Source organism: Vibrio sp. 1F169 (genome assembly GCF_041439605.1).
Taxonomy (GTDB): Bacteria; Pseudomonadota; Gammaproteobacteria; order Enterobacterales; family Vibrionaceae; genus Vibrio; species Vibrio tasmaniensis_A.
The window spans coordinates 1-57,671 of the sequence record NZ_JBGOOI010000027.1; the positions used below are offsets into that span (position 1 = coordinate 1).

Below are 57,671 nucleotides of genomic sequence, written 5' to 3' on the forward strand. Positions count from 1 at the left end.
CTCTGGCTCTGGCTCTGGCTCTGGCTCTGGCTCTGGCTCTGGCTCTGGCTCTGGCAAGGATTCAACGACATCTTCAAACTGATCGCTACCTTGGATTTTCGGTTCAAAGTCAAAATCAGAGGCAACATTCGCAGGCGACTCTACATCGTCTATAGCTTCGGCTAACCAGTCTTCAACCGTCTCTTCATCATCTTCAGAGATATCATTTAAAGACGATGGCGATACTTGCTCTTCATAACTAGCAGCGATGTCTTCACGCTGTTCTTGGGCGTCGGCTTCTTTCGGCTCTGGTTCAACCGTATTTTCACTTAATGACTCAACAAGCTCTTCTGTCGCTGGCAATAAATCATTGTCATCAGAAGTCATCAACTCATCAATCAATGCTTCGTCTGTTGTTTCTAGCGAGTCATCAAGTAACGCATCTGTTGCCGGCGCGACACCGAACAAATCATCGATAAAGTCATCACGATTAAAGGCTTCATCATTTTCTGGCTTAACGTCAGCACTGTCTTGAATCATTTCCGAATCTAACGATCCATCACTAACGACTTCAGCTTGTGGTGTTGCATTAATGTCCGATGCTTGCTCAGACTCAACTTCAGGTGTTTCTGAGGTTAACGGAGTAAGCTCGACGTCTGAATCCTTTTCGGACTCATCGCTGCCGTTGTCAAAACCAAAGGCTTCGTCTAACTCTTTATCAAACGCCTTCCCTTCAGGTTCAAGCTCGTCTTCAATGCCACTTGTCAGTAGATCATCAAATGGATCTAAAGATTCTGAATCTTGTTCATCGGTTTCACCGACTGATAGATCATTACCTAGCAGTTCATCTAACGTCTCGTCACCTTCGACGGTAACTTGAGCATCATTGGCATCATCGTCTAGAAAATCATCTAGTAGGTCTGTGCTCTCGGCATCGAGTTCAAAGTCATCATCAGAATCATCAATCAACTCATCCAAGGTTTCAGTACTGTCTTCCGAAATATCTAGCTCATCATCGGTCGACAAGCCTGAGAGTTCTTCGAGTTCAGATAATGAGTCAAAACCTAGAGGATCACTCTCAGAATCATCATCCGATTCATCTTCCAACATATCATCTAGGAGATCTGTTGAATTACTGAGATCAACATCATCCCCTGTCAATTGCTCATCGAGCAGGTCGACACTGCCTTGAGTTTCTTCACTTTCGGTTGGCAGATCAAACTGAGAAAGGATGTTATCGATATCATCATCAGACGCCAAAGCGCTGTTTAGATTCTCAGCAACCTCGTCATCATTATCGAGATTCACAGGCTCATTGACTTGATCGTTCTGAGCCGCAACCTGAGCGAAGATGTCATCAATATCATCTTCTACACTAGGAGCCGAGGGTTGTGACGTCTGCTGCTCTGAGATCAACGAATCAATATCAAATTCATCGTTGCTCACGCCCGAAGGTGCAGTATCGCTCTGTTGTTCAGAGATAAGCGCATCAATGTCAAAATCATCGGTTGCTGATGTATCGGTATTAGAAATCGAATCACTTTGCTCTTCTGAGATTAAAGCATCAATATCGAAGCTATCATCATCTTCATCATCAAGCGCAAATAGATCATCTAATAGAGATTGGTCTAGTTCGTTAGAGCCTAGATCTTCAGTCTCAGAATCCTGTGATAGTAGCGATTCAATATCTTCATTCGACATTGAGTTATCATCTGAAAGATCAAAGTCGGCCTCATCAGAACCGAGTTCGCTTTCTGATGTTTTATCAAGTGCGCGCTCCATCTCTTCAAGACCAAGCGCCTTGTCATCGCCATTGACACTAATGCCGTTGCTGCTGTCTAACTCCAGATCATCGAAGTTAGTGTCTAAGTCACCATTTTCGCCAATACTCGCAAATGGGTCGTCATCGTCATCATCGAGATTAAAATCGAGATCAGAATCATCTAAACCTGCAAATACATCTTCTTCAGGCGATGCTTGGTCATCAAATAACTTATCAGCATCATCTTCATTGCCAAATTGTTCATCGTCTAAAGACAATTCATTATCAAAGTCGTCCATCTCGTCGCCTAAAGCGATAGGCGCGACGCTACTTGCATCTGATTGAATTGGTTGGTCTTGTGTCGGCTGCTGCTCATCATTTTTAGAACGGCGCCCTAATAGGATCACTATGATAAGACCAAGTAGCAGGCCAGGAATAACCGCAAGAGCAGTAACTAACCAACCATTTGATAACAATTGATCCATGGCACTTGGAGCCATTTTTGCAATCTCAGCGTTCTTTCTACGCTCTTCATCAAGCAGCTTTTCCACTTCGCTACGAATGCGGTCTTCATCACCAAGTTCTGTTTTTAGCTCATCTACTTCCAATTGAACATTCGACAACATCAGGCGAAGTTGATGGTTTTTCTCTTCAAGTGACAATAGCTCAGTTTCTGAAAGCTCTAGCTGTTTCTCTAACTTATTCACCTCTCGGGTTGGAGCTGATTGAGCTGGAGATGATTGAGTTGGAGACAATGGCTTTTTAGCGGCTTCAGCTGTGCTTACTTGCTTTGCAGGAACAACATTTTTTGCATCAGAACTCGACGCTTTTGGTTTTGAAGCGACAGGCTTACTTGCAGGAGCATCGAGCTTAGCAAGGTGCGCATTCATGATGTTAACGGCTTGCTGTGTAGAACTTGCACCTGCTTGCTCTAAAGAAGGCACTCGTAAATTACTGGCAGGCAGCAAGCTGTGGATATTCTGGTTTTCAAACGCTTGTGGATTTAGACGATAAATAGCCAACAAGGTTTGCTGAACTGAAACGGAATTATCAGGGCGTAACTTTGAGGCAATTGACCACAATGTTTCCGACCCCAAAGTTGGGCCGTAAAAACGAGAAGGCCCAGCACGATTCAATTGTGCTCTTTGAAGAGGTTCGGAAAACGTAGGCGCTGATTGTATCTGACCATTAGGCCCTACAACTCGAATGGAATCTGCACGAACAACGGAAATCTGAGTCGCCATGAGAATGGCAAAAGGCATTAACCACGGCTTGAAAAATTGAAACATAAAAGGCTCAGCTAGGTGCTTAAATTCGAATAAATTGATGAACTGTTAAATATATCGGATAAACGACGTAAAGCTATAGAGATGAAAACAAAAAATGTGTTGCAGCGACAATATTCGCAGCAATTTCACACAATTTGACTAACAATATTTTCAATCGATTAAAAAAGCCCCACTAAAAGAGTGAGGCTTGTTTATCAAAGCAGTGAAGCTTAGAAGTAATCGCGAATCAGAACTTCAGCGATTTGAACTGCGTTTGTTGCTGCGCCTTTACGAACGTTATCAGCGACAACCCACATGTTCACACCGCTGTGATGGCTGATGTCGTTACGAATACGACCAACCATTACGTGGTCTTTACCACCAGCATCACGAACCTGAGTTGGGAAGTCTAGAGCTTGGAAAACTTCAACGCCTTCTGTGTTCTCTAGAAGCTGAATAACTTGCTCAGCACCGATTGGCGCGCGAGTTTCAATGTGTAGAGATTCAGCGTGACCATAGAACACAGGAACACGAACACAAGTCGGGTTAACCGTGATTGAAGAGTCAGCAAAGATCTTTTGAGTTTCCCAAACCATCTTCATTTCTTCACGTGTATAGCCGTTCTCTGTAAATTCATCGATTTGAGGAATACAGTTAAACGCGATCTGCTGTGAGAACGCTGACTTGTCAGCTGGCATACCGTTAAGAAGCTTAGCCGTTTGACCTGCTAGCTCATCGATACCCGGCTTACCTGCACCAGACACAGATTGGTAAGTTGAAACGTTAATACGCTCAAGGCCCACTTCATCGTGAATCGGTTTAAGTGCTACTACCATCTGAATAGTAGAACAGTTCGGGTTCGCAATGATGTTGCGGTTACGGAACTCAGCAATCGCTTCAGGGTTCACTTCAGGCACAACCAGAGGAACATCGTATTCGTAACGGAAACGTGAGGTGTTATCGATAACAACCACACCTTCGTCAGCGGCGATTGGAGCCCAACGTTCTGAAAGCTCGCTACCTGCAGAGAAAAACGCAATATGTACTTGAGACCAGTCGAAGTCTTCTACATTTTGTACTTGTATTGTTTTGCCGTTAAAACGGGAAGTTTTGCCTTCACTACGTTCACTTGCTAGTAAGTGCATTTCACCGACAGGGAATTTACGCTCTTTAAGTACTTCAAGAATGGTTTCACCAACCGCACCAGTCGCACCTAAAATAGCAATATTAAATTCTTGGCTCATTGTTTCTCTCTTTTATAAAGTTGGCTTTACCATAAAACCGAGTTTAGATAACGGCGTTAAATTACAAGATTCGTCGCCCGTTAACTCGACTGCACTGTACTCTCTGCGGTCCCAATATTCTTTACGCATCTTGTCAAAAGAACCCGGCGTAGAGATATTGCGACGGAATAAGGCGTCGTCTTTGCGCACATCATAGATCAACTGAGTCAAATTGTGCAGTGTTGCTTCATCCCAAGCTCTATCTAATTTCATTTGAGGCACTGGCGCTGTCGGTAGTAAGTCACTTGCATAAGCACGCTGTTCAGTACCTAAAAACTCACAATAACTGTTGAAGATCATCGTGGTACCACGCGCTTTACCCTCTAAACCGTAGCCCGCTACGTGAGGTGTTGCAAAAGCGAGCAACGGAAGAAGTTCAAAGTCGACTTCAGGTTCAAACTCAAACACATCAAGAACGGCAGTGAAACCATCGGCTTTTTGCAAGCGAGCTTTTAACGCTTGGTTATCAACAACTGGGCCACGAGCCGCATTAATCAGAATTTGGTCAGCACGTAAATTGTTCAGTACTTGCTCATTGATCAAATGATGCGTTGGGAACTCACCTGTCTTAGTGATTGGCGTATGCAGAGTGATGACGTCTGACTGCTCAAGCAGTGTCTTTAATCCAGTAAACTCACGAGTATCACCCTCTTGCTGTTTTAGAGGATCGTTCAGCAGAACTTTAATACCAATACCTTCAAGGCACTTTGCTAAATAGCTACCCACTTGGCCACAGCCGATAATACCGACCGTTTTTTCGAATACAGAGAAACCTTGCTGCTGAGCCAACACCATCATCGCGCTGAACGCGTACTCAGCCACACCCACCTTGTTACAGCCTGGGGCTGCGGTGAAGAAAATGCCACGCTCTTTCATCAATTCTTGGTCAACGTGATCCATACCAGCTGTTGCGGTTCCAACAAACTTAAGCTTGTTCGCTTTGCTGATCAGCGCTTCATTGACCTTGGTCACCGAACGAATCATCAGGGCATCTACGTCAACAAGATCGTCAGCGGTTAGCGTTCGACCGGACTTCATTGTCACTTCACCTAGCTGGCTAAAAAGCGCTTCAGCATAAGGCATATTTTCATCGATTAAGATTTTCATTGGGAAGGTACTTTCGTTGGGGTCTGTCGACCTTAAATGTGAATTGAAATGATTGTGCAAAATTCCACACACGGTGTCGAGTCGCAATTGGAATACATTATAAATAAAGGGCTGAATCGCCTAGTCTGCACAAACAAGAACAGAAATAAGAACCAAGACCTAAAATCAAAAAGCAAAAGTCAGAAGTCAGAAGTCAGAAGTCAGAAGTCAGAAGACTAAAACGAAAAATGCCCGATTGAATAAACAATCGGGCAAACATCCAGAACAAAAGGATCCTATCTCGCTCTCCAGGAGACAGAGTCTTGCGTCTGTTCAACCAGTACTAACCAAAGCCAGTACTGATCAAGCTCTGGAAACCTTTCAACTTCTAAATCTTGATTTAAAAAGCTATTTTCTAAAGCGAAGCTTACAAAGCTAGGGTTAAAAAACACGCTTAAAACCATATTTATAAAAGCTATGTTCTGATGGTCATGATTACTGGGTGACCTGTGCGTGTTGAATCAGCACTCACGTCACCCATTAACGATTAACCTTTTATTAATTTAACCTTAGCTTCAATTAGCCTTGGTATTTTTTGATTACTAGCGTTGCGTTCGTACCGCCGAAACCAAAGCTGTTAGACATAACCGTTGTTAGCTCTTGTTCACGAGCTTCGGTTACGATGTCTAGGCCTTCGCCCGCTTCGTCTAGGTTTGCAACGTTAATGCTTGGTGCGATGAAGCCGTTATCAAGCATTAGCGTTGAGTAAATTGCTTCGTGTACACCAGCCGCACCTAGAGCGTGACCTGTCATCGCTTTAGTTGCTGAGATTGCAGGGCTGTTGCCGCCAAAGACTTCTTGGATTGCGCCAAGTTCTTTAACGTCACCTACAGGAGTTGAAGTACCGTGAGTGTTCACGTAGTCAACGCCATCAACGTTTTGCATTGCCATCTTCATACAACGAACCGCGCCTTCACCAGAAGGAGCAACCATGTCGTAGCCATCTGAAGTTGCGCCGTAACCCACGATCTCACCGTAAATTTTTGCGCCACGAGCAACAGCGTGCTCAAGTTCTTCGATAACTAGCATACCGCCGCCACCAGAGATAACGAAACCGTCACGGTCAGCATCGTAAGTACGAGAAGCCAATTCTGGCGTGTCGTTGTACTTAGTAGAAAGTGCGCCCATTGCGTCGAACATCATAGTCAGAGACCAATCCAGTTCTTCACCGCCACCAGCGAATACTACGTCTTGCTTACCAAGTTGGATAAGCTCCATTGCGTGACCGATACAGTGTGCAGATGTTGCACATGCAGAACTCATAGAGTAGTTCACACCGCGGATTTTGAAAGGTGTTGCTAGACAAGCAGAAACCGTAGAAGCCATTGTACGTGGAACCATGTATGGGCCAACGCGCTTCACGCCTTTTTCACGGATGATGTCTACTGCGTTTACTTGGTTTAGAGATGAAGCACCACCTGAACCCGCAACGATACCTGTGCGGTCATTAGATACTTGATCTTCAGTTAAACCAGAGTCAGCAATTGCTTGCTCCATTGAAAGATAAGCGAATGCCGCTGCATCACCCATAAAGCGCATTTTTTTGCGATCGATATGGTCAGCAGGGTTCATTTTTAGGTTACCCCATACTTGAGAGCGCAAGCCATTTTCCTTGAACTGCTCTGAAGCGGTAATACCTGATTTACCCTCTTTCAGTGATGCTAAAACTTCTTCGACGTTGTTACCGATACTTGAAACAATACCCATACCGGTGATTACGACTCGTTTCATGTGACATTCCTATAATTCTAAATTCAGCTAGATGATAACTAAGAAGCCTAACAAAAGTGGTCAGCTTTCCTAGAAATTCGTACAATCCCTACCAACATATCGCTTCAAATCACAAAATGATAGATTTTATGACTTCAATTACTAATGCAGAACTGGAATGGAATGAGTCTGGCACGCCAGTTTCAGACCAATTTGACGACGTTTACTTCTCTAATGTTAACGGTTTAGAAGAAACTCGCTACGTCTTTTTAAAACAAAACCACCTTCCAGAGCGTTGGGTTGAACATCAACAACGCCGTTTTGTGATTGCTGAAACCGGTTTTGGTACAGGTTTAAACTTTCTCGCAGTCTGGCAATGGTTCGATGCTTTTCTTAAAGATAACCCACAAGCTATGACCAAAGAATTACATTTCATCAGTTTTGAAAAATATCCTTTAAATAAAGATGATCTGATCAAAGCGCACCAATCTTGGCCTGAACTAGCCCAGTATGCGACACAACTCCAAGAACACTACCCGATTGCCCTGCCCGAATGTCACCGCATTGTGTTGGGCGATGGTGCTATCACGCTTGATTTGTGGTTTGGTGATATTAAGGATTGTATGCCAAACGTGCCGACCCCTCGCAAAGGTTTAGTCGATGCGTGGTTCTTAGATGGCTTTGCTCCAAGCAAAAACCCTGAAATGTGGAATCAAAACCTATTCAACGGCATGGCCAAACTGGCAAAACAAGATTGCAGCTGTGCAACGTTTACCGCTGCCGGTTTTGTTCGCCGCGGTTTAATCGAAGCTGGCTTTGCGATGAAAAAAGTTAAAGGCTTTGGTACTAAGCGGGAAATGATTGCCGGACGACTTGGTGAGAAGCACGCTCACACCAACATTAAACCTTGGTATGGCCTTTCAGAGCACAGTGAATCACAAGACATTGCGATCATTGGTGGTGGTGTCGCCAGTGCTGCATTAGCCAAAACGCTAAGCCGACGTGGTAAAAACATCACCCTTTATTGTGAACACCAACAAGCTGCGGGCAACGCCTCTGGCAACAATCAAGGTGCCATTTATCCGCTACTCAGCGAAGCGACATCGAACGTGTCTCGCGTGTTTGGTCCAGGGTTACTGTTTGCTCGCCAATTTATGAATCAAGCGGCTCAGTCTGTCCAATTTGATTACAGCTGGTGTGGCGTGAACATTTTGATGTGGGATGAAGGCTCCACTAAAAAGCTCAATCGCATGTTAGAAGGCAATTTCCACACAGATCTGATTCAGCGTTTAACGCCAGAGCAAGCCAACGAAAAGATTGGCTTACCAGTCGATAAAGAGAGTGTCTACTTTCCACTGGGAGGTTGGTTAAGCCCTTTCCAATTGACTCAAGGTTTGATTGGCAGGTTAGAAGAGACCAACCAAGTGAGCGCGCACTATCAACATCAAGTAACGCAACTTGAATGGTTAGAAACAGAACAGCAATGGTTGCTGACACTTGAGACACCTCAAGGTGAGATTCAAACCAAGCACGACCAAGTAGTTGTCGCGAACGGACACAAATTCACTCAGTTTGAACACACTCGCCCCGTACCTCTGACGCCAGTTAAAGGCCAAGTGAGTCATATTCCGACCACGGGAAATCTCAGCCAGCTAAAAACCGTGTTGTGCTTTGATGGCTACCTTACGCCGCAGAATCCAAACAATGGTCATCACTGTATTGGTGCGAACTACGACAAGACCAATATCGACCAAGAGTTTGATATTGAGGTTCAGCAATATAATGGTGAGCGCCTACATGTGTCGCTACCAGACCAAGCATGGACAAAAGATGTCGACACCAGTGACAATTTAGCGCGCCAAGGTATCCGAAGCGTAAGCCGTGACCACCTTCCGTTTGTCGGAAACGTTGGCGATTTTGAATCAATCAAAGAACAGTACCAAGACCTGCACAACTTCAACCCGCAACGTCACTCTGTTGATGATGTTCAAACGGTAGCAAGCTTCCCTAACCTATACTGCTTTATCGGGCTAGGCTCACGTGGCTTGAGCTCTGCGCCATTATTAGCTGAAGTGTTAGCATCACAAATCTGTGGCGATCCCCTACCCTTGCCTGTTGATGTGCTTGAGGCGATTCACCCAAGCAGAATGTGGGTGCGCAGACTGCGTAAAGGCAAAGCATTAACGGCTGGATGGGTTGCAGACAAGCACTCTAAATCAAATTCATAGTTTCTAGTTCAGCTATTCTGAACATCTGAAGTTTCTGAATATCAGAAATATCTAAAACTAAAGGCTAGAAAGCCCGAGCGACATTATGTCACTCGGGCTTTTTGTTGTTCGTGTTGATCTAAACTGATGTTCTAAACGGAGCAGTATTTACAGCTTAGCAACTGCGTCTTTAATCTGTTGGGCGATCTCTTCGTTGCTGATAGCACCAGACTCAAAATCAAAGTTATCGTAGAAGCTAGGCACTGAAAGCGATGCTTTAACGTTACCACCAAAGTACGGAGCCGAACCAGTTGCTGCGCCAAGTACTGTTTGTGCGCCACCAGGGCCTGGTGATGTCGCTAAGTAAACCGCAGGTTTCTCGCCAAATACTGAACGCTCAATGCGTGTCGCCCAGTCAAATAGGTTTTTGTACGCCGCTGGGTAGTGGCCGTTGTGCTCAGCGAAAGAGATAACAAATGCGTCAGCTTCTGCTAGGTCACGTAAGAATGCTTGAGCACCTTCCGCTTGGCCAATCTCTTTTTCAGTGTCTTCACTGAACATAGGAACGTTGTAATCGTTGATGTTTAGAACTTTGACTTCAGCACCTTCAATCAAGTTAGCTGCGTAAGTTGCTAGAGTTTTGTTGATAGAGGTAGAGCTGGTGCTTGCGCCGAATGCGATAACTTTCATGATGTGACCTTTTCTGTGATTCCGTTAAGTGGGATTAGAATAACGTAGTCAGAAAATGGAACCATCACAAGGATTGAACGGACTCATTCAAAAAATTCGAATGAGTCTCAAATTATTGGTTCGCTCAAAAATGAGGAGGGAGAATTGTGAGCGAATAGCGCTAGACGAATAATGCTAAACGACTAAAATTAAGCTTGGTTTTGCAGCTCAACCCAAAGGTCATTAACGATCGTACGATCGGCTGGCGTCAATTCAGAACGTGCGTCTTCTAGGCTCTTCTCAATACGCAATTTAACTTCTGCTACGTCTTCAATGCCGTCTTCTTCACATGAAGCTACTGAAAGAGAAATATGACCACGTAAGTAACCACCAGCAAACAGTTCATCATCTGATGCGTTTTCAATGCGAGCATCAATTAATTCAAGTAGTTTTTCTTCAAATTCGATAATCATAATATTCTCTTATTTCACAATAAATTGGCTAGTACATAAAGGTTCTACATCGTAGAAGCTGCGTAATGCTTCAGAGAGCATTTTCACGCGAGGCGGCAGACCAGCTTCAAAGATACCCATGACTTCGCTGTGTACTTTGTTCATAAAGGCCAAACGATCTGGCTCAAAATCGCCGTGTAGATTGTCACAGCTAACATTAAAAGGAAAGCCTGCGCTGGTCGCAATGATCCATTCATACGCTTGTGGGCGAATTTCCACTTTTTCAAACTCAGCTTGAACCGACTCAGTTCGGCCATCAGGCTCATACCAGTAACCAAAATCTTCCAATAAGCGACGCTCAGGACCAGCCACACACCAGTGCGCTATCTCGTGAAGTGCTGAAGCATAAAAGCCACGAGCAAAAACGATACGGTGATGAGGAATCTCCTCATCGGCTGGCAGGTAAATAGGCTCGTCCGCTCCCAGTTCTAGCTTAGTATTGAAGCTCTCGAAAAAGGTTTGATTGAAAATATCGATGATGTCTGGGTATTGGTGTGTCATAAGATCAAATTTAAGTAAAAAGAACTGGGGCATTTTGCGTTTTTTTAAGCGCTCGGTAAAGCCCTATCACTGGCAATGACATTAGGTTCATCATAATACTTTACGATGACAATCGATTGCCGATCCCAGATTACACCACTTTGAGGTGAATGATTAGTTTAGCTAATCTGAAATGCCTATTCACGGTACAAATATTCATTCGTCAATCAGCGTTTTTACTACTACACTCGCGCTTCATTTTTATATCCCTATGGCCTATAAGACTCCAATTTATAGACCTATATTATAGAGCTACAGCAATGCTACTAAGTGTTTTGTATATCATTGGCATCACGGCAGAAGCCATGACCGGCGCTCTCAGTGCTGGCAAACAAAAAATGGATTGGTTTGGTGTAATGCTGGTTGCAAGTGCAACGGCAATTGGCGGAGGAACAGTAAGAGATATTTTACTCGGCCATTACCCTTTAGGCTGGGTTGAAAACCCCCAGTATCTGGCGATCACTTGTATTGCTGGTGTTATCACGACGGGATTAGCCAAATGGGTAATCAAGCTAAAAGGCTTGTTCATTCGTTTGGATGCGTTGGGGCTTATCGTATTTAGTATCATTGGTACTAAAGTAGCGATGACCATGGGTCTGCACCCAATGATTTGTATGGTGTCTGCATTAGTGACTGGCGTGTTTGGCGGCCTACTGCGCGATCTTATCTGTCGTCAAACGCCACTAGTCTTGCATGAAGAGTTGTATGCATCTGTCGCCCTTGTCGCTTCAGGCTTGTACTTAGGTCTTCTTGAATTAGGCATAAACGATGTGACCGCGACGATCGTGACATTGGTTGTAGGTTATTTACTGCGCATGGCAGCAGTGAGATTCAAATGGCGCTTGCCTTCGTTCCAATTAGACCCAGAAAGTTCGGTACACTAATTCGAAATCTGCGCTCCTAAAACGGATAGGAGCGCAAATGAGAGGAGAGGCATTTTACTTTTTTAAACTATGTAACTCTTTCGCATCACACCACTATTCAACGCAAATGACGTCAAAGTTCGCGATATAAATATCTTCACGCATATAATTTAACGTTTCGACAAAATAGATACTTGCACGTTTACTAATACTAGAGCGAAGAGAGTTAAACACCTTTGGTTGTGAATTAAACTCGGCTTTAAAGTCATATTCTTGGCTGGAATTATTCGCACAAAATTCTAGTTCATGCGTACCCAAGCTACCTTCGATTCCCGAAAGCTCACCCAAAAAACATTCACTTTCAACCGTTGGTTTTAACCCTTTGATGTTAAACTCTAGCGTTGCTGGTTGTTGGCACTGAAACTTTACTTCCTGTTCGCTCTCTACTGTTGTACACCCAATAAGAAAAAAAATGGGTAATACTAAAGCTAATCGTTTCATTGTGTAGCAACCCCATATTGAACAAGCTCTTCTCGGCTCATATAGTGCATACCTTCCGGTTTTGCTGCTTCCAATGTGTACCAATAGAAACTTGTATCAATATTTAACGCTTCGTAATAATCCAAATAACGTTCATGTTCAAAATGATCTTTAGTTAATAGTGAGCCGTTAGTGCCATCACTTGAACTCCATGAATGAACTCCGATCTTAGCACCTGGTTCAACGGTTCTTTGCACGCCAGCCAAAAACAAGTCAGTACCACCAGAAGCGATATGCCCTGATGAACCGATATAGCTATTCATACCCGCTTCTCGAACCATTAATCCCAACTCAGTATTTGCTTCATCATCCGCAGAGCCATTGATATTCTTAAACTCTAGCATGGTCACCTGCGGAGCCTGATTTAGCATTTCTTCAAAAGCATCAGGAGATCCGCTACATACCACACCAGAAAGAATGGCAGTATCACCTTTGACATAAAATGTAAGTGATCTTTCACCTTCTAATGATGAATCACACTTTGAGTAGTAAACACTGTCATAATCTACAGAAGCACAACCATTAAGAAACAGCGTTGCTAAGAGAAGTTTTTTAAGCATAAATAATCACTCCAACCAGTAAGGACATTAAAAGTAGATTCTGTACTTTTAAAAAACTATCATAATAAAATTAGCTCTTACGTAACTGATTGTAATTGATTGTAATTCACCGTTTAAATCTTGGGAGTTTCAGTTGTCACACCAAAGTTTTGACCACGGTGACGTAGTAAGTGATCAAGCAACACGATAGCCAGCATCGCTTCAGCAATAGGCACTGCACGGATACCAACACATGGATCGTGACGACCTTTAGTGATTAGCTGTGTTGCTTCACCGTCTTTAGTGATGGTGTCACCAGGTACAGTAATGCTTGATGTGGGTTTAAGCGCAATGCTTGCCACAATATCTTGACCAGTAGAAATACCGCCTAAGATACCGCCAGCATGGTTGCTGCTGAAGCCTTCTGGAGTTAATGGATCACGGTGTTCACTACCGCGTTGATTAACCACATCGAAGCCATCACCAATCTCAACACCTTTCACCGCATTGATGCTCATTAGAGCGTGAGCAATATCAGCATCTAGACGATCAAAGATTGGCTCACCAAGGCCTACAGGCACTTTAGTCGCAACTACTTGGATCTTCGCACCGATCGAGTTGCCTTCTTTTAGCAAGTCACGAATCAGTTGGTCAAATTCAGGTACTTTGTCGGCATCAGGACAGAAGAAAGCGTTGTTTTCGATCTCGTTCCAATCCACTTTATCAATTGAGATATCACCCATTTGAGAAAGATAAGCTTGGATTTCAACACCAAATTCTTGCTTAAGGTATTTCTTCGCAATCGCACCTGCCGCAACACGCATTGCAGTTTCACGAGCAGAAGAGCGACCGCCACCTCGGTAATCACGCACACCGTACTTTTGATGGTAGGTATAATCAGCGTGACCAGGGCGGAACTTGTCTTTAATTTCGGAATAGTCTTTAGAGCGTTGGTCTGTATTTTCAATCAATAGACCAATAGAAGTACCCGTAGTCTGGCCTTCAAATACACCGGATAAAATCTTTACTTCATCCGCTTCACGGCGAGCCGTTGTATAACGAGAAGTACCTGGGCGACGACGATCCAAATCTCTTTGAAGGTCTGCTTCGGTAATTTCTAATCCTGGTGGGCACCCATCTACGATACATCCTAGTGCGATACCGTGACTTTCTCCGAACGTAGTCACGCGGAAATGTTGTCCGATACTGTTTCCTGCCATTACTTCCTCTAAATCAGCCATTGAGCAGAAGGTTTGATTCCTAAACCTACGGGCTAACAGCTTTACTTGTCTATTCTTCGTGAATTCATATTGGCTTTATTACCAAATGATGTAAACCCCAAAAAACCAACAATTTTAACTTTCTATTACATCAGCCGAATGAAATGAATAACGAGGGAAAATGAGTGGCGATTGGAGATGATTGTTTTTATTATGGTGAGAAAGCAAAAAACCCGACAACTCATAGAGTTATCGGGTTTCTTTAAATAGTGGTACGCCCTGAAGGATTCGAACCTTCGACCACCTCCTTAGAAGGGAGGTGCTCTATCCAGCTGAGCTAAGGGCGCGCTACAGGGAAGGATTATACGAATTCGAATCAGTAAAGCAACGGCTTTATGTAACATTCTGATCCAAGTGAGTAAAAAAAGTGCAATAGGATTATAAGTGTTGGAAAATAGAACAAAGCAAACGTTTGCTTGATGGTAATCAAAAAGATTTTCTGGAATAATGCGCCAAAAACATCAGCCACTAACTTGAATATCAATACTAAGGAAATTCATGACTGCTCAAAATATTGATGGAAAGCTAATTTCTCAAACGGTTCGCTCTGAAGTTGCGGCTCGTGTAAAAGCTCGCACTCAAGCTGGATTACGCGCTCCGGGCCTAGCGGTTGTTTTAGTGGGTGAAGACCCTGCTTCTCAGGTTTACGTAGGAAGTAAACGTAAAGCATGTGAAGAAGTTGGCTTCGTATCTAAATCTTACGACTTGCCAGCCACTGCGACAGAAGACGAATTATTAACACTGGTAGACCAACTGAACGAAGACCCGGAGATTGACGGTATTCTTGTTCAACTTCCCCTACCAGCTGGTATTGATAGCACTCAAGTTCTTGAGCGCATCACGCCGGAAAAAGACGTTGATGGCTTCCACCCATACAACGTAGGTCGTTTGGCTCAGCGTATGCCTAAGCTTCGCTCTTGTACGCCTAAAGGCATCATTACGCTGCTTGACCGTTATAACATCGACTTACGTGGCAAACACGCGGTTGTGGTTGGCGCATCAAACATCGTAGGCCGCCCAATGACGTTAGAGCTTCTTCTAGCCGGTTGTACGACGACAACATGTCACCGCTTCACCAAAGACCTTGAGGGTCATGTACGTCAAGCAGATGTTGTTGTTGTAGCAGTTGGTAAGCCTAACTTCATTCCTGGTGCTTGGATTAAGAAAGGGGCTGTTGTGGTCGATGTAGGCATCAACCGTTTGGAATCTGGCAAACTCGTTGGCGACGTTGAATACGATGTCGCGAAAGAGAGCGCAAGCTTCATCACACCAGTTCCGGGTGGTGTTGGTCCAATGACTGTAGCAAGCCTAATCGAGAACACCATGATCGCTTGTGAGCAATTCCACTCTAAATAATCTGCGAACGACAGCATAAACAGAATTAAAAAGCCGCAGCGTTAAAACGTTGCGGCTTTTTTGATACTGAGCTATTCGTTTTTGATACAAAGTGACTCGCTTTAAATACAGAGCACTCACTACTTATCTGGAGCATCAGTTCTTTCCGTTGGATCCGAAGGCGGCAATAAACTAATGATCGCACACTCCGTTGATATGAGTTTTTCCAAATCAGAACCTTGTGTCACTAAACGGAAATCACCGCCAGTAATCACACCAAGTGGAATTGCTTTAGGATACAACGCGTTAAACTCATTAAGGTCAAACGCTTCGGTCAAACCTGTACTCTTAATTTGGCAGCCTTGAGCCATCAAGGAGTTTAGCTTGGAATAGGTAATTCCTTCCGAAAACAGACTTCTGTTGCCATCTCGACTCACTGAATGCCTTTCGTGTTTAGTTTCTGTCGATTCAAGCTCAAACACCTTGTTTTCACCAAACTCATCTTGATAATGCATACTGACTAATGGGTTGGTTTGACGATAAGGCGAGACGATCATGGCGCGCCCTATCCCATCCAGTTCCAGATTATTTTCCGCGTGATTTGAGGCTGGGTTACCAAAATAAACATTCAAGTTCTCCATACGCGCTAAGCGAATGCTCTCCCAGTTTGTATCAGCAAGCACACTGTTGATGTTGTGTGTCGCCAGCACTTTGGCAAACTGGCGTGAAAAATGAGTCGCACCAAAGAAGATAACCCCTTGCGCCTTCTCTTGAGTCACACCCAACCTTCTCGCCCACCAACTCGCGGTTAGGCTCTGAATCACAACCGTACCAATAATGACCAAGAACACCATGGGCACCAGTAGATCCGCCCCTTCGATTAATTGCTTCTCTTGAAGTTTGATAGCAAACAGAGAAGAAACTGCGGCAGCAACGATCCCGCGAGGCGCCATCCAGCTCAAAAACCATTTATCTGCTGAAGTAAGATCCGTGCCGATCCCGCTGATCCACACGCTCAAAGGACGAGCCACCAGCATGACGACCGCTAATAAGCCAATACCGCCCCAACCTATCGAAAGGAAAGTCCCAGAATCAAGTCGACTCGCCAGTAAGATAAACAAGGCAGAAATGAGTAACACGGTTAAGGTCTCTTTGAACTCAATAATATCTTCAAGATCCAAGCCTTTCACGTTGGCGAGCCAGATACCCATGATGGTCACGGTTAATAGGCCAGACTCTTCACTCAGATCATTAGAAAAAGAGAACGCCGCCAACATCAACGTTAGGACTGCCACGTTACGCAAATAATGCGGAACCCAATGCCCTTTCAGCATCTTGGCAATCAAATAGCCACCGATGATCCCTAAGCCTAAACCGATGGCTAGAGTCAGCCCCAAAGCCGACAGTACATGGCTTGTAGGATCGGCTGAAGAGACAATGTATTCGTAAACGAGAACGGCAAACAGAGCGCCAATCGGATCAATCACTATCCCTTCCCAGCGCAAGATGCTGCCTAACGAAGATTTGGGCTGAATGCTGCGCAGCATGGGAACAATAACGGTTGGACCCGTCACCACCACTAAGGCAGCAAACAGCGCGGCTAATGGCCAACTGAAGTCCACAAAGTAATAAGCACCAACAACAATACACGCCCAAGTAATCAGCATGCCGAAACTCACGAGGTGTGTCACCATGCGACCATGGCCTCTGATTTCTTTGAAATTCAGGGTCAATGCACCTTCAAACAGAATAATAGCGACACCTAATGAAATCAGCGGAAATAGCACGTCACCAAAAATGGCATCGGGATTAAGGATGTTAAGACCGGGACCTAAAAGTAGGCCGACAATAAGAAGAGGAAGAATAGCAGGAAGACGTAAGCGCCAGCCTAACAATTGACACGTTAAGGACAGCAGTCCAATTAACGCCAAGGATGAAGTAATCGACAAATCCATTTGTGCCCCTAAAAAATTTGCACCACACCTTGTGATACAAACCTATTTGCTGAAACAAGAAAGCCTATGTCATTAAACTATAGGCTCTCTTTTTCATGCTAACCGAATATTAGTGTGATTAATCAGTCACTTTACTATAGGGGAAATAAAGTGACTGACTCATCCACTCTGTACTTATCATCTAGCTACAGAGAAAGCACCACGCCAGCGATCGCAGCGCTCATTAAGTTGGCAAGCACACCCGCACAAATCGCTTTGAAGCCATATTGTGAGATGAAAGAGCGACGCTCTGGAACTAAGCTACCCAAACCGCCAATCAGAATCGCCATGGTAGAGATGTTAGCAAAACCACATAGTGCAAAAGTAACGATCGCTTTTGAGTGCTCACTCAGTGCATCTTTTACGTCCATTAACTGGATGAAAGCCACAAACTCATTCACAACGATTTTGTTACCGATCAGCGAGCCTGCAACCACAGCTTCAGACCACGGTACACCGATCAGCCATGCAACGGGTGCGAACACATAACCTAGGATAAGTTCGAAGCTTAGGTTTACGCCAAACCAGCCACCAACAATACCTAACAAGCCATTCAGCATCGCAATCACACTGATAAAGGCTAGAAGTGTCGCACCCACCGCAACGGCAATACGAAGTCCAGACATAGCCCCATCTGCCATTGCCTCAACTACGTTTGTTGCTCGTGGAATCTCTACACCAGACTCAATATTTTCTTGAACATCCTCTGGGCTGCCTGGTACTAAGATTTTAGCCATCAATAGACCGGCTGGTGCCGACATAAATGCCGCAGCGATCAGATAGTTTAGGTCAACACCCAGCGATGCATAACCCACTAGCGTGCCGCCAGCAACAGAAGCCAAACCACATACCATCACAGCAAACAGTTGTGAGTCCGTCATATGTTTTAGGTAAGGCTTAACCACCAATGGCGCTTCGATCATGCCAACAAAAATGTTTGCCGTTGCAGATAGTGACTCCGCACGACCTGTGCCTAGAAACTTCTGCAAAGCACCGCCGATTATGTTGATCACCTTTGGCATAAAGCCGATGTGATACAAACCTGAAATCAATGCAGAGAAAAAGATAATGATGCCGAGAACGTTAATAGCGAAAACAAATCCGTTATTCGTTAGGCCACCGAATAGGAAGTTAATCCCCTCTTGACCGTAGTTGATCAAGCTAGACACCGCACCAGTAGCTGCATTCAGCGCTTCTTTACCCATTGGCACATAAAGAACCAATAGCGCGAATGAGATTTGCAGTAAGAAAGCCAAAGAGACAGTTCTTAGCGGGATATTTTTTCTGTCCGTAGATAGTAACCAAGCGGCTACTAAAATAGTGATAATTCCAAGTAGGGAAGCCATATGCGTCAACCTAAAAGTTGTAGGTAGGAAAGGCGACGCATTGTATAGAGGAAATCGTTTGCGGCAAGGTGCGGTTGTTAATGTGATGTTGGGATTATCAGCAACTTGCCCAAGGTTAGATTAAAGCATTGAATTTTAATGGATTAACTTGTTCAAAAAGCATACTTTTTCCATATGGAAATTATATTTATGAATTAGGAAACAATTAACGATGCAGCTCAACGCAAGTTTTGAGGTTTTTGTCCCAATACGTCGGCGAACCAACATGCTGTTTGATGAACTCAATCACTGCTGAAAGCTTCTTTGGCATGTTCTTTCGACTCGGATAGACGGCATAGAATGGCATCAACTGACTGGCTCTCCATTCTGGTAATACTTGGATTAACTTGCCTGTTCTAAACTCCTCTTTGACTAAATAAGTCGCCAAATAAGCAACACCCCATCCAGATACAGCTGCGTCTCGTACCGCCTCAGCCAAATCCACCGAGTAATCGCCCGCCACTTTGACACTGAGGTTTTCTTGCCCGTTATCAAACGCCCATGACGTGTAGTCTCGTTCACGGCTGCGATAGATAAGACAGTTATGGTCAATCAGATCAGATGGCACATGAGGAGTACCAGCTTTAATCAGATAATCCGGTGATGCGGCTACCACAAATTGGCTGTCGGCTAAACGCTGCGCAATATAACCTTCTGGCAGGTCTTCATTATTGGTGATCCAAAGATCCAAGCGCTCCTCAATCATATCCACTTTGTAATCGAACAAATGCACTTCAATTCTCAGCTGCGGATAGAGCTGTCTGAGCTGATCAATCGCTGGAATGATATGCAGTGTGCCAAATGACTGAGACAAGCCTATGCGGAATATTCCAGAAATGTCGTCACGCTGGCTATCCATATCCATTTGAGCCGCTTTCACCGTATTGAACAGCTGCTCACAATGCTGATAGAACACTTCCCCTGCTTCAGTTAGTGTCAGGCTGCGTGTGGTTCTTTGAACCAGCTTGATACCTATCGAATCCTCGAGCAAAGCAACTTGCTTACTGATGTGAGACACCGACACATTCAAACTTTTTGCTGCACTGGTAAAGCCTTCATGCTTGATTAACGCATGGAATATCACCATCTGTGCGGCTCTATCTGTTAGCACAAGGCCACCTTTAAAAATCTCTGAAATATAAAAGAAAAAGGACTCCGAAGAGTCCTTTAGTTCGTTCTGCTTATGGTAGGCCAAATGCTATTCAAAGCGACCTAAATCTGTTAATCAAATTCGGTCGATTAATCAAACTTAATTCTGTCTGCTAAGTGGCTAACTGCCAAAGCAAAGTAGTAAGAACGATTCCACTTCATTAACACATTGTAGTTGTTGTAAATGAGGTAAGAACGGCCAGTTTCATCGTCTGGCATAATTAGCCAAGCTTTAATATCTTCATCAAGCGTTGGTAGTGGGCGATCGTCAAAGCGCTTAATACCGAGTTCAGACCACTCTTTTAAGTATTTCGCTTTGTCTTCGCCTCGGCCTTGCATTTCAATAGACACAGTCGACGGTACGTGAACCTGACGGCCCCAAGTATATTTGTCATCCCAACCCGATTGGCTGAGATAATTCGCCGCTGAAGCAAATACATCTTCTTCAGTACCCCAAATATCTTTCTTGCCATCGCCGTTACCGTCAGCGGCATAAGCTAAGAATGAGCTTGGCATAAACTGAGGTTGTCCCATCGCACCAGCCCAAGAGCCTTTCATCTCTTGTGGTGCAATATGGCCTTGATCAAGAATCTTCAACGCCGCCATCGCTTCGCTACGGAAGAAGGCTTCTCTACGTCCTTCATAGGCCATAGTCGTGAGAGCATCAATAACACTGTAATTCCCCGTGAACTTACCAAAATTACTCTCTACACCCCACAGAGCGACAATGAATCTTGGTTGAACACCATATTCATCACCAATACGCTTTAACGCCGTGTAGTGTTTCTTATAGAGTGATCTCGCCTGCTTCACTTTCCAGTCAGGAACCGCACGTGGAATGTATTCATCCAGAGTCAGTTTCTTTTCAGGTTGGTTTTTGTCGGCTTTTACCGCTCTTGGCTTAAACGTCACACCATCAAAAGCTTCATCAATGATCGTTTCAGAGATGCCTTCTGCACGGCCTTGCTGCTTTAGTTTCTCTACATATTGCTCAAAGCTCAGCTCTTCAGCCTGAACTGAACCAATCGTCAGGCTATTACCCAATAGTAATGCCGACACAGCCAATATGGTTTTCGAAAATTTACTCAACGATCACTCCTCCTTGAATTGAGGTGGCTATCACTCTTCGTCTTGACCTTTTTTTTGATCTTTACGCTCTTTATGAAGCTCAAGTTCGTTAACTGGTGGTGGCGGAACCTGCAAAAAGAAACCATCGGTGTTCAGTGATTCTCTCACTTTATCGATGTTCACTTGAGCCAGTTTACGACCGTCCATTTTAATTACCATTACAAAACTAGGTTTACCAAACATTTGCATCAATGCGTCAGGAACTTGTGAAAAATCATCCTTCTTAGGGATATAAAGGTATGTTCCTTCTTTCTTTGAACTTTTATATATAGAACACAGCATGACAAACCTTTTTTAAATGTTTATGACTACAAAACTCTCACTTGCGAGATCAATAGTTTATGTTAGGGAAATATTGGGAACAAAACGTTCATTTGACAACAAGATTACTTGCTGTGCTTGGTTTGGGAATATAACATGATAAACCTAGTTTCAGGCAATGCCCTTTATTTTATTGATAAAGAAATTGTACCAATCCGCTATTGAGGTCCTGTAGTTTTTCGATGTCTAGTAACCCAGATCTAAAAGGTAGCAGTTTCACGCTATCTGTTTTGCACTTATCCGATGATCAAGTCGAAAATGCAGTGTCTTTTCTTCAAGAGAAGGTAGACCAGGCACCCACTTTTTTCGCAGCTGCGCCGGTTGTTATCAACATTAGCAAAGTCGCGGGCGATATAGATTTCGTGCAACTGAAAAATGGTATATCTCAAGCGGGCATGATCCCGGTTGGTGTGGCTGGCTGTTCAGATAAACGCATGCAAAACCTAGCCAGAGATGCAGGTTTTGCCGTGATGACAGCAAGTAAATCTCCTTCTCAAGCTCCGGCGAAGATGGCCCCGATAAAGGTGGTGAGAACCCCGATACGTTCTGGTCAGCAAGTGTATGCCAAAGACGGTGATTTGCTGATTCTTAGCCACGTAAGCGCGGGCGCAGAAGTCATTGCCGATGGCAGCATCCATATTCATGGCACGCTACGCGGTCGTGCAATTGCAGGTGCAAGTGGTCAAACTGAAGCAAAAATAATTTGTAATGATTTACAAGCCGAGCTGGTTTCCATTGCAGGAAATTACTGGCTCAGCGATCAAATTGAAAGCGAGTACTGGCAGAAGAAAACCATGTTCAGTATGGCAAACGATGTATTACACGTTGATGTCCTCGCAATATAAGAGAAATAAAAAGGAAAACAAAATGGCACGCATTATCGTTGTAACGTCAGGTAAAGGCGGGGTAGGCAAAACGACCTCCAGTGCAGCTATTGCCTCAGGCTTAGCTTTAAAAGGGAAGAAAACCGCAGTTATCGACTTTGATATCGGTCTGCGTAACCTAGATTTAATCATGGGTTGTGAGCGTCGTGTTGTGTACGACTTCGTTAACGTTATCAATGGCGAAGCGACACTGAACCAAGCGATGATCAAAGACAAGCGCACAGAGAATCTATTCATTCTTCCGGCTTCTCAAACTCGTGATAAAGATGCATTAACAAAAGATGGTGTTCGTCGTGTATTTGATGAACTAGATGAAATGGGCTTTGATTTCATCATCTGTGATTCTCCTGCAGGTATCGAGCAAGGCGCTCTGATGGCGCTTTACTTTGCTGATGAAGCGATTGTTACGACTAACCCAGAAGTTTCTTCTGTACGCGATTCAGACCGTATTCTCGGTATTCTTGATTCTAAGTCTCGTCGTTCAGAAGATGGCTTAGAACCAGTGAAAACGCACCTTTTACTGACTCGCTACAACCCAGCACGTGTAACTCAAGGTGAGATGCTAAGTGTTGAAGACGTTGAAGAGATTCTTCACATCTCTCTACTGGGTGTCATCCCAGAGAGCCAAGCAGTACTGAACGCGTCGAACAAAGGTGTTCCAGTTATTTTTGACGAAGCAACCGATGCAGGTATGGCTTACAATGATACTGTAGAGCGACTACTGGGTAGCCAAGTGGACTTCCGTTTCTTAACGGAACAGAAGAAAGGCATCTTCAAAAGACTGTTCGGGGGCTAATTCGCAATGTCATTACTAGAGTTTTTTAGACCACAAAAAAAGACAACCGCAAACCTAGCTAAAGAGCGTTTGCAGATCATTGTTGCCGAGCGACGCAGCCATGACGACCCAGCACCGTCTTATCTGCCGCAACTAAAAGAAGACATCTTGAAGTGTATTGCGAAGTACGTTGACGTCGATCCATCAATGGTTGATCTGACTTTCGAACACAAAGATGACGACATCTCAGTATTAGAACTGAACGTCAAACTTCCAGAAGAAGACCGATAAGCAGAGCTCGAGCTGTGCTTATCACGATTCAATAAAAAAGAGAGCCTAGGCTCTCTTTTTTGGTATTTTAACTTGTGTCTAAACGCTATAAAAGATTAAGAATTCTGCATACGCTTTTTCAGTCGAGCTAAGTCAATTTCACTAGAGCGAACGGTCAACTTAATGCACTCGTAATCGTACTCTTCTTTAACCACACTCATGTTTGAGCGAATCTCACCGATGATGCCTTGGCCAGAATAAGGGATAGTGATCTCTTCTTCGATCATGCCTTCTTCAGCAACACCAACGATGTACTTGTGCAGTTTAGTGATATCTAGCGGATCACGAGTCGACGTTAGCATCGCATCTGGGAATTCTTCGATCAGCTCTAATTGCTGTTCTTCAGTCAATCTATCGCACTTATTCAGCACTAATAGTTTTTCGCTGCCTTCTACACCCACTTGAGCTAATACGTCGTGTACCACATCAAGTTGTGCGCGGAATGAAACGTCAGAAGCATCAACGACATAAAGCAGCAATGAAGCATCGTGCGCTTCTGCTAGCGTTGAGTGGAATGATGCAACCAGATCGTGTGGCAATTTCTTGATGAAACCTACCGTATCTGAAACAAGAATACGCGGTTGAGTGATTGGCTGAAGCGCACGAACCGTAGTGTCTAGCGTTGCGAACAGTTTATCTTCACCCACCACTTCGGTTGCGGTCATTGCACGCATCATCGAAGATTTACCGGCATTGGTGTAGCCAACTAAAGCAACAGTGAAAAGCTCCGCACGCCTTGTGCGTCGGGTCTTCATTTCGTCTTGTACGCTTACTAGCTCACGCTTAAGTGCAGCAATTTGGTCACGTACGTTACGACGGTCTAGCTCAAGTGAAGTTTCACCGGCGCCCTGACCCATTTGACGCTCTTTATCACCCTCAGCCGTTTCACGAAGTCGTGGCACTAAGTAGTTTAGACGAGCGATATCAACTTGCAGACGAGCTGTACGAGTACGAGCGTGACGGCTAAAGATTTCGATGATGATGCCAGTACGGTCAAATACTTCCACACCCAAACTCGCCTCAACAGTACGCATTTGAGATGGACTTAAATCACAGTCGAATACCACAACATCAGCGGCACCGTATTGGAAGTTGCCCGTTGGAAGATCATCAAAATCTAGCTCATCGATTTCAGAATCAAACAAACCCGACTCATCAAGAAAGTCTTCATCTTCAGCTTCTTCAATAGAGCCTTGGTAACCAGTTAGATGTGCTATTTCGGCAAGCTTACCTGCACCCAACACATTCTGTCTTTGAGATGAACTGTGGTGTTGCGATTGCGTACCGACGACTTTAAACCCTAGGGTTGTCACTAAGCGAGCAAGTTCGGCAAGAGACTCTTTTGCTTCGTCACCTTTAAAATCCGGTGTCGTAATAGAAATAAGTAAAGCGTTATTCGCCGCTGGTTTTGCTGTTAGTTTCATGTAGTCTTCTGTTTATGCACCAAGGTGCAACCTAGTTTTTGGTCTAAAGTAGTGTGATCCTACGCGTTTCTACGTCAGCTTTATAGAGCTAAGGGATACTAAATCAAGATATTATTGCAGTAGAAGCATATATATCGTTTATCCCTCTGTTTTTATAAGGGATAAAAAGCAAGTATAGACAACGAAAAAGACAGCATCACATTACTTATTACTAGTTGGTGATACTGCCTTTGATTTAGACATGGACTTTGATTGTTAAACTAACTCATCAACTAGAAGTTAGAAGTCGATTCTCGCTTCGGTTTGAGCATCGAAGAATACCGCCTTTGATAAATCAAAATGAAGCGGTGCCATTTGCCCAACCGACACTTCAAATTCCGGCGATAAACGACACGCGACTTCTTGATCGTTCACTTTGACCATTGCGATGGTATCTGGCCCTGTTGGCTCCAACACTTCCAATTGCAGATCTAGCTTTGTGGTTGCCGACACATCATCACCTTCTTGCTCAGTAATGTGCTCAGGACGCAACCCAATGACCAACTCCTTGCCATCTTGGTCACGCATACTCTGAGGCAATCGAATGTGGTGTTCTTGCTCCGCCGTGCCAGTTACTTTGATGATCGGATTCTGGTCCTCATCCAAGTCCACCATGGTTTTAATGAAGTTCATTGATGGTGAGCCCATAAAGCCCGCTACGAACATATTGTTTGGCTTGGTATAAATCTCTTGCGGTGTGCCTAACTGCTGCAGTTCACCGTCTTTCATTACTGCGATGCGATCCGCCAGAGTCATCGCTTCGATTTGATCATGGGTTACATAAACAATCGTGGTATTCAGCTTCTGGTGCAGACGTTTAATCTGATGGCGCATCTCAACACGCAGCTTGGCATCCAAGTTAGAAAGCGGCTCATCAAACAGATACAGCTTAGGACGACGAGCTAGAGCGCGTCCCATCGCGACACGTTGACGCTGACCACCAGAAAGTTGCGACGGTTTACGATCAAGCAGTTGTTCGATTTGCAGCATTTCCGCCACTCGATTTACCTCAGCATCAATCTCTTGCTGCGGCATCTTGCGGATCTTCAAACCGAAAGCGATATTGCCGCGTACCGTCATGTTTGGATAAAGCGCGTACGACTGGAATACCATCGCGATATCGCGATCTTTAGGTTCAACCTGCGCCACGTCTATGCCATCAATTACAATCTCACCCGAGCTAATATTCTCTAGCCCAGCGATGGTGTTCATCAAGGTGGATTTCCCACACCCCGAAGGGCCGACAAGTATCAAAAATTCCCCCGAATCGATACTGATGTCGATGCCCTTTAACGTTTCGTTGTCCGCGTTGCGATAGGTTTTACGGATCTGTTTTAAATCTAATGTTGCCATGAGTAATTATCCTTTTACTGATCCTGCCGTTAGGCCACGAACAAAATATTTTCCTGCAAAGACATACACCAACAGCGTTGGCAGTGCGGCGATGATCGCGGCAGCCATATCGACGTTATATTCTTTAACGCCAGTGCTGGTGTTGACTAGGTTATTTAATGCCACGGTAATCGGCTGTGTCTCTGAGCCTGAGTACACTACCCCGAATAAGAAATCATTCCAGATTGCGGTGAACTGCCAGATCACTGTCACCATGATGATAGGTGTAGAGATCGGTAATAAGATCTTAAAGAAAATGGTAAAGAAGCCTGCGCCATCCAGTTTTGCCGCTTTGATCAATTCATCAGGAATCGAGATGTAGAAGTTACGGAAAAACAGAGTAGTAAACGCCATGCCGTAGATAACGTGCACAATCACCAAGCCGATAGTTGTGTTCGCCAAACCCATTTTTCCTAACATGGTTGCCATTGGAAGCAACACCACTTGGAATGGAATAAAGCAGCCAAACAACAACAAGCTAAAGAACAGGTTTGAACCTCTAAATTGCCATTTCGTCACGACATAACCATTGAATGCACCGAGTAATGTTGAAATCGCAACCGCAGGAATCACCATTTGGAAAGAGTTCCAGAAGTAACCTTTGATGCCTTCACATTTCACGCCCGTACAAGCGGTGTCCCACGCTTTATACCAAGCGTCAAACACCCACTCTTTCGGTAAGCTCATCAAGTTACCTGCCTTTATGTCTGGCAAGGTTTTGAATGACGTCAGCGCCATGACGAACAATGGCATCAAATACACCAAGCAGAAGAAAAGCAGTGCTGAATAAATAAAGATTCGAGCAAAATTGATGTTATTCATCATGACTTTTTCTCCCTAAGTTCAGAGTAAAGATAAGGCACGAGAATCGCTAAGATACCAGCAAGCATCATCATGGCACTGGCAGCACCAAGGCCAATTTGTCCGCGAGTAAAAGAGTGTGCGTACATGAATAGCGCAGGAAGATCCGATGAATAACCGGGGCCACCCGCTGTCATTGCCGTCACAAGGTCGAAGCTCTTAATCGCAATGTGAGAAGTAATGATCACCGCACTGAAGACCACAGGGCGCAAACAAGGCAGAATGATTTTGAGATAAATGGTAGGTAAGCTTGCCCCATCAATTTGCGCCGCTTTGATGATTGAAGAATCGATGCCACGCAGACCTGCTAAGAACATCGCCATCACAAACCCTGAAGACTGCCAAAGTGCCGCGATAACCAAGGTATACACCGACATTTCGGAGTCGACTAGCCAGTCAAATTTGAAGTCAGTAAATCCCCAATCTTGCATCAGTTTTTCAATGCCAAGACCCGGATTAAGAATCCATTTCCACGCCGTACCCGTCACAATGAATGACAACGCCATTGGGTAGAGATAGATGGTACGAATCGCCCCTTCTTGACGGATGTTCTGGTCAAGCAATACCGCTAAACCAACACCAAGCAAGATGGCAATCGCCATAAATAGAAAACCAAACACACCGAGGTTGGTGATTGAGGTAATCCAGCGATCGTTATCCATCAGCTTTTCATATTGGGTTAAACCAACGAAATTAAAGCTCGGCAGAAATCGAGAGTTGGTGAACGACAACGCTGCCGTCCAAAATATGTAGCCGTAGATACACACCACGGTCACTAACGCAGTCGGCGCCAGTACAATTTTAGGTAACCAATGTTGCAACCTGTCAGCAAAACTCGGTTTCGGTGCAGGCTGGCTCCTTGTGGGTTTTGGAGTCGACTCAGTCAAAACATGCTCCATAACTTATCCTTGTTGCACAATCGAGCCAATGGCTTACCTTTCGGCACCACATCAGCATCACGCATATCAGAATTGGGAGTGAAGAGCAGATAGGCTCCCTACGAGCCTACCCACCCTGGGGGTTCGATAAAGCAACACAGCCCGTCACTCACGTGCGTTGTGTGTCACTTATCAAGTTAGATTAGATAGCCGCTTTCACTGCTTTTGCTAACTTAGCTGCCGCTTGTTTAGGATCGGCATCTTTCTCGTTGAAGAAGTTGGTCACTACGTCATAGATAGCGCCTTGAGCATAGCTTGTTGTCGCTAGGCCATGAGCCATACTCGGAACAAGATCGCCCGATTCAGCACTCGCTTTGAAGGTAGCCATTGAATCCAACGCACATTGGTCGAATTTAGACATGTCCATATCTAGACGTACAGGGATAGAACCTTTGTTAAGGTTGAAGACTTCTTGGAAATCTTTGGTAAGAATGGTTTTCGCTAGGTCTTGCTGCGCTTTTTGGTTCTCTTGGTCGCTTAACTCAAAGAACGCAAAGCTATCGATATTGAAAGTAAATTGGCCGGCAGTACCTGGAGCTGGTGCACAGATGTAATCTTTACCCGGCACTTTGCCTGCCGCAGTAAATTCACCTTTCGCCCAGTCACCCATGATCTGCATCGCTGCTTCACCATTGATAACCATTGAGGTTGCTACATTCCAATCACGACCAGGAGAGTTGCTGTCGATGTAATCACGCATCTTTTTGAACTTGGTGAACACTTCCACCATTTTGTCGCCAGATAATACGTCCATATCAAGATCAACGAACGCTTTGTTGTAGTCTTCACTGCCTAGTACATCAAGTGCCACGGCTTCGAATACGGTCGCGTCTTGCCAAGGCTGACCACCGTGAGCTAATGGAATGAAGCCAGCCGCTTTAATCTTGTCTGCAGCAACAAAGAACTCATCTAATGTTGTTGGAACTGTCACACCCGATTTTTCTAAAACAACAGGGTTTGCCCAAAGCCAGTTAACACGGTGAACGTTGACAGGAACTGCCACATATTCACCATCCCACTTCATCACTTTAGTCACTACTTCTGGAAGTAGTTCATCCCATTGTTCTTGTTTAGCAGTCGCATCGAGAGACGTTAGAAAACCTAAACCACCCCACTCCTGAATATCATGACCTTTAATCTGCGCTGCAGAAGGTGGATTGCCCGATACTGCTCGCGTTTTCAAAACAGTCATCGCACTTTCACCGCCGCCACCAGCAACTGCGAAGTCTTTCCAAGTATGGCCTTGTTGTTCAATCATCTCTTTCAGTACGGCAGCGGATTTCGCTTCGCCACCGGCAGTCCACCAGTGGAGCACTTCCACTTCACCAGCTTGAGAAAATGTTGAGGCAGCAAGAAGAGATAGAGTAAGTAGGGTTTTATTGATTTTCATTATTATCTTCCATGTTTAGCGGACTCGACGTCCGGTTCATTAAAGAGTCTACTTATTCTGACTGGTAAGATTGAAACAAAAGGTAAGCCCAATGTAACAAGATTGTTACACTACACTTCTAAGCCTGTTGGGATATAGACTTTGACTTCCAAGCCACCTTGAGAGGAGTTGCGAATAATGAGATCTCCACCGTGTCCGTGCAGGATATTTCGGCAGATCCCGAGGCCAAGTCCGTGTCCTTGATCATCCGTTGCTAGCCTAAAATAGGGTTCAAAAACCATCTCTAACTTGTCTTCAGGAATGCCATTCCCACGGTCTTGAATAGTCACGACAACCCAAAGCTCATCACCACTAACTTCCACGACAGCTGATGAACCATACTTAACCGCGTTGTCAATTAAGTTGGTCAGTACACGCTTAATCGCCAGTGGTTTCGCGACCAGTGGCTCAATGACGACCGGCTCAAACTCAACTTTTGTCTGATACTGGTTATGAGATTCAATAACAGAAAGTACCATTTCGTTGAGGTCAATAATGGCATTATTCTCGTGTAGATCGGTGTCTCTTACCGCTTGCAAAGCACCTTTGACCATCATCTCGAGCTCATCGAGATCTTTATTGAATTTGTCTTTCTTTACTTCACTCTCCAACAACTCTGCACGCAATCTTAGACGTGTTATTGGTGTCTTTAAGTCATGGGAGATCGCAGAAAAAAGGTGCTCTCGGTCGGCAACATAGCGACGAATCCGTTGCTGCATGCGATTAAAGGCTCGGGTTGCGGTGACCAGTTCAGTCGCCCCTTCTTCGTTTAGCGGAGGCTGCTGAATATCCATACTCATCTCATTGGCCGCCCTTGCTAACTTTTTCAGAGGACGCACTTGGCGACGAATCATCAAGTAAGTTAGAACCAGCAGAATAAGCGTTGAAGAAACTAAGAAGATCACCTGCTCTCTGCCAAGAATCGTATCGTCGAGTTTCACATATGGAGCAGGCAACAATGCCGCAATGTATACCCATTCGTGACTGGTCAATTCGATTTGTACAACCAGAATGGGTGGATTCAGCGGTTCTAACGTTAAAGTATGATGTGCCCAAGATCGCGGGAGATCGCTTAAGTAGATGTCGTTTTTAAGCAAGCGAAGGTGTTCAGGTCGAGAAAAATCTACCCGCACTGACGCCACTTTATTGAGTTTGCTACTCAAAACACTTTCTATCGCTTCAATCGAGGCTGTTTTTAAACGGGTATCGGGGATCGGTTCGACAATCAAAGCCTCTTTATTGAAAGAAACGAAGAAGCGCGTACCGCCCATATTCCGTATTTGATCCAGCACGATATGACGATATTTAACGGGTAGAGATTGGAAAAAAGTCACCGTTGAAGCAAACATGTTCGCCATGCTCGACGAGGCAGAACGAATTCCTTCCAGCTCTTTGTGTTTTGATTCGCTATACCATATAGACGTTGCGATGCCTTGAGCAATCACAACGGCTAACAACGTCAGCAACAATGTTCTTGCGACCAAAGAGTTTGGTTTTAATCGACTCAACCAGTTCATAGGAAATACTTCATTGGCAAGGTGTTCATTAACAGCACTTGATTATCAATGTTCATACTGAACCGGCACAGCAAGAATGTAGCCATTACCGCGCATGGTTTTGATGTAGTGAGGATATTTACCACTGTCGCCCAATCGGCTTCTCAGGCGGCTAAGCTGTACGTCAATGCCACGTTCAAAAGGCAGCGCTTCACGGCCTCTGGTAGCGAAAGAGATGGTGTCACGGTCGAGAACTTCGTTAGGACGAGTTAAGAACAACATCAACAAAGAAAAGTCACTGCCCGACAAGTCCATCTCTTCTGAGTTTTCGTTGTGATAGATTCGGTGCGCGAGCGTATCGAGCGTCCAATCACCAAAAATAATCTGCTTTGGCAATGCATCACTTGGCTTGTCGTCCACCACTTGTACACGGCGTAATAGCGCTTTGATTCGAGCCATTAACTGACGAGGACTAAACGGCTTCGCGATGTAATCATCTGCACCAATTTCTAAGCCGATAATCTGATCGGTTTCATCCGATACCGCTGTCAGCATAATGATAGGCACATTGGATTGCTTTCGTACTCGCTGACACAAGGTAAAACCGTCGTCACCGGGGAGCATCACATCGAGCAGAATCAGGTCGGGATAACCTTGGTTTTGCAGGTGGTTTTCTAATTCAACACCGTCTCCCACAGAAGAGACATCGAAACCTGATTTTGTGAGGTACTCTTCCAGCAGCTCGCAGATTTCTTGATCATCATCCACCACGAGAATTCGAGTATTTGTTGGCATCGCCCAAACCTATTAAATTTACAACTTATTCACATAGTGTATAGGCTGGCCGATTATTTGATTATTGACATGTTTGTAAAGTTAGACGAACAAACAGATAAAGATCACATCTTAGTGACCTCTACCTGTACTTAGCGACTCAAAGAATCATAGAGGGTTAAGAGGAACAGCTGATTTCCATGGCTTTGCCCCACTCAGGCGGCAAGGCAGCAAGATGTTCGTAGTCAGGATGTTCCGCATAAGGGTCTGCCAGCACCACCATTAGTGCATCAATATCGCTGCTATCACCGCGCTCAGCTTTATCTATCGCAAGCTGGGCTAGGTAGTTTCTGAGGATGTATTTCGGGTTTACTTGTCGCATCTTTTCACAGCGCTCGGCCACTGAACTCTCTTCCAATTCACAGCGTTGCAAGTAGTTATCCACCCATAGCTTTGCGGCCTCGCGGTCGATAACCAAATCAATCACGTCTTGCGGCAGCAATGTATCTAGGTTCGACAACGTTCTAAAGAATCTTGGGTAGTCGACTTTGTTTTGTGACATCAGTTCGAACATAGATTCAAACAAGCGACTGTCACCTTCGTGTTTCGAAAGCAATCCTAACTTACGGCGCATCAGCTGACTGAAATAACCGTTCATTTGTGGTTCGTACTGTTCTAACGCGGCCTCTAAATCGGCTTTATCCACCAGCGGCGAAAGAGAATGAGCCAGTGCCGACAAATTCCATAATCCAATTCTAGGCTGCTGATTAAAGGCATAACGACCTTGATAGTCGGAGTGATTACAGATCAAGCGAGGATCATATTCATCTAAGAAGGCGAACGGGCCATAATCGAAGGTTTGCCCTATGATCGACATGTTATCAGTGTTCATCACCCCATGAGCAAAACCATTCGCTTGCCACAGCGCGACCATTTCTGCAGTGCGATCAACAATCTGATTAAACATTGCAGCGTATGGCTTCTCTTCATCGAGGCATTCTGGGAAGTGCCATTCGATGACTTTATCGGCCAATAATTTATGTTCTGCCAACTGATTGGTATAAAACAGATGTTCAAAGTGACCGAAACGGATGTGTGACTCAGCAGCACGAACCAGCAATGCGCCCCACTCTTGCTTCTCTCGATAAACGGGTGTGTCGCTAATCATCATCGCCAATGCGCGAGTCGTGGGAATATTAAGCCCCGCCATCGCTTCGCTACATAGATACTCACGAACCGTTGAGCGAATAACCGCACGACCATCGCCCATACGTGAATAGGGGGTTTTACCCGCACCTTTCAGGTGTAAATCGAACGTTTCGCCATTTTTAGCGACAACTTGCGCTAATAATAGCCCTCTTCCATCACCTAAATCAGGGTTATAAGAGCCAAACTGGTGGCCTGCGTATTTCATTGCTACTGGCGAGAATTGCTCAGGTTCAACATTGCCCGACAACGTCTCAAGCAATTCCTCTGAGGCATCTTCAAATAGCGGAAATCCGAGTTCATCCGCAAGGTTATGGTTCCATGCGAGCCATTGAACATTGTTTAGCGGTGTAGGTTGAATTGGGGTATAGAACAGTCGAGGTAATGCAGTAAATCGATTGTTAAATGAAATAGAATCCCAGACAGACATGAGAGATACACTGTAGATAAATGATAACTTAAGATTATCACAGTTTGATAACAACTTCAGATCAGGTTATGCAGTGAGTCTATTGAGATAAAGAGTTAATCAGACAAAGAGATTCGTCAGAGAAAAAGGTTCCTGAGAGGAAGGTACAGCTAAGAAAAGGTTAAGTGGCTAGCCTGATGAGAAGAGCCACATTTAAGAGAAGAAGAGTTCTGACTTTGAAGACTTTTTAACAAGTGTGTTCATAATAAAACTGAAAATATAGAGCCATAAAGCTGACTACATTAGAGCAAGAATACCCAGAAGAGAAAGGGTAGAGAAAATCCAAGTACGACTGATTACGCCAAAATTACTGTGTTGAATCATTTCTTGATGCTGCATATATCTCTCCTGAGAATGTGATGGTGTAACACCAATATATCGACTTTATGCCGACATCAGCAAGCACATTAATATTAACCTTTTATGACAGCCTGAATAATTTTCTGTAACTATTCAGGCCTTTGATAAATTGGAAATTACGCTCTGCTTGTCGTAGAAAGCAGCGCCCCAGCACCGATAAAGACACCACCAGTCACAAGATTAAAAACCTTGGCTCTACCTTTAGCAAACAACCAATTTGATGATTTCGCACCTAGGTAGGCATAAACCAGTAACCAAGACAATTCCATCACAACGAAGGTCAAAGCGAACACCAAAAATTGAGGAAATAGCGCTATCGATGGGTCAATAAACTGAGGAAAAAGTGCGGTAAAAAACAGGATAGCTTTTGGGTTACTCGCACCAACAATAAAGCCACTGACATAATGCTGTGCAGCGCTTTCTTTAACAGGTTGAGAGCCTGCTTGTTGATTCGATAACTTGTCGTAATCTTGCTGACTCGATCGTAACGACTTCCAACCGAGATAAATAAGGTAAGCAGCCCCCGTCCACTTAATGATATTAAACACCACTTCTGACGAAGCAATGATCACCCCTAAACCGGTAAAAGATAACGTAAGGATTCCGGTAATGGCAGTCACGCTACCCAAGGCGGTAAATATCGATAACTTAAAGCCAGATTGCACACCCTTAGTCATGCACAACAAAGAGCTTGGCCCTGGTGATGCCGTTAAGATCAACACCGCTAGCAAATAATAAATCCATGTATCAAAGGTCATCGCGAATTCTCCTTAACTCACTAAAACGACTAAATATTGAGCACCAATATGTGATAGCTATTTATATTAAGCAACTAAATATTGAGCACATTCACTCTGTGCTGTTTACTTATCCCTTAAATTTCGGCAATAAAAAACGCCATGCATTGCTGCATGGCGTTTAAATTCAAACGTTTCAAATAGAACGTCTTATCAGGTTCTAACCTTAAGTTTCCAGCCTAATCTCTAAGCTAAATTCCTAAGCTAACGACTAACAGTAACCTAGTCTTTGTAGATAGAGAACTCATCCGCGCAAGCAACAAGCTGCTCACGAGTGATCATGAATACGCCATGACCACCGTTCGAGAATTCAATCCAAGTGAATGGAATCTCTGGGTACTGATCCATCATGTGAACCATTGAGTTGCCCACTTCACAGATAAGAATACCGTCGTCAGTTAGGTAGTCAGGTGCGTTAGCTAAGATGCGACGAACCAATTTCAGACCGTCAGTACCCGCTGCTAGGCCAAGTTCTGGCTCGTGAGTAAACTCATCTGGCAGGCTGTTCATATCTTCTTCGTCCACGTAAGGTGGATTCGATACAATCAGGTTGTATTTCTCTTTTGGCAAGTCACGGAAAAGATCTGAACGGATTGGGAACACTTGCTGCTCCATGCCGTGATCTTGAACGTTCTGCTCTGCAACTTGCAGTGCGTCTGTAGAGATATCAATCGCATCTACTTCTGCGTCAGGGAATGCATGAGCACAAGCAATAGCAATACAACCACTACCCGTACACATATCCATGATGCGAGTTGGCTCTTCAATTAACCAAGGTTGGAATTGAGCTTCGATCAGCTCACCAATTGGAGAGCGAGGCACAAGAACGCGCTCATCAACGAAGAACTCAAGGCCACAGAACCAAGCTTTATTGGTTAAGTAAGCCGTTGGTGTACGCTCATTGATACGCTTGATTACGCGCTCAACAATACGCAGACGTTCGCTACTCGTTAGACGAGAGTTCATCACATGCGAAGGAACATCAATCGGCAGATAAAGAGTAGGTAAAATTAGTTGTACCGCCTCATCCCACGCGTTATCAGTGCCGTGACCATAAAATAGGCCCGCTGCGTTAAAGCGACTAACAGTCCAACGAATCACATCTTGAAGCGTGTGTAGTTCTGATACCGCTTCTTCTACAAAAATCTTATCCAAAATTGTCTCCGAAAAGCGCTACAATACTGCTAATTACGTTTCTAATTAGAATTCATAACCTGATGAGCAAAAAAGACACCGACTTCGATGACGATTTCGCCCTGTTCAACGATGCAGTAAAGGGCGTTAAAAAGTTGCAACAGGATACCATAGTCCAGCAGCCAAAAAGAAATGCCAAGCAAAAAGAAATTACCCGAACGGCAAGACAAGCCAGTGATAGCGAGTTTTATTTCTCGGATGAGTTCATTCCGCATCTTAGCGAAGAGGGGCCTACACGTTATGCGCGCGATGATGTCTCTAAATATGAGGTGAAGCGCTTACGTCGTGGTGTCTATGTGCCCGACGTGTATCTTGATATGCACGGTATGACGCAGCAAGAAGCCAAACGTGAACTTGGCGCGATGATTGCGCACTGCGTGAAAGAGAGCGTAGCTTGTGCCTGTGTACAGCACGGCATTGGTAAACACATCCTTAAACAGAAAGTGCCTTTGTGGTTAGCACAGCACCCAGATGTGATGGCTTTTCACCAAGCACCTTTAGAGTTCGGTGGCCATGGGGCGCTACTGGTTTTACTTGCTATCCCAGATAAATAGCCATCGACTTGCTCTTTATTCTAAAAAGTACGTCCAGCACCTTGTCGTTTGGTCGAAATAATCCGTTAGAAACAACAAAGGGCATCTCAATAATCATGAGGTGCCCTTAAATTTATCTTGAGAAAACGGTCTCAGCTATGGATTAATGTTCCAAAGCAACTCGCCTTTTTGTTTTTCAAGGTCGAATTCAATACACGCGAGCCCTGAGGTTGGGAACATAGGTGGCGCCATGCCCGTCGCAAATTCAGCCGTTAAATAGCCCACTAGAGGTAAATGAGAAACAAATAAAATGGTCTCTAGCTTTTCTACTTCAGCCATTGCTATGGTCAAATCAAACACATCGTCAGACATTCCGTAAGGCGTAATATCATCACAGGTTTCTACTTTCTTTCCAGAAAACGCTTGAGAGATTTCTAACCACGTTTCTTGTGCCCTCAAGTATGGGCTCACAAGCACTTTATCGAACTGGCTAAACCCTTGCTCATTTGCAGCTTGTGCTACCGCAAGAGACGCCATTTTACCGCGCTTCGTTAACGCTCGTTCTGCATCCGAGTTAGCAAAATGTTCTGCTTCACCGTGGCGCATTATGAATATTTTCATGTTCAGTCCTGTCTACGTAACATTTCGAAAGTCGATATATCCCATATCAGCGATACGCTACTTAGCGTTTGGCTCTCAAACTAGAGAAACCGCAGTCTATATAAATAATTATATCAAGTCACTTGCTAAAGAGTTCGACTTTCTTAACAATCTTATTAAAAGAAAATAAATCACTGATAAAAATCGATAAAAGTGATTTAGAAGTCGCCAAAAAGCACTTCATATCCCAAAATATGATCGCGAGGTTTGCACCTTAAATCATCGCGTACATAATTTAAAAACCACCTTCTCTGGAGATGCATCTGTGCATTTAAGCCCTAATGATGAACATCAATACCGTTACGTAACATTGGATAACGGGTTGAGAGTACTGTTAGTTCACGATCAGAACGCTCAAAAAGCTGCAGCCGCACTCGCCGTTAATGTCGGGCATTTTGATGACCCTACAGACCGAGAGGGTTTAGCTCACTACTTAGAGCATATGCTATTTTTGGGAACTGAAAAGTATCCAAAGGTCGGAGAGTTCCAAAGTTTTATCAGCCAACATGGCGGTAGCAACAACGCTTGGACAGGAACAGAGCACACCTGCTTCTTTTTTGATGTTGAATTGAATGCCTTTGAAAATGCACTCGATCGCTTCAGCCAATTTTTTACCGCCCCCCTGTTCAACGAAGAAGCCTTAGACAAAGAACGCCAAGCCGTTGATTCAGAGTATAAAATGAAACTCAACGACGACTCGCGACGCTTGTACCAAGTGACCAAAGAATTGGTAAATCACTGTCACCCATTCTCGAAGTTTTCTGTCGGTAATATCGATACGTTGGGTGACCGAAACGGCGAGACGATTCGACAAGAGATCTTGGCTTTCCACCAGCAGCAGTACTCTGCTGACTTAATGACATTGACACTGTCTGGCAATCAATCATTAGACGAGATGCAAAGTTGGGTTGAGGATCGCTTTAGCACGATCACCAATCACAACCTACAAGGCAAGAAGGTTGAAGTACCGATTGTTGGCGAATTAAGCACGGGTGTACAAGTACACGTTAAACCGATCAAAGAAGTGCGCAAACTTATCTTAACCTTCCCAATGCCAAGCATGGATGAACACTACGGTATTAAACCACTGTCGTTCTTTGCACACCTTATCGGTTACGAAGGCGAAGGCAGTTTGATGATGCAACTCAAAGAGAAAGGCTGGATTACTTCCCTCTCCGCAGGTGGCGGCGCAAGTGGCAGTAACTATCGTGATTTTACGGTCAGTTGCTCATTGACTATCGAGGGTTTGACCAAAACAGATAACATCATCCAAGCCGTATTCCAGTACATCAAATTGATTGAACAACAAGGTATTGAAGAGTGGCGTTACCTCGAAAAACGGGCTGTTTTGGAATCAGCCTTCCGCTTTCAAGAACCCTCAAGACCACTTGATGTCGTCAGCCATCTCGTTATCAACATGCAACATTACCAAGAGCAAGATGTGGTGTATGGCGATTACAAAATGTCGCATTTCGACGAAGAGTTACAACGTTCTCTGCTTCCTTATTTAACCGTCGACAACATGCGGGTCACCATTGTTGCTCAAGGGTTCGAATATGACAGAGAAGCGAAATGGTACTTTACGCCCTATTCGCTCACACCATTTAGCGCTGAGCAAATTCAATGCTTCACATGCATCAACCCCGGCTGGCAGTTTGAGCTTCCAAGCAAAAACCCGTTTATTTGCTACGACTTAGGCCCTGCAGAGCTCGAAGGTGACGCTAAGCACCCACAACTGTTAGAAGAGCTGGACGGCTTTAAGTTATGGCACCTCCAAGACCATCAATTTCGAGTGCCAAAAGGTGTGGTGTATATCGCTATAGATAGCCCACACTCAGTTGCCACCCCGAGAAACATCGTTAAAACACGCTTGTGTGTAGAGATGTTCTTAGACTCGCTTGAAAAAGATACGTATCAAGCTGAGATTGCTGGCATGGGCTACAACATGTATACCCATCAAGGTGGTGTCACACTTACTCTATCTGGATTTAGCGAGAAACAGCCACAGCTGCTCAATATGATTCTTGAACGTTTCCAAGCACGCGACTTTAGTTCAACACGATTCGAAACGATTAAGCATCAATTGCTCAGAAACTGGAATAACGCATCGCAAGACCGTCCTATCTCGCAGCTATTCAATGCGATGACGGGAATCTTACAGCCAAATAACCCGCCCTATTCCGTTTTAATTGAAGCGCTGGAAACAATAGAAGTCGACGAGCTTTCTTCTTTTGTTCAAGCTATTTTGGCTGAACTGCATGTCGAAATGTTTGTGTATGGTGACTGGAAAAAAGCCGATGCGAACAAGATGGCTGAAACGCTAAAAGATGCATTGCGTGTTCAAGACCAGGCTTACGAAGAGTCACTGCGCCCTTTAATCATGCTGGGTGATAACGGTAGTTTCCAACGCGAAGTGGTGTGTAATCAAGATGATTCAGCCATCGTGGTTTACTACCAATGTTCAGATATATCACCTACAAATATTGCACTGTATTCATTGGCAAACCACTTGATGTCAGCCACTTTCTTCCACGAGATTCGTACTAAGCAGCAGCTAGGTTATATGGTCGGCACTGGTAATATGCCATTGAACCGACACCCAGGTATTGTGTTGTATGTGCAATCGCCTAATGCAGCCCCAGCAGATCTGTTGGCTTCAATAGACGAGTTCCTCAATGCCTTTTACATGGTATTGCTAGAGCTTAATGACTATCAATGGCACAGCAGTAAACGCGGTCTTTGGAATCAAATTTCAACGCCAGATACCACCTTGCGTGGTCGTGCTCAACGCTTATGGGTTGCGATAGGCAATAAGGATTTGGAATTCAATCAGAGGGATCGTGTGTTAGAAGAGCTCAAAGGTCTAACTCGCTCAGACATGATGCGCTTTGTGGTTAGCCAACTAAAACCTCGTACAGCGAATCGTCTGATTATGCATGCGCACGGCAATGCTCATAATGAAGAAGAGAAGTTGTCGGCAGGTGTTGAGATTGGCTCAATTGATGAGTTTCAGCTGCGCCCTAAAGACTGTGAGCTTGGTTAGTCGTTCTTATTAAAAAGATCAGAAGGTTGATGTGAAAGCATCAACCTTTTTTATTGGGTGCAGCACAAGAGCAGATCTCCTATTACGCTCCTTCGTCGCTTTAGGAGATGACGGTAGTTTTAATTGAGGTGTGTTGACCATCTTCCTAATCAACACAATAACTTACTTTTTAAATCTCAATCGTCATTCCCGAGAAGGAGGAACGACTGAATCGGGAATCTCCTTTCTTTTGCATACTCCCATAAAAATGAAGCCCGCATCAATTGCTTGATACGAGCTTTATAATCAAAGTGCTAGAAAATTACTAATAAAAAGCGTTACTTGTAGAAAGACTCATCCAACCCAGCACGTGTCAGTAGGCCATCGCATGGCGCAAAACGATCACCGTACTTCTTAGCGAAATCATTCATCATCTCTACCAGTGACTTAATACCAATTTGATCCATATAACGGAACGGACCACCTAGGAATGGCGGGAAGCCGATACCGAAAATAGCACCAATATCGCCATCTCGCGGGCTACGGATAATGCCATCATCCAAACAACGAACCGCTTCGTTGAGCATCGGTAACACACAACGCATTGCGATGTCGTTATCGCTTAGCTTAGGTTCAGGTTGCAGCTTAAGCAGTTTGTATACTGACTTATCGACTTCCTTCTTTTTACCTTTGTAAGTGTAGAAACCTTTGCCACTCTTACGGCCTTTACGGTTGTCATTCAAAAGAATGTCGAACACATCAGGACCTTGGAAACGCTCGCCTAATTCATTAACCAGAATCGGGATGATCTTCGCACCAATATCAACACCCACCTCGTCTAACAAAGTAATTGGGCCAACCGGGAAACCGAAGTCCAACAATGTGCTGTCGAGCTTTTCAATCGGCTCATTTGCCAATAACAGATGCGCCGCTTCATTCATGTATGGAGCAAGAATACGGTTCACATAGAAGCCAGCCGTATCTTTAACAACAATCGGCGTTTTACCTTGCTTCTTCGCTAATGCCACCACCGTCGAAATCGTCTCTTCTGACGTTGTTTCATGAGGGATGACTTCTACTAGCGGCATTTTTTCTGCCGGGCTGAAGTAGTGAAGACCAACCACGTTTTCTGGTCGCTGCGCTTTCTCTGCAATTTTGTGGATTGGCAGTGAAGACGTGTTGGTCGCAAAGATAGTCTCTGACTTAGCATTGGCTTCAATGTCTGCAACCATTGATTGCTTAAGGCCGAGATCTTCAAATACCGCTTCAATCACAACATCAGTATGGTTAAAGCTTGTAAAGTCGATACCACCAGAAAGCTGAAGCATCTTACTTTCAAGGCCAGCTCGGCTCAGAATACGACGTTTACGCTGCTTATCGAACAACTTGTAGTTGTAGTTAAGCGCATTGAGCACACCTTCATTAGACACATCTTTAATACGAACCGGTACTTTCGCTTTAGCAACACTGACGTGGCTGATACCAGCGCCCATAAGACCACCGCCCAGTACACCAACACGCTTAACCGCTTTTGGTTCTGCGTCTGCGCCATGTTCTTTTTTCATTTCAGTGGTGGCAAAGAAAATCGAACGAAGGGCTTTGGATTCTGCGGTCATCACCAATTCAGAGAAACGCTTCGCTTCGTACTGAAGACCTTTATCAAAGCCGTTCTCTAAGCCATAACGAATCACATCAAGAATCGCATCAGCGGCAGGGTAATTGCCGCGTGTTTTCTGATTGGTCTTCTTTGAAGCCTGTTCAAAAATAACCTTGCGACCAAGACCCGTACGTGAAATTATTTTTTCTTTGGCCGAAGCTTGGCTTTTAGACGCCAAGCGCTTACCTTTTTTCCCGCCTGAATTCTTTTCAACAAAGCTCTTAGCAACTTCCAGCAAGATAGTTTCTGGCACACAAGCATCCACGACACCTAGCGATTTCGCTTTTTTAGCGCGCAGTTGCTTACCCGTAAGAATAAGGTCAAGAGAAGGCAGTAAACCGATAAGACGAGGAAGACGTTGCGTACCACCAGAGCCGGGTAACAGACCAAGCTGAACTTCTGGCAGACCTAAGCGAGTCTTATCTGAATCAGTACATACGCGGTAATCACACGATAGTGCCAGCTCTAAGCCACCACCTAAACATGGCCCGTGAATCGCGGCAACAACAGGATAAGGCAAATCAGAAAGAGCTTGGAACATCTCCTGCCCCTGACGAGCAAGAGATTGCGCTTCATCTGCTGTCTTGCAAGCATCAAGCATTCGTACGTCAGCGCCAGCGATAAAATTATCTGGCTTCAATGAATGAACGATTAAGCCTTTAACTCGGCTTTGCTTTTCTTTGAGTTGCTCGAAGATTGCTTTCATTTCTTCGGCAAACGCCGCTTGTAGCGTGTTCATTTTTTCGTTTGGTACATCGATCGCAAGCCATGCAATATCTTGGTCATCGATAGTTAAAGAAAACGCGGTCGCCGGTTTTACGGCTTCATCGTTTGAAACCGTCTTATCACTTTTAGATACAGTCACTGGCTTTGAATCCGTTTTTTTGACTGCTTTCTTTTCTTTTTTCACATCAAGAGTCGTAGACATTATTCCACCTCCAAGATCATTGCTGCACCTAAGCCACCAGCCGCACAAGCAGTATTCAATGCTAGGCCACCACCACGACGTTTAAGTTCACGCAGTGTCTGAGTCATCATACGCGCGCCAGTCGCTGCAAACGGGTGTCCGTAAGCAATTGAGCTACCCAACACGTTGAACTTCTCCATATCAATCTCACCGATCGCTTTGTCACGGCCAAGATTCTTCTGAGCAAATTCATCGCTTGCGAACATTTTGACGTTAGCCAGAACTTGAGCTGCAAACGCTTCATGCATCTCGATAAGTGTTAGGTCTGATAATTCTAGTCCTGTGTTCTTCAATACTTGAGAGGTCGCGTACGTCGGCCCCATCAGCATATCCGTTTCAACACCAATCGCTGAGAACGCGTAACCACGAATGTAACCAAGCACTTCTAAGCCTAGCTCTTTCGCTTTTCCTTCGCGCATCAACATCACTGCGGCACCGCCATCGGTAAGAGGCGTGGCATTGGCTGCCGTTACACTGCCGTATTGTCTGTCGAATGCAGGGCGCAATTTAGCGTAACCTTCAACCGTCGAGTCGTGGCGAATGTTGTTGTCTTCTGCTAGGTACTTTTTATAAGGCGCGGGGAATGCCGTCATCACTTCGTCTTTAATCTTGCCTTCTTTCCATGCTTGAGAAGCCAAAGAGTGAGAACGGTGAGCAAGTGCATCTTGAGCTTCGCGAGTAATACCATGTGTCTTAGCCATCTGCTCAGCAGTTTGTCCCATAGACAAACCTGTCGAGTATTCTGCGACTGCTGGTGGTACTGGCATCAAATCTTTGACTGAAAATGTTTTAAGAATCTTCAGTTTTTGACCTATGGTTTTCGTTTTACTCAGTGCTAATAAGTTCGCCGCTAACTTTTTCGAAACACCGATTGGCAATACAGAAGAAGAATCCGCGCCGCCCGCAATACCAACATCAATCGTGCCAGCCATAATGCTCTCGGTCACGTTGACTGCAGCTTGGAAGCTAGTCGCACATGCTCGCGTCACACTGTAGGCATCAGTATTAATGTCCATACCTGTACCCAGCACGATTTCACGTGCAATGTTCGGTGCTTCTGGCATTTGCACTACTTGGCCGAACACGACTTGTTCGATAAGCGCAGGATCGACATCAGTTCTTGCAAGCATTTCGCTCACCACCATTTTGCCTAGGTCAACCGCAGGCACTTGGCTAAATTCTGTGCTCTGACGAGCGAATGGGGTTCGTAGTCCAGCGACAACGGCAACACGTTCTCCAGAACGCGTTTTGACTTCCTGTTTGCCCATGGTTTCTCCTTAAGGTTAAGAGGTCTGACCTGAAGCATTGTAAACAAGTTGTTAATTAAATCAAACAGGCGTTTAAATAAACGTGATACGAGTATCCCACTGCTTAAAAATCTAACTGAACATTCAGGCGAACCTTTTTGAGGGAAAGGTTGTCGTAAGATACTAAACTATTGCAAGCAAAGCTGTTATCGCTATGTAAGGGATGTTTTTCTTAAGGCAAAAAAAAACCACACAAAACTGTGTGGTCGGAATGTATATAAAGCAATTAACTTAACGCCAATTGAAATAATCAGTTTCCTGATTAGGAGAAAGTAAAGTCAGCCTTCAAAAGGAAGTGTCGTCTTGCTCAACATGCTAGCCACGAATGACTAACTAGACGACAAGGTGTACTATAGCGTTTTCGAGGGCTTAAATTTTGAAGTAGATCAATTTTAATGTGATTTTACGGTTTCCTGCCGATCGTTAGCCCTAAAAACGAAACAGAATATAAAAACGAAGCACAACGTATAGAGGACAGCTATACGCAGAGCAATTATGGAGGCTCGTGTGTCAATAATAAAAATGTTTGGAAAGAAAACAGCCAAGCGTCCGGTCAACTCTGATATGGACAAACAAAGAAAGTACGAAGCACTCGTTCGTGCCTATCATCGTGACCTCTTTCGCTACGCCTATTGGCTATGTAAAGACAAAAGCATTGCCGAAGATTTAGTACAAGAGACTTGCCTTCGTGCATGGAAGTCACTCGATAGCTTACAAGATGAAAAAGCCGCTAAATCTTGGCTGATCACCATCTTGCGACGCGAGAACGCTCGACGTTTTGAACGCAAACAGTTTGATCTGGTTGATATCGACGATCATGGTAACGATGCAAGTGTCAGCGATGACCCACATCATCAACACCTGTGGTTGCAAGCTCAGATCATGAAACTTGAAATCGATTACCGTGAACCCCTCTTCTTACAAGTGATTGGTGGTTTTAGTGGTGATGAGATCGCGGATATTCTCGACCTCAACAAAAACACGGTGATGACACGTTTATTCAGAGCTCGAAATCAGTTGAAAGAGATGCTGGATACAGAAGAGGCAGAGAGGGGGCAACATAATGGATGATTTGGAATTTCGTCGTCGTGTATTGTCGGAACCTAAGCAACGTACACAAGATATTATTGATGCAGCAGCGAATAGTGAAGCCAATAGTAATTTCTTAGACGATGTACTATCGCTTGATAAACAGATCCATTCAGCATTGAATGTGGATGTGCCAGACGATCTGGCAGATCGTATCCTATTCAATCAGACCTCAAGCGAAGAGAGCAAAGTAGTAAGGCCTACGTTTGCTCGACGAGCGATGGCAATGGCTGCTTCTGTGGCATTCGTTGCAGGTTTATTGGTTGGTCAAGTCAACTGGGGCAACGCGTTGGTATCTCCAGTTCAAGCAAGCTTGGCGGATACTGCAATGAAACATGTTGTTGATGAAAAGAGCTTCGTTAGTGCACTTGATGAAAATGTATCATCTCAACAAATCAATGCAAAAATGAACCCGTTTGCTTTTCAGTTTGATGAAGCCTTCCCTTACCACGTCTATTACCTGAACCACTGTGGTTTTGGCAAATCCAACGCAATGCACATGGTTTTCCAAGGCGAAAAAGGCAAAGTCACGCTGTTTTTAACTGGCATTCCGACTGACAAGTCTATCGACTTTGATGAAAAAGGCATGTCAGGCTCGGTAACACCGATCGATGGCAGCAGTTTGATCCTTGTAGGGGAAGATGGCGAGGATGTCTCTAAAATCGCCGAAAAGCTGACAAAAATGATCAAACCAATGAGCTAATTTGCTCTCAAAGCCCCGTAACAAAAGGCCCAGCAAGTATACCACTGATATTGCTGGGCTTTATTTATCAATAAATCGCAAAACCATTCACCACACCAATACCTCTAGAGTTAAAACTCTAAAAAACAGCATTTCTCTCCATTTTCGTGCCAGATAGGCGTCATTTCCATAATTTTACCCTCAAAATTTCCAATGGTCGGATTTGTATATCGTATACTTCCGAATAGGATCAGCCAACATTGAGCAATTGCTCAAATTAATCGCCCTGTAGAGGCGGATATATAAAGGAATAAATGAATGACTACCAACAACACGCGTCTGTTTAAAAAGTCTCTTTTAGCAGTAACAATCACACTGGCATCTTCGCAAGCGATGGCAGCAGGTTTCCAACTTAACGCACAATCAGCAACCGGCATCGGCCGTGCTTTTGCTGGTGATGCAGTAATCGCAGATAACGCGTCAGTAATGGCACGTAACCCTGCAGCAATGGCACTATTTGATAAAACTGAGCTATCTCTTGGTTTTGAAAGCATCACTTCAATGATTGAAGTCAACGACGTTAACTACGTTGGTGGTCAAGTGCCAGTAAATAATACTGATGATGTAGGTGATACATCTATCGCGCCTAACATCCACTTAATCGTTCCAGTAAATGATAAATTTGCTTGGGGTATCAATGCCTACTCAAACTTCGGTACTAAAACAGAGTTTGACGACAACTACCCGGCAGCTGAATACGGTGGCTTAACGGATGTTAAGAGCGTCAACTTTGGTCTTGCAGGTTCTTACCGACTAGACGACCAATGGAGCTTCGGTGCAGGTTTAGACCTTATTTATGGTCAAGGTACGATGAAACGTACCGCTGGTGCTGGTTTTGGTAAAGGAAATCCATCTAAGGGAATTCCACCGGCAGGCACCTCTTTATTAAACGTCGACAAAGCTGATGGTTGGGCTGTTGGCTTTAACGTTGGTACTGTTTATGAGCTAGATGAAAACAACCGTTTTGGTCTAGCGTACCGTTATAGCCCTGAAATCACCGCTAAAGATGACAAGGGCCAAGAAATCACGCTACCACTACCAGACATCGCTGAATTCTCTGGTTTCCACAAAATTGAAGATACTAAGTTCGCAGTTCACTACTCTGTACAATGGATCGGCTGGGGTGACTTCGACCAGATCGAATTTAGAAACTTAGATCTAGCAACATCACCAGTTGGTGGGGCAAATGGTAGCTACAATAAAGAATACAAATGGCAAGATGGTTGGCACTACGCAATTGGTGGTACTTACTACCTAAACGATACGTGGACACTACGTACCGGTTACATGTATGACACCAGTGCGCAAGACGAACTGACATCTATCTCTGTTCCGGATTCAGACCGTCAGTGGTTCTCTGCTGGTTTCACTTACCACATTGATACCGCTTCAAACGTAGACTTCGGCTTTACATACTTGTTAGGTGACGATGTGAAGGTTTCAGAAACCTCTTCAGGTACGCCACTAACAGCGACGACACATGCTGATGCAATCCTATTAGGTCTTCAGTACAGCCGCAGCTTCTAATATAAAGTTAGCTATAATCCCAAAGGGTCGCATTGTGCGACCCTTTTTTGTTTTCCTAAACCACTGACCAACCTAAATTTAAGCTTACAACTGTAGCCTGCAGAGCAAATATACAGCTACAGGTGTACGCTCAAACTTCGCAACACAGCCGAAACATTTAGATGATTTCTCTAATAATTAAACACATTTGCTCATTTAATCCCTAAAACACTGTTTTATTCGGATTTCATTTTTAAAGTAATAACTCTAAAAGTAGAATCACGCCACTAAATACTTATGATTCAGTGAACATAATAATGAAAATGAATAAAACTCTTCTATCTGCTGCAGTGGCAGTTGGATTACTTTCGACTTCTACCGTAACTAACGCGGCAGGTTTTCAACTAGCAGAATACTCAGCAACAGGCTTAGGCCGTGCTTACGCTGGTGAAGCAGCAATGGCTGACGGTGCAGACGCGCAATGGCGTAACCCTGCTATGCTGACTTACCTAGAAGGCACACAGGTTTCTGTTGGTGGTATCTACGTTGACCCAAATATTGATATTGAAGGGACTTCTACAACTCGCAGTGGTACAACAGCATCAAACTCTAGTGACTTCGCGCACAGTGCTTTTATTCCAAACTTTTATGCTTCTCATAAGTACAACGAAAAATTTGCGTTGGGTTTTGCTGCAGGCACAAACTACGGTATGGCAACGGACCTAGGTAAAGACTTCGGCGGTGCAAACCATGGTAACGAAGCAAGTGTGACTACTATGGAGCTGAACCTGAATGCTGCATACCAAGTGCTAGAGAGTGTTTCTATTGGTGGTGGTGTACGTTACATCATGGCTGAAGGTAGCTTTGGTGCGACTGCTGCTTCTACTTTACCTGTGGGAACAACTCTGAAATACATGGAAGGTGATGATACAGCATGGGGTTGGCAAGTTGGTACCGCTTGGGACATTAATGAAGACAACCGCCTTGGCTTTACCTACAAATCAGAAGTTGACCTGACTTTAGAAGGCTATGCGAAAGGCTTTGGTTTCAACCCAACAAAACCAGAAGCACACAAAAGTGGTTCAATGGACCTCGCTCTTCCGGCAACAGCTGAACTTGCTAGCTTCCACCAGCTGACAGACACTGTAGCGGTTCACGCAAGTATTAACTGGACGAACTGGAGCAGCTTTAAAGAACTTGTTGCTGATTTCCCTGGCGAGAAAAGCGTAGAGATCAAGCAAGAGAACTGGGAAGACAACTACCGTTTTGCAATCGGTACGACTTACCAAATGACACCTAAACTAGCACTGCGTTCTGGTATTGCCTACGATACTTCAGCGGTAAGCGAAGAACACCGTACTGCGACGATCCCAGAAACAGACCGCACTTGGTTAAGTATTGGTGCGGGCTACCAATGGTCTGAGCAGCTAACTCTGGATGCTGGCTTCACTTACATTCTAGCGAAAGACGCGAAAATGCATGAAAAAGATCCAAAAGCAGATTACTTTGGTGGTAGCTTCGAAGGCGAAGTGACAGGCAGCATCTGGTTAGTCGGTATCCAAGCTAACTACCGCTTCTAGACTGGTTACCTAATTATCTACTTACCTTCTTACCGAAAGGTAGAAAAGTAGAAAAGTAGAAAGCATTAAAAAGGCTCGATGTTGAATTAACATCGAGCCTTTCTCTTATCTGCTTATCTAAGCTTTGTCTCTAGTAATCTTCGAGATACTCATCAATGAAATCTTCTTCCTCAAGATCAACCTCTTCTGGCTCGATCTCAGCTTTAAAATCTTGACGTTGGATGTAAATATCACGAGTCAAAGCATATGGATCTGGAGAGTCATCTAATAAGGCTTCTTGCGAGGCCAACTGAGCACGTGTTTCCATACCTTCAAAGGCCCACTTCCCTAACTTTGCCCAAAAGGTAAACAGAGACAAAGGTACATATAAGCTATCCACTTGCTCTGTTACTTGTCGGGTCGTCACAGGGCCATATCCCGGCAGCATAAAATACGGTCCATTCCCTACCCCATAATGACCAATCGCATCAGAAAACGACTTTTCGTCATATTTGGTGATCCCCGCTTCGCTAGCAATATCAATCAGACCAAGAAGACCAAAGGTAGAGTTAATCCAAAAACGATTGAAATGATCGAGCGCTTTCCCACCATTACCCATAATGAGATTATTGAGCATACTTGATGGCTCATCTAAGTTGGCTAAAAAATTGGAAATACCAGAGCGAATTGGTACAGGGGTATAGTCAACATAGGCAAGAGAAACAGGTCGAACCAAATAAGGGTCGAGATACTCGTAGTTGATATCCCACATCGCTCGGTTGAAACCTTCAAAAGGGTCGTTCGGATGGGACTCTTCGACATATTCAGAGGTTTCGAAATTATCACCGCCATTGCTTTCATCTGGTACGCTCGAACAACCTACCGTTAAGCTTGCGATGAAGAGTAAACTCGAAAGTCTTAAAACACTGATAGACATATCACCTTTTCCATAAGGAATAATAAAAAAGGCCAGCAATCGCTGGCCTCAATTGGTTGCGTAAGTCTATACCGTTTTTTAATAAATCGGAATAGCTAACACCTATGCAAAGTAATGATTAATATTGCTTATTGATATCAATGGTAACTGGGGCACCCAGTTCAACCACTTCACTTTCACCGTACCAATCACCGTCTCGAGTTGAAACGTTACCATCTGTATCAAGCCTAGCTCTAACCATTAGAGTTTCAAGGCTGGACAGCTTCTGCCCTTCCAACATGCTGTTGCCATCATCAAGAACGACAGTACGAGGGAAAGTTCCTAGCGGATAACGAGCCGCAGCAATCGGCATTGGTGAGCCGTCAGCTCTGTGCACTGATACAACTAACACTGAACTAGGGGCAGCATTCACATCACCAGATAATTCAAGCGTTACAGCAACAGTTTTACCTTGGTCAACGCCCATAGCATTGCCCATTTTCTTCTGTGCACTTTCAATACTGCGCGACAACATTTCATAGCGACTGTCTTGTGGACCAATCATCTGTTGCATGATGCTCCAGTACTTAACAGCACCTGGGTAGTCTTGACGCTCAAACGCATCAAACGCTAGCAACGAGAACACACGAAGATCAACATAGTCGTTTTGAATCAAACGGCTCAAAATTAAACGTGCTTGGTTTTGATCCGCATCATCAGGTGAAAGCATCAATGCTTGTGCATAACCTAGCTGAACATCTTCATTCTTTGGCTCAAGCTTGTAAGCTCTTTGCATCGAATCTTTCGCAGTTTCAGCGTCACGGTTAGCCAATGCAATACGACCCAATAGTAACCAACCTGTCGAATCTTTTGGTTGATAGTGCAGACGAGTACGAAGTGCCAGAGTCAAATCTTCTAGTTCATCATCCGTTAATGCACCACCTTCCGATGACATTAGCTTTTTAGACAACTCAGGAAGGTTTGAACTTACTTCTTGCCAGTGTTGGACTTTATCCAGAGCACCAAACTGAAAGTACATACCATATGTAACAACCACGACTAGGACAATAGATGGTACTACGACGCCCAATGTTGAGATTTGGGTCTTCTTCATCTCTTTCTGCGCAGGTACATCATCAAGTAGAGACTGTTTCAAATCAGCGATCAGCTCTTGTTGGTTATCAACAAGGCCTTCTTCTGCTTCTACTTCGAGCTCAACGAGACGATCTTTATAGAATGCTTTGTTCAACTCGTCGCGAAGCATTTCATCATTGTTCGCCTTCTTATTTATGAAGGGCAGAACAATTAAGAAAATAGCTGCTAGCGAAAGGATAATGGTAGAAATCCAAAATAGAGTCATTACTTCTTATCTCCGTCGTTCTCTTCATCGAGTAACGCTTTTAAACGAGCTTCTTTGTCTGCATCCCAGTCTTTATCTGACTCTACTGCTTTCGACTTTGACTTTCGGCTTCGTAAAATGATCAAACCGAAACCAAACACGACTACCGCAAACGGACCAACCCAAAGGATTGATGTGGCTAATGTGAGTGGTGGGTTGTAAGTAACAAAGTTACCGTAGCGAGCAATCATGTAATCAATGATGTCTTGCTTCGACTTGCCATCTTTTGTCATTTCATACACTTTTTGGCGTAAATCAACCGCAAGCTCTGCGTTCGAATCACCAATGGTGTTGTTCTGACATTTAGGGCAACGCAGCGTGTTGCTTAGCTCTTTGAACTGCTGCTCTTGATCAACGGTATCAAATTCATGAAATTCGATAGGCGCAGCAGAAACAGTCGCCGAAATAGCAAATGTAGCGAATAGAGCAATCAGTGTCTTCTTAATCATTTCGCTTCCTCCAACAACTCTTGGTACATCGGCTCAAGCGTCGATGCCCAGTTAGTTGGGTTCACGTCACCAACATGGCGATAACGAACTACGCCGTTAGCATCAATGAGGAAAGTCTCTGGAGCGCCATACACACCAAGGTCAAGACCTAGCATGCCGTTACCATCGAACAGGCTGATCAAGTATGGATTGCCCAGCTCTTTTAACCAACCTACCGCTTTATTGCGATCATCTTTGTAGTTAAGGCCAATAATCTTAACGCCTTGACCCGCTAACTTATTCAAGTAAGAGTGCTCTGCATAACAAGTAGGACACCAAGTCGCCCACACGTTTAGAAGCAGTGGCTCACCTTTAAAGATAGCTTGATCATGGAACTTACCCGGTTGCTCTAAGTCTTCTAAACCGAACTCAGGTACTGGCTTACCAATCAATACCGATTCAAGTTTAGTCGGGTCATCACCCGACTGGTTACGCATCAATTGAGTCGCAAAGATTCCAGCTAGAACCATGAACGCAATCAATGGAATGAATAAAATCTTCTTGTTCATTCGAATTAAGCCTCCTGCTCTTTAGTAGACTTTTTCGTTGGCTTACGGAAGCGGTAACGACGGTCACTGATAGCAATAACACCACCAATCGACATAATCAGAGAACCAGCCCAGATCCAACGTACAAATGGTTTGTAGTAGATACGCACAGCCCAAGATTTATTGTCGTCTAAACGCTCACCCATTGCGATGTAAAGGTCGCGTGTTACGCCACGATCAATCGCCGCTTCTGTCATCATCGACTTAGCGGTTGTGTAGAAACGTTTTTCAGCGTGAAGCGTGTTGATGTATTTGCCTTCTTTGGTAATTTCAAAGTCAGCAATGTAACCATCGTAGTTAGGGCCATCTTTGTCACGAACTCCTGTAAACAGGAAGCTGTACTCTTCAAGTTGGTAGCTTTCACCTGGTGCTAAGCGCACGTCACGTTCGATGCTGTAGTTTTGCACCATCGCAATACCAATCACTGTCACGGCCAAACCAATGTGACCACACATCATCGCCCAGTGGCTACGAGGTAGTTTAGTCAGGCCTTTCAGGAATGTATGACGGTGTGTCGCACGTTCATGAAGCTCAAAGCCATGCATGAAGATAATCCAGAATGCCATTACCCAACCAGCAAAAGCGGTACCGCTGAAACGGTCAGCCAGCATCGTCACCATTAGCGCACTTAAGCCCAGTGAGAATGCACCTGAGATCATCATAGGTTTAACGAGCTTAGATAGGTTGTCACGTTTCCAACGGATCAGAGGACCGATACCAAGTAAGAACGAGAACGGGATCATTAACCAGAAGAACAACATATCAAAGAATGGTGCACCGATAGATACCGAACCCAAGCCTAACTGTTTGTGAACTAATGGTAGTAGCGTACCGACTAACACAACGACAAGCGCAGCAATCAATAAGATGTTGTTACCAAGCAGTGCGTTTTCACGAGAAACCAAATCGAAGTTACCGCGAACACGAACCGATGCGCCTTTAACGGCGAACAACAGCAGTGAACCACCGATAACAAAGACTAGGAAACCTAGAATAAACATACCGCGAGCAGGATCCGACGCGAATGCGTGAACCGATACCAAGATGCCCGAACGAACTAAGAATGTACCTAGTAAGCTTAGTGAGAATGCAGAGATAGCCAGCAAGACTGTCCAAGCTTTAAATGTGCCACGCTTTTCGGTTACCGCTAGTGAGTGCATTAGAGCAGTACCAGCTAACCAAGGCATGAATGAAGCGTTTTCTACTGGATCCCAGAACCACCAGCCACCCCAGCCAAGTTCGTAGTAAGCCCACCATGAACCAAGTGCGATACCTACTGTTAGGAATAACCAAGCAGCGATTGTCCAAGGACGAGACCAACGAGCCCATGCCGTATCTAAACGACCGCTCATTAGAGAAGCGATTGCAAAAGAGAACGCTACCGAGAAACCTACATAACCCATGTAAAGCATTGGCGGGTGAATAATCAAACCCGGATCTTGCAGTAGTGGGTTCAAGTCACGGCCATCAACAGGGAAGAAAGGCAATGTACGTAAAAACGGGTTAGACGTTACGATAATGAACAGCAAGAAGCCGACAGTAATTAAACCCATAATCGCCAGTACGCGAGCCACAGACTCTTGAGGCATACCACGACTAAACGTTGCAACTGCTACCGTCCAACCCGCTTGGATTAGAACCCAAAGCAGTAGTGAGCCTTCATGAGCCCCCCAAACCGCGGTAATTCGGTAGTACCAAGGTAGTTGGCTATTCGAGTTACTTGCTACGTATTGAATCGTAAAATCATTTGTGTAGAACGCGTAACACAAGATAAAGAACGAAATCGCTAGGAATCCGAACATACCCCACGACAGCGGTCGTGCACTGTTCATCAATAATGTGTTATTTCGAGCGGCTCCATACAGTGGGAGCACGCTTAGCAGCAGTGCAAGTCCCAAAGACAGGATCATCGCAAAATGGCCGATCTCGGCTATCATTGAGCATTTCCTTCTTTTTGTTCAGTCGTGTATTGCAAAGGCTCATGAGTTTTCTTCATTGCTTCAGCAACTTCAGAAGGCATATATTCTTCATCGTGCTTTGCCAACACCTCAAACGCTTCAATTGTCGTTGCATCCTTAAGGACACCTTGAGCAACAATACCTTGGCCTTCACGGAAAAGATCAGGAAGGATGCCATCATATAGAATCGTCACTTTAGGGCCTACATCAGCCAAATCGAAGCTAACACGCAATGATTCATTGTCACGGCTTACAGAGCCGACTACAACCATGCCACCAATACGTAAGCGTTGACCCACTTCAGGTTTTTTACCATCTTTGCCGTTGACGAGCTCGGTTGGTGTATAGAACAGATCCATGTTCTGGTTAAGTGCATAAACCATCAATCCAACAGTTGCACTGATACCAAAAAAGATCGCTAAGATAATGCCTAGCCTCTTTTTGCGTCTTGGGTTCATAGAGTGTTCTCCATATTTTTTGCTGCATCAATACGAGCTTGACGGTCAATCTTAGCTTGTACTTCATTTAATAATTGCTTACCACGACGAACGCTTACGACCAGTAAAATGATCATCGCGAGGAATGTGATTCCAAATGCACTCCATACATATGAGGCGTAGCCACCCATGGCAAAGAAATCACTCAGAGATTCAAAATACATAATTACCTACCCTACTACGCTTTATTAGCCGCTAGCTTGCGAACCCATGGACGGTGACTCTCTTTACTGATGATTTCGTTTCTAAAACGAACCATAGTCACAGCACCAAAGAAAAAGGCAAAACCGAAGATGTTAAGAAGAAGCGGCCATAGCATGTCACTTGAAATAGAAGGCTTATCAAACTTAGTAATTGTTGCGCCTTGGTGGAGTGTGTTCCACCACTCTACTGAAAAGTGAATGATAGGTAGGTTGATGACACCTACGATGGCCAAAATACCGGCTGCTTTTGCTGCGGTTTTTTGGTCGTCAAACGCATGGTGCAGTGCAATAACACCTAAATATAGGAATAGAAGAATCAGCTCTGAGGTTAAACGTGCATCCCAAACCCACCAAGCACCCCACATTGGTTTACCCCAAACAGCGCCAGTTAGTAACGCAATAAAGGTAAATACAGCACCGATAGGCGCCATAGCCAACGCAGCCATGTCTGACAGCCTTACCTGCCATACCAAACCGATAAAGGCGGCAATTGCCATCGACATGTATACACCCATAGACCAAATTGCAGACGGAACATGGATATAGATAATTCGGAAGCTATCGCCTTGCTGGTAATCAGAAGGGGCAAATGCAAGCCCCCATACAGTACCGGCGGATAGACACAATAGCGCTAGGATCGAAAACCATGGCAGAAGTTTACCAGCAAGCTGATAAGAGGTTTCTGCTTTGGCGTAGGGATGGAGCCATTTCCACATGTTGTAATCTCACTCTTACTTCATATTGCTTACAGCTATCACAGCTATAATTATTATAATTTATTTGGCTTACAGCTTCTTTCAGTGACTCTAGGAGTTTGAAGGCTTTAAATAGTTCACTTTGAACATGCAAAGTGCTGGTGAGTGCGTAGTTAATCTTAACCAGGTAATTAACTAGTTAACACTCACTCTCAGTGCTGCACTGATGGCAAATGGGGTGAGCGTCATCGCGCCCATTAACATTGCCCCTAACACCGCTAATTGTCCGTTATACGCAACGCCTAACGCTGCGGCATCAATCGCTGATGTAGCAAATATAAGAATTGGGATATACAACGGCAAAATAAGCAGACTTAACAGCACACCACCTTTTTGTAACCCAACCGTTAAAGCCACACCAATCGCACCAATAAAGCTTAATGCAGGCGTACCGACCGATAACGTTAAGACTACCGATAACCAAGTATCGAAATCCAAGGACAGCAGTACCGCCAACAACGGACTGATCAATATTAATGGTAACCCTGTCAATAACCAGTGCGCTATGACCTTGGACAAGACTACCAACTGCAACGGGATGGGCATCAACATCATCTGCTCAAGCGCGCCATCTTGAAAATCATCACGAAACAAACGCTCTAAAGAGAGCAATGCAGAAAGCAAAGCCGCTACCCAAACAATACCTGCAGCAATACGTGCAAGTAGGTTTGGCTCAGGGCCGATACTCAATGGGAAAAGGGTGATGACAATAATAAAAAACCACAAAGGGTTAAAGATATCGGCTTGGCGACGAAATGCGATCAATAGCTCACGTCGGATGATCGTTGTCATTGAAGAGATCATATTACTCACCCAACTTTATTTTTCTTAGTTTCGGGCTATCAGCAAACATATCTTGGTGTGTGGTTAATAACACAATGCCACCGTTATCTGCATGCTGAGAAAAAAGAGACTCCAAAACCTTAACACCCTGCTTGTCTATTGCAGTCAGCGGTTCGTCTAGAATCCATAACATTTGCTTACTTAACCACAGACGAGCCAATGCTACACGGCGCTGTTGACCCGCCGAAAGTTGCCCTGCTGGTACGTCTTCTCTACCAGCAAGGCCGACTTGAGCCAATGCATTGTAAAGTTCTTCCTTACTCGTTCCACTGCTGTGAATCGATTGATAGAAGCTCAGGTTTTCATAGGCACTAAGCTCGCGTTTTACGCCAGTTTGGTGACCAAGAAAAAGCAAATTTTGGTGATACACATCTCGACTCGTTTCAATGGACTCACCATCCCAAGAGATAGTGCCTTCATCACGATCACCTAAGCCGGTGATAATCCTAAGGAGTGTCGTTTTCCCAGTACCGTTACGACCTTCAACTTGAACCAGCTCACCGGGTTTCAATTGAAAAGACAACGATTCAAACAGAACCCTGTCGTCACGAATAGCAGTTAAATTTGAGACTTCTAGCATAGGTAAATTTAGTCGAGTAATGAGAGGGCTATAGTAGCACACCAATAAGGTGACAAAACAGGACTAGGCGTTTTCGAAAGAACAAACTCCGTAAGAAACTGTTACCACCGCATCACAATTTACACATTTTCATCAACAAACAAGATATTGCATTAGATACAAATACTTATAAACATCGTTCTATATAGGTATAACTGGCACAAAAAAAGAAGCCGAAGCTTCTTTTAAGAGGTGTGCGTGATGAACATCAATTGCTCATTACGCAGTAAGCGCTAAATTTAACGACGTCGAGTCGGGTCTCTGCGATCACGAGAGGATGCAGGTTGTTCATCATACGATGAAGGATTACTTCTTAACGAAGGGATTTTTTCCTTACCTGCGAGCTTATTCTGCAGAGACATCATCAGCTCAGCTTCTGCCTTAGGTAATTCACACTCTTCGATCAGTTCGTTTATCCCAGCACC

At 44.5% G+C, this 57,671-nt stretch carries 51 protein-coding genes, 1 tRNA gene and 1 pseudogene (1 of these 53 running past the window's edge); 13 read left to right on the forward strand and 40 right to left on the reverse strand.

The window, feature by feature from the left end; genetic code table 11:
- The 3 genes from ACED53_RS12105 to ACED53_RS12115 all read right to left on the reverse strand — a co-directional run.
- Positions 1-3,030: FimV/HubP family polar landmark protein (locus ACED53_RS12105; RefSeq protein ID WP_371692848.1), on the reverse strand; the 3,030-nt coding region annotated here is incomplete at its 3' end.
- A gap of 209 nt (positions 3,031-3,239) precedes the next feature.
- On the reverse strand, positions 3,240-4,253 hold the full coding sequence (locus ACED53_RS12110) for an aspartate-semialdehyde dehydrogenase (protein WP_012603484.1): 1,014 nt from the start codon (positions 4,251-4,253) through the stop codon (positions 3,240-3,242).
- 12 nt (positions 4,254-4,265) lie between these two features.
- Positions 4,266-5,399: a 4-phosphoerythronate dehydrogenase gene (locus ACED53_RS12115; protein ID WP_017101987.1), complete on the reverse strand. Its 1,134-nt coding sequence runs from the start codon at positions 5,397-5,399 to the stop codon at positions 4,266-4,268.
- Between the two features lie 48 nt (positions 5,400-5,447).
- On the opposite strand from ACED53_RS12115, the pseudogene ACED53_RS12120 reads away from it, so the two are divergent.
- Positions 5,448-5,817: pseudogene (locus tag ACED53_RS12120) on the forward strand (hypothetical protein).
- A 140-nt stretch (positions 5,818-5,957) separates the two neighbouring features.
- Here the strand turns inward: ACED53_RS12120 and fabB are convergent.
- Positions 5,958-7,169: a beta-ketoacyl-ACP synthase I gene (fabB, locus tag ACED53_RS12125; protein WP_009848735.1), complete on the reverse strand. Its 1,212-nt coding sequence runs from the start codon at positions 7,167-7,169 to the stop codon at positions 5,958-5,960.
- A 56-nt stretch (positions 7,170-7,225) separates the two neighbouring features.
- Here fabB and mnmC point away from each other — a divergent pair, with 56 nt between their 5' ends.
- A complete protein-coding gene (gene mnmC, locus ACED53_RS12130; RefSeq protein ID WP_017101986.1) occupies positions 7,226-9,376 on the forward strand; it encodes a bifunctional tRNA (5-methylaminomethyl-2-thiouridine)(34)-methyltransferase MnmD/FAD-dependent 5-carboxymethylaminomethyl-2-thiouridine(34) oxidoreductase MnmC in 2,151 nt (716 codons plus the stop codon).
- A gap of 147 nt (positions 9,377-9,523) precedes the next feature.
- Here mnmC and ACED53_RS12135 read toward each other — a convergent pair whose 3' ends face one another.
- The 3 genes from ACED53_RS12135 to ACED53_RS12145 all read right to left on the reverse strand — a co-directional run bounded on the left by ACED53_RS12135 (position 9,524) and on the right by ACED53_RS12145 (position 11,037).
- Positions 9,524-10,045 carry an NADPH-dependent FMN reductase gene (locus ACED53_RS12135; RefSeq protein WP_009848737.1) on the reverse strand — a complete coding sequence of 174 codons (522 nt, stop codon included), beginning with the start codon at positions 10,043-10,045 and terminating at the stop codon, positions 9,524-9,526.
- 188 nt (positions 10,046-10,233) lie between these two features.
- Complete coding sequence (locus ACED53_RS12140) at positions 10,234-10,497, reverse strand: YfcL family protein (protein WP_009848738.1); 264 nt, start codon at positions 10,495-10,497, stop codon at positions 10,234-10,236.
- 9 nt (positions 10,498-10,506) lie between these two features.
- Complete coding sequence (locus ACED53_RS12145) at positions 10,507-11,037, reverse strand: elongation factor P hydroxylase (RefSeq protein ID WP_029225616.1); 531 nt, start codon at positions 11,035-11,037, stop codon at positions 10,507-10,509.
- 299 nt (positions 11,038-11,336) lie between these two features.
- Here ACED53_RS12145 and ACED53_RS12150 point away from each other — a divergent pair, with 299 nt between their 5' ends.
- The gene (locus ACED53_RS12150) at positions 11,337-11,960 is read left to right on the forward strand and encodes a trimeric intracellular cation channel family protein (protein WP_004734183.1); all 624 of its coding nucleotides are present in this window, start codon (positions 11,337-11,339) and stop codon (positions 11,958-11,960) included.
- A gap of 93 nt (positions 11,961-12,053) precedes the next feature.
- Here ACED53_RS12150 and ACED53_RS12155 read toward each other — a convergent pair whose 3' ends face one another.
- The 4 genes from ACED53_RS12155 to ACED53_RS12170 all read right to left on the reverse strand — a co-directional run bounded on the left by ACED53_RS12155 (position 12,054) and on the right by ACED53_RS12170 (position 14,585).
- Positions 12,054-12,440, reverse strand: coding sequence for a hypothetical protein (locus tag ACED53_RS12155; RefSeq protein ID WP_017101983.1), 387 nt, complete (start codon positions 12,438-12,440; stop codon positions 12,054-12,056).
- A complete protein-coding gene (locus ACED53_RS12160; RefSeq protein ID WP_017101982.1) occupies positions 12,437-13,039 on the reverse strand; it encodes a hypothetical protein in 603 nt (200 codons plus the stop codon). The genes ACED53_RS12155 and ACED53_RS12160 overlap by 4 nt, the downstream gene beginning before the upstream one ends.
- A gap of 113 nt (positions 13,040-13,152) precedes the next feature.
- Positions 13,153-14,238, reverse strand: coding sequence for a chorismate synthase (gene aroC, locus ACED53_RS12165; protein ID WP_004734182.1), 1,086 nt, complete (start codon positions 14,236-14,238; stop codon positions 13,153-13,155).
- 270 nt (positions 14,239-14,508) lie between these two features.
- Positions 14,509-14,585, reverse strand: a tRNA-Arg gene (locus ACED53_RS12170).
- A gap of 211 nt (positions 14,586-14,796) precedes the next feature.
- Here ACED53_RS12170 and folD point away from each other — a divergent pair.
- Positions 14,797-15,654, forward strand: coding sequence for a bifunctional methylenetetrahydrofolate dehydrogenase/methenyltetrahydrofolate cyclohydrolase FolD (folD, locus tag ACED53_RS12175; RefSeq protein WP_012603477.1), 858 nt, complete (start codon positions 14,797-14,799; stop codon positions 15,652-15,654).
- Positions 15,655-15,773: 119 nt separating this feature from the next.
- On the opposite strand, the gene ACED53_RS12180 is transcribed toward folD, so the two are convergent.
- The 5 genes from ACED53_RS12180 to ACED53_RS12200 form a co-directional block, all read right to left on the reverse strand.
- Positions 15,774-17,588 carry a sodium:proton antiporter gene (locus ACED53_RS12180; protein ID WP_017101981.1) on the reverse strand — a complete coding sequence of 605 codons (1,815 nt, stop codon included), beginning with the start codon at positions 17,586-17,588 and terminating at the stop codon, positions 15,774-15,776.
- 185 nt (positions 17,589-17,773) lie between these two features.
- Positions 17,774-18,973 (reverse strand): NupC/NupG family nucleoside CNT transporter, encoded by a 1,200-nt coding sequence (locus tag ACED53_RS12185; protein WP_009848493.1) that lies wholly within the window; start codon positions 18,971-18,973, stop codon positions 17,774-17,776.
- Between the two features lie 205 nt (positions 18,974-19,178).
- Positions 19,179-20,099 (reverse strand): LysR family transcriptional regulator, encoded by a 921-nt coding sequence (locus ACED53_RS12190; RefSeq protein WP_009848494.1) that lies wholly within the window; start codon positions 20,097-20,099, stop codon positions 19,179-19,181.
- Between the two features lie 152 nt (positions 20,100-20,251).
- Positions 20,252-21,250 carry a lytic transglycosylase domain-containing protein gene (locus ACED53_RS12195; protein ID WP_017101979.1) on the reverse strand — a complete coding sequence of 333 codons (999 nt, stop codon included), beginning with the start codon at positions 21,248-21,250 and terminating at the stop codon, positions 20,252-20,254.
- Between the two features lie 30 nt (positions 21,251-21,280).
- A complete protein-coding gene (locus ACED53_RS12200) occupies positions 21,281-21,571 on the reverse strand; it encodes a YcgL domain-containing protein (protein WP_017101978.1) in 291 nt (96 codons plus the stop codon).
- A gap of 221 nt (positions 21,572-21,792) precedes the next feature.
- On the opposite strand from ACED53_RS12200, the gene minC reads away from it, so the two are divergent.
- The 3 genes from minC to minE are packed head-to-tail and all read left to right on the forward strand — an operon-like array spanning position 21,793 to position 23,560.
- Positions 21,793-22,455, forward strand: coding sequence for a septum site-determining protein MinC (gene minC / locus ACED53_RS12205; protein WP_017084080.1), 663 nt, complete (start codon positions 21,793-21,795; stop codon positions 22,453-22,455).
- A gap of 22 nt (positions 22,456-22,477) precedes the next feature.
- Positions 22,478-23,290 carry a septum site-determining protein MinD gene (minD, locus tag ACED53_RS12210; protein WP_009848498.1) on the forward strand — a complete coding sequence of 271 codons (813 nt, stop codon included), beginning with the start codon at positions 22,478-22,480 and terminating at the stop codon, positions 23,288-23,290.
- Positions 23,291-23,296: 6 nt separating this feature from the next.
- Entirely contained in the window at positions 23,297-23,560 is a 264-nt protein-coding gene (minE, locus tag ACED53_RS12215; protein ID WP_009848499.1) for a cell division topological specificity factor MinE, read from the forward strand.
- Positions 23,561-23,655: 95 nt separating this feature from the next.
- On the opposite strand, the gene hflX is transcribed toward minE, so the two are convergent.
- The 10 genes from hflX to prmB form a co-directional block, all read right to left on the reverse strand.
- On the reverse strand, positions 23,656-25,023 hold the full coding sequence (hflX, locus tag ACED53_RS12220; protein ID WP_012603471.1) for a GTPase HflX: 1,368 nt from the start codon (positions 25,021-25,023) through the stop codon (positions 23,656-23,658).
- A 279-nt stretch (positions 25,024-25,302) separates the two neighbouring features.
- Positions 25,303-26,415: an ABC transporter ATP-binding protein gene (locus ACED53_RS12225; protein ID WP_017101977.1), complete on the reverse strand. Its 1,113-nt coding sequence runs from the start codon at positions 26,413-26,415 to the stop codon at positions 25,303-25,305.
- A 6-nt stretch (positions 26,416-26,421) separates the two neighbouring features.
- Entirely contained in the window at positions 26,422-27,279 is an 858-nt protein-coding gene (locus tag ACED53_RS12230) for a carbohydrate ABC transporter permease (protein WP_009848502.1), read from the reverse strand.
- Positions 27,276-28,214 (reverse strand): carbohydrate ABC transporter permease, encoded by a 939-nt coding sequence (locus ACED53_RS12235; RefSeq protein ID WP_009848503.1) that lies wholly within the window; start codon positions 28,212-28,214, stop codon positions 27,276-27,278. Before ACED53_RS12235 ends, ACED53_RS12230 begins: the two co-directional genes overlap by 4 nt.
- Positions 28,215-28,395: 181 nt before the next feature.
- Complete coding sequence (locus ACED53_RS12240; protein ID WP_009848504.1) at positions 28,396-29,643, reverse strand: ABC transporter substrate-binding protein; 1,248 nt, start codon at positions 29,641-29,643, stop codon at positions 28,396-28,398.
- Positions 29,644-29,753: 110 nt separating this feature from the next.
- Positions 29,754-31,199, reverse strand: coding sequence for an ATP-binding protein (locus ACED53_RS12245; RefSeq protein WP_012603466.1), 1,446 nt, complete (start codon positions 31,197-31,199; stop codon positions 29,754-29,756).
- Between the two features lie 45 nt (positions 31,200-31,244).
- Entirely contained in the window at positions 31,245-31,973 is a 729-nt protein-coding gene (locus tag ACED53_RS12250; RefSeq protein WP_009848506.1) for a response regulator, read from the reverse strand.
- A gap of 157 nt (positions 31,974-32,130) precedes the next feature.
- Positions 32,131-33,588 (reverse strand): protein adenylyltransferase SelO, encoded by a 1,458-nt coding sequence (locus tag ACED53_RS12255; RefSeq protein WP_017101976.1) that lies wholly within the window; start codon positions 33,586-33,588, stop codon positions 32,131-32,133.
- Positions 33,589-34,103: 515 nt separating this feature from the next.
- Positions 34,104-34,745, reverse strand: a complete 642-nt coding sequence (locus ACED53_RS12260; protein ID WP_012603462.1) for a LysE family translocator — start codon at positions 34,743-34,745, stop codon at positions 34,104-34,106.
- 261 nt (positions 34,746-35,006) lie between these two features.
- Positions 35,007-35,939 carry a 50S ribosomal protein L3 N(5)-glutamine methyltransferase gene (gene prmB, locus ACED53_RS12265; RefSeq protein ID WP_009848509.1) on the reverse strand — a complete coding sequence of 311 codons (933 nt, stop codon included), beginning with the start codon at positions 35,937-35,939 and terminating at the stop codon, positions 35,007-35,009.
- 62 nt (positions 35,940-36,001) lie between these two features.
- On the opposite strand from prmB, the gene smrB reads away from it, so the two are divergent.
- Entirely contained in the window at positions 36,002-36,532 is a 531-nt protein-coding gene (gene smrB, locus ACED53_RS12270) for an endonuclease SmrB (RefSeq protein WP_009848510.1), read from the forward strand.
- A gap of 135 nt (positions 36,533-36,667) precedes the next feature.
- On the opposite strand, the gene sixA is transcribed toward smrB, so the two are convergent.
- Positions 36,668-37,132: a phosphohistidine phosphatase SixA gene (gene sixA / locus ACED53_RS12275; RefSeq protein ID WP_012603460.1), complete on the reverse strand. Its 465-nt coding sequence runs from the start codon at positions 37,130-37,132 to the stop codon at positions 36,668-36,670.
- Between the two features lie 304 nt (positions 37,133-37,436).
- On the opposite strand from sixA, the gene ACED53_RS12280 reads away from it, so the two are divergent.
- Positions 37,437-40,214, forward strand: coding sequence for an insulinase family protein (locus tag ACED53_RS12280; RefSeq protein ID WP_017101974.1), 2,778 nt, complete (start codon positions 37,437-37,439; stop codon positions 40,212-40,214).
- A gap of 317 nt (positions 40,215-40,531) precedes the next feature.
- Here the strand turns inward: ACED53_RS12280 and fadJ are convergent, their stop codons facing one another.
- Together fadJ and fadI are read right to left on the reverse strand one after the other, a co-directional pair.
- Positions 40,532-42,778 (reverse strand): fatty acid oxidation complex subunit alpha FadJ, encoded by a 2,247-nt coding sequence (gene fadJ, locus ACED53_RS12285; protein ID WP_017101973.1) that lies wholly within the window; start codon positions 42,776-42,778, stop codon positions 40,532-40,534.
- A complete protein-coding gene (fadI, locus tag ACED53_RS12290) occupies positions 42,778-44,085 on the reverse strand; it encodes an acetyl-CoA C-acyltransferase FadI (RefSeq protein ID WP_009848514.1) in 1,308 nt (435 codons plus the stop codon). The genes fadJ and fadI overlap by 1 nt, the downstream gene beginning before the upstream one ends.
- 561 nt (positions 44,086-44,646) lie before the next feature.
- Here fadI and ACED53_RS12295 point away from each other — a divergent pair.
- The 4 genes from ACED53_RS12295 (at position 44,647) to ACED53_RS12310 (ending at position 49,041) form a co-directional block, all read left to right on the forward strand.
- Positions 44,647-45,195 (forward strand): sigma-70 family RNA polymerase sigma factor, encoded by a 549-nt coding sequence (locus tag ACED53_RS12295; protein WP_004736042.1) that lies wholly within the window; start codon positions 44,647-44,649, stop codon positions 45,193-45,195.
- Positions 45,188-45,916 carry a DUF3379 domain-containing protein gene (locus ACED53_RS12300; protein WP_017101972.1) on the forward strand — a complete coding sequence of 243 codons (729 nt, stop codon included), beginning with the start codon at positions 45,188-45,190 and terminating at the stop codon, positions 45,914-45,916. Before ACED53_RS12295 ends, ACED53_RS12300 begins: the two co-directional genes overlap by 8 nt.
- A gap of 297 nt (positions 45,917-46,213) precedes the next feature.
- Positions 46,214-47,482 (forward strand): outer membrane protein transport protein, encoded by a 1,269-nt coding sequence (locus ACED53_RS12305; RefSeq protein WP_009848517.1) that lies wholly within the window; start codon positions 46,214-46,216, stop codon positions 47,480-47,482.
- 296 nt (positions 47,483-47,778) lie between these two features.
- Positions 47,779-49,041 (forward strand): outer membrane protein transport protein, encoded by a 1,263-nt coding sequence (locus ACED53_RS12310; RefSeq protein WP_029225615.1) that lies wholly within the window; start codon positions 47,779-47,781, stop codon positions 49,039-49,041.
- Between the two features lie 130 nt (positions 49,042-49,171).
- Here ACED53_RS12310 and ACED53_RS12315 read toward each other — a convergent pair whose 3' ends face one another.
- The 11 genes from ACED53_RS12315 to ACED53_RS12365 form a co-directional block, all read right to left on the reverse strand.
- The gene (locus tag ACED53_RS12315; RefSeq protein WP_012603453.1) at positions 49,172-49,957 is read right to left on the reverse strand and encodes a VacJ family lipoprotein; all 786 of its coding nucleotides are present in this window, start codon (positions 49,955-49,957) and stop codon (positions 49,172-49,174) included.
- A 118-nt stretch (positions 49,958-50,075) separates the two neighbouring features.
- Positions 50,076-51,296, reverse strand: a complete 1,221-nt coding sequence (ccmI, locus tag ACED53_RS12320; protein ID WP_012603452.1) for a c-type cytochrome biogenesis protein CcmI — start codon at positions 51,294-51,296, stop codon at positions 50,076-50,078.
- Positions 51,296-51,784 (reverse strand): cytochrome c-type biogenesis protein, encoded by a 489-nt coding sequence (locus ACED53_RS12325; RefSeq protein ID WP_009848521.1) that lies wholly within the window; start codon positions 51,782-51,784, stop codon positions 51,296-51,298. Before ACED53_RS12325 ends, ccmI begins: the two co-directional genes overlap by 1 nt.
- Entirely contained in the window at positions 51,781-52,332 is a 552-nt protein-coding gene (locus tag ACED53_RS12330) for a DsbE family thiol:disulfide interchange protein (protein ID WP_009848522.1), read from the reverse strand. Before ACED53_RS12330 ends, ACED53_RS12325 begins: the two co-directional genes overlap by 4 nt.
- A gap of 5 nt (positions 52,333-52,337) precedes the next feature.
- Positions 52,338-54,308, reverse strand: coding sequence for a heme lyase CcmF/NrfE family subunit (locus ACED53_RS12335; protein WP_017101970.1), 1,971 nt, complete (start codon positions 54,306-54,308; stop codon positions 52,338-52,340).
- Positions 54,305-54,787 (reverse strand): cytochrome c maturation protein CcmE, encoded by a 483-nt coding sequence (ccmE, locus tag ACED53_RS12340; RefSeq protein WP_009848524.1) that lies wholly within the window; start codon positions 54,785-54,787, stop codon positions 54,305-54,307. The genes ACED53_RS12335 and ccmE overlap by 4 nt, the downstream gene beginning before the upstream one ends.
- Positions 54,784-54,990, reverse strand: coding sequence for a heme exporter protein CcmD (ccmD, locus tag ACED53_RS12345; protein ID WP_009848525.1), 207 nt, complete (start codon positions 54,988-54,990; stop codon positions 54,784-54,786). Before ccmD ends, ccmE begins: the two co-directional genes overlap by 4 nt.
- A gap of 14 nt (positions 54,991-55,004) precedes the next feature.
- Positions 55,005-55,745 carry a heme ABC transporter permease gene (locus ACED53_RS12350; RefSeq protein ID WP_009848526.1) on the reverse strand — a complete coding sequence of 247 codons (741 nt, stop codon included), beginning with the start codon at positions 55,743-55,745 and terminating at the stop codon, positions 55,005-55,007.
- Between the two features lie 174 nt (positions 55,746-55,919).
- On the reverse strand, positions 55,920-56,588 hold the full coding sequence (gene ccmB, locus ACED53_RS12355; protein WP_009848527.1) for a heme exporter protein CcmB: 669 nt from the start codon (positions 56,586-56,588) through the stop codon (positions 55,920-55,922).
- A 1-nt stretch (position 56,589) separates the two neighbouring features.
- Entirely contained in the window at positions 56,590-57,207 is a 618-nt protein-coding gene (gene ccmA / locus ACED53_RS12360) for a cytochrome c biogenesis heme-transporting ATPase CcmA (RefSeq protein WP_012603450.1), read from the reverse strand.
- Positions 57,208-57,485: 278 nt separating this feature from the next.
- Positions 57,486-57,671 carry the 3' end of a DUF2802 domain-containing protein gene (locus tag ACED53_RS12365; protein ID WP_009848529.1) on the reverse strand. 327 nt of this gene lie beyond the right edge of the window, so only the last 186 of its 513 coding nucleotides appear in the window; the start codon falls outside the window, past its right edge; it ends in the stop codon at positions 57,486-57,488.

Bases quoted from the DNA above. Each gene is read 5' to 3' on its own strand.
- ACED53_RS12295 (WP_004736042.1), top strand. From the start codon at position 44,647: ATGTTTGGAAAGAAAACAGCCAAGCGTCCGGTCAACTCTGATATGGAC.
- ACED53_RS12250 (WP_009848506.1), bottom strand. From the start codon at position 31,973: ATGCCAACAAATACTCGAATTCTCGTGGTGGATGATGATCAAGAAATC.
- ACED53_RS12300 (WP_017101972.1), top strand. From the start codon at position 45,188: ATGGATGATTTGGAATTTCGTCGTCGTGTATTGTCGGAACCTAAGCAA.
- ACED53_RS12150 (WP_004734183.1), top strand. From the start codon at position 11,337: ATGCTACTAAGTGTTTTGTATATCATTGGCATCACGGCAGAAGCCATG.
- hflX (WP_012603471.1), bottom strand. From the start codon at position 25,023: ATGAAACTAACAGCAAAACCAGCGGCGAATAACGCTTTACTTATTTCT.
- fadI (WP_009848514.1), bottom strand. From the start codon at position 44,085: ATGGGCAAACAGGAAGTCAAAACGCGTTCTGGAGAACGTGTTGCCGTT.
- aroC (WP_004734182.1), bottom strand. From the start codon at position 14,238: ATGGCAGGAAACAGTATCGGACAACATTTCCGCGTGACTACGTTCGGA.
- ACED53_RS12140 (WP_009848738.1), bottom strand. From the start codon at position 10,497: ATGATTATCGAATTTGAAGAAAAACTACTTGAATTAATTGATGCTCGC.
- ACED53_RS12110 (WP_012603484.1), bottom strand. From the start codon at position 4,253: ATGAGCCAAGAATTTAATATTGCTATTTTAGGTGCGACTGGTGCGGTT.
- ACED53_RS12230 (WP_009848502.1), bottom strand. From the start codon at position 27,279: ATGATGAATAACATCAATTTTGCTCGAATCTTTATTTATTCAGCACTG.
- ACED53_RS12240 (WP_009848504.1), bottom strand. From the start codon at position 29,643: ATGAAAATCAATAAAACCCTACTTACTCTATCTCTTCTTGCTGCCTCA.
- ACED53_RS12135 (WP_009848737.1), bottom strand. From the start codon at position 10,045: ATGAAAGTTATCGCATTCGGCGCAAGCACCAGCTCTACCTCTATCAAC.
- minD (WP_009848498.1), top strand. From the start codon at position 22,478: ATGGCACGCATTATCGTTGTAACGTCAGGTAAAGGCGGGGTAGGCAAA.
- ACED53_RS12235 (WP_009848503.1), bottom strand. From the start codon at position 28,214: ATGGAGCATGTTTTGACTGAGTCGACTCCAAAACCCACAAGGAGCCAG.
- ACED53_RS12330 (WP_009848522.1), bottom strand. From the start codon at position 52,332: ATGAACAAGAAGATTTTATTCATTCCATTGATTGCGTTCATGGTTCTA.
- ccmB (WP_009848527.1), bottom strand. From the start codon at position 56,588: ATGATCTCTTCAATGACAACGATCATCCGACGTGAGCTATTGATCGCA.
- ACED53_RS12260 (WP_012603462.1), bottom strand. From the start codon at position 34,745: ATGACCTTTGATACATGGATTTATTATTTGCTAGCGGTGTTGATCTTA.
- sixA (WP_012603460.1), bottom strand. From the start codon at position 37,132: ATGAAAATATTCATAATGCGCCACGGTGAAGCAGAACATTTTGCTAAC.
- folD (WP_012603477.1), top strand. From the start codon at position 14,797: ATGACTGCTCAAAATATTGATGGAAAGCTAATTTCTCAAACGGTTCGC.
- ACED53_RS12200 (WP_017101978.1), bottom strand. From the start codon at position 21,571: ATGCTGTGTTCTATATATAAAAGTTCAAAGAAAGAAGGAACATACCTT.
- ACED53_RS12245 (WP_012603466.1), bottom strand. From the start codon at position 31,199: ATGAACTGGTTGAGTCGATTAAAACCAAACTCTTTGGTCGCAAGAACA.
- ACED53_RS12185 (WP_009848493.1), bottom strand. From the start codon at position 18,973: ATGGCTTCCCTACTTGGAATTATCACTATTTTAGTAGCCGCTTGGTTA.
- ccmE (WP_009848524.1), bottom strand. From the start codon at position 54,787: ATGAACCCAAGACGCAAAAAGAGGCTAGGCATTATCTTAGCGATCTTT.
- ACED53_RS12255 (WP_017101976.1), bottom strand. From the start codon at position 33,588: ATGTCTGTCTGGGATTCTATTTCATTTAACAATCGATTTACTGCATTA.
- ccmA (WP_012603450.1), bottom strand. From the start codon at position 57,207: ATGCTAGAAGTCTCAAATTTAACTGCTATTCGTGACGACAGGGTTCTG.
- fadJ (WP_017101973.1), bottom strand. From the start codon at position 42,778: ATGTCTACGACTCTTGATGTGAAAAAAGAAAAGAAAGCAGTCAAAAAA.
- ccmI (WP_012603452.1), bottom strand. From the start codon at position 51,296: ATGACTCTATTTTGGATTTCTACCATTATCCTTTCGCTAGCAGCTATT.
- smrB (WP_009848510.1), top strand. From the start codon at position 36,002: ATGAGCAAAAAAGACACCGACTTCGATGACGATTTCGCCCTGTTCAAC.
- ACED53_RS12155 (WP_017101983.1), bottom strand. From the start codon at position 12,440: ATGAAACGATTAGCTTTAGTATTACCCATTTTTTTTCTTATTGGGTGT.
- ccmD (WP_009848525.1), bottom strand. From the start codon at position 54,990: ATGTATTTTGAATCTCTGAGTGATTTCTTTGCCATGGGTGGCTACGCC.
- ACED53_RS12225 (WP_017101977.1), bottom strand. From the start codon at position 26,415: ATGGCAACATTAGATTTAAAACAGATCCGTAAAACCTATCGCAACGCG.
- ACED53_RS12115 (WP_017101987.1), bottom strand. From the start codon at position 5,399: ATGAAAATCTTAATCGATGAAAATATGCCTTATGCTGAAGCGCTTTTT.
- minC (WP_017084080.1), top strand. From the start codon at position 21,793: ATGTCTAGTAACCCAGATCTAAAAGGTAGCAGTTTCACGCTATCTGTT.
- ACED53_RS12350 (WP_009848526.1), bottom strand. From the start codon at position 55,745: ATGTGGAAATGGCTCCATCCCTACGCCAAAGCAGAAACCTCTTATCAG.
- ACED53_RS12325 (WP_009848521.1), bottom strand. From the start codon at position 51,784: ATGATTAAGAAGACACTGATTGCTCTATTCGCTACATTTGCTATTTCG.
- ACED53_RS12160 (WP_017101982.1), bottom strand. From the start codon at position 13,039: ATGCTTAAAAAACTTCTCTTAGCAACGCTGTTTCTTAATGGTTGTGCT.
- fabB (WP_009848735.1), bottom strand. From the start codon at position 7,169: ATGAAACGAGTCGTAATCACCGGTATGGGTATTGTTTCAAGTATCGGT.
- ACED53_RS12305 (WP_009848517.1), top strand. From the start codon at position 46,214: ATGACTACCAACAACACGCGTCTGTTTAAAAAGTCTCTTTTAGCAGTA.
- ACED53_RS12335 (WP_017101970.1), bottom strand. From the start codon at position 54,308: ATGATAGCCGAGATCGGCCATTTTGCGATGATCCTGTCTTTGGGACTT.
- ACED53_RS12315 (WP_012603453.1), bottom strand. From the start codon at position 49,957: ATGTCTATCAGTGTTTTAAGACTTTCGAGTTTACTCTTCATCGCAAGC.
- ACED53_RS12190 (WP_009848494.1), bottom strand. From the start codon at position 20,099: ATGGTGATATTCCATGCGTTAATCAAGCATGAAGGCTTTACCAGTGCA.
- ACED53_RS12180 (WP_017101981.1), bottom strand. From the start codon at position 17,588: ATGGATTTGTCGATTACTTCATCCTTGGCGTTAATTGGACTGCTGTCC.
- minE (WP_009848499.1), top strand. From the start codon at position 23,297: ATGTCATTACTAGAGTTTTTTAGACCACAAAAAAAGACAACCGCAAAC.
- ACED53_RS12145 (WP_029225616.1), bottom strand. From the start codon at position 11,037: ATGACACACCAATACCCAGACATCATCGATATTTTCAATCAAACCTTT.
- ACED53_RS12310 (WP_029225615.1), top strand. From the start codon at position 47,779: ATGAAAATGAATAAAACTCTTCTATCTGCTGCAGTGGCAGTTGGATTA.